Origin of the sequence: Halopseudomonas yangmingensis, from assembly GCF_900114825.1 — a bacterium.
Lineage (GTDB): Bacteria > Pseudomonadota > Gammaproteobacteria > Pseudomonadales > Pseudomonadaceae > Halopseudomonas > Halopseudomonas yangmingensis.
This window is the reverse complement of record NZ_FOUI01000010.1, coordinates 1-56,892: the sequence shown is the minus strand read 5'-3', so window position 1 is coordinate 56,892 and position 56,892 is coordinate 1. Positions and strand designations below refer to the sequence as shown.

The 56,892-nt window shown below is 63.0% G+C and carries 50 protein-coding genes and 1 pseudogene (1 of these 51 only partly in view); 21 read left to right on the top strand and 30 right to left on the bottom strand.

Features of this window, described 5'->3' with window-relative positions:
• Together uvrA and BMZ23_RS10100 are read left to right on the top strand one after the other, a co-directional pair.
• Positions 1–2,108, top strand: partial view of an excinuclease ABC subunit UvrA gene (gene uvrA, locus BMZ23_RS10105; protein WP_093476389.1) — the 3' portion only. 724 nt of this gene lie to the left of the window's left edge; the window shows 2,108 of its 2,832 coding nt (coding positions 725–2,832); its start codon lies beyond the left edge, outside the window; it ends in the stop codon at positions 2,106–2,108.
• Positions 2,105–2,755, top strand: coding sequence for an SCO family protein (locus BMZ23_RS10100; RefSeq protein ID WP_093476387.1), 651 nt, complete (start codon positions 2,105–2,107; stop codon positions 2,753–2,755). Before uvrA ends, BMZ23_RS10100 begins: the two co-directional genes overlap by 4 nt.
• A gap of 1 nt (position 2,756) precedes the next feature.
• On the opposite strand, the gene znuB is transcribed toward BMZ23_RS10100, so the two are convergent.
• Genes znuB through BMZ23_RS10085 form a run of 3 tightly spaced genes read right to left on the bottom strand, consistent with a single transcriptional unit; the run spans position 2,757 to position 4,778 of the window.
• The gene (gene znuB, locus BMZ23_RS10095; protein WP_093476385.1) at positions 2,757–3,542 is read right to left on the bottom strand and encodes a zinc ABC transporter permease subunit ZnuB; all 786 of its coding nucleotides are present in this window, start codon (positions 3,540–3,542) and stop codon (positions 2,757–2,759) included.
• Entirely contained in the window at positions 3,535–4,311 is a 777-nt protein-coding gene (gene znuC / locus BMZ23_RS10090; protein WP_093476383.1) for a zinc ABC transporter ATP-binding protein ZnuC, read from the bottom strand. The genes znuB and znuC overlap by 8 nt, the downstream gene beginning before the upstream one ends.
• On the bottom strand, positions 4,308–4,778 hold the full coding sequence (locus BMZ23_RS10085) for a Fur family transcriptional regulator (protein ID WP_218143589.1): 471 nt from the start codon (positions 4,776–4,778) through the stop codon (positions 4,308–4,310). Before BMZ23_RS10085 ends, znuC begins: the two co-directional genes overlap by 4 nt.
• Positions 4,779–4,868: 90 nt before the next feature.
• Between BMZ23_RS10085 and BMZ23_RS10080 the strand changes: the two genes are divergently transcribed.
• Positions 4,869–5,795, top strand: coding sequence for a zinc ABC transporter substrate-binding protein (locus BMZ23_RS10080; RefSeq protein WP_093476381.1), 927 nt, complete (start codon positions 4,869–4,871; stop codon positions 5,793–5,795).
• Positions 5,796–5,840: 45 nt separating this feature from the next.
• Here the strand turns inward: BMZ23_RS10080 and BMZ23_RS10075 are convergent, their stop codons facing one another.
• The 8 genes from BMZ23_RS10075 to BMZ23_RS10040 form a co-directional block, all read right to left on the bottom strand.
• Entirely contained in the window at positions 5,841–6,152 is a 312-nt protein-coding gene (locus tag BMZ23_RS10075; RefSeq protein ID WP_093476379.1) for a c-type cytochrome, read from the bottom strand.
• Between the two features lie 42 nt (positions 6,153–6,194).
• A complete protein-coding gene (locus tag BMZ23_RS10070) occupies positions 6,195–6,434 on the bottom strand; it encodes a cytochrome C oxidase subunit IV family protein (RefSeq protein WP_177197262.1) in 240 nt (79 codons plus the stop codon).
• 14 nt (positions 6,435–6,448) lie between these two features.
• Complete coding sequence (locus BMZ23_RS10065) at positions 6,449–7,048, bottom strand: cytochrome c oxidase subunit 3 (RefSeq protein WP_218143588.1); 600 nt, start codon at positions 7,046–7,048, stop codon at positions 6,449–6,451.
• Positions 7,048–8,898 (bottom strand): nitric oxide reductase activation protein NorD, encoded by a 1,851-nt coding sequence (locus BMZ23_RS10060; RefSeq protein WP_093476375.1) that lies wholly within the window; start codon positions 8,896–8,898, stop codon positions 7,048–7,050. Before BMZ23_RS10060 ends, BMZ23_RS10065 begins: the two co-directional genes overlap by 1 nt.
• Before the next feature lie 3 nt (positions 8,899–8,901).
• Positions 8,902–9,798 (bottom strand): 4Fe-4S binding protein, encoded by an 897-nt coding sequence (locus tag BMZ23_RS10055; protein WP_093476372.1) that lies wholly within the window; start codon positions 9,796–9,798, stop codon positions 8,902–8,904.
• An 81-nt stretch (positions 9,799–9,879) separates the two neighbouring features.
• Positions 9,880–11,286 carry a cbb3-type cytochrome c oxidase subunit I gene (locus tag BMZ23_RS10050; protein WP_093476369.1) on the bottom strand — a complete coding sequence of 469 codons (1,407 nt, stop codon included), beginning with the start codon at positions 11,284–11,286 and terminating at the stop codon, positions 9,880–9,882.
• Positions 11,287–11,333: 47 nt separating this feature from the next.
• A complete protein-coding gene (locus tag BMZ23_RS10045; protein WP_093476366.1) occupies positions 11,334–11,780 on the bottom strand; it encodes a c-type cytochrome in 447 nt (148 codons plus the stop codon).
• 66 nt (positions 11,781–11,846) lie between these two features.
• Positions 11,847–12,692, bottom strand: coding sequence for a CbbQ/NirQ/NorQ/GpvN family protein (locus BMZ23_RS10040; RefSeq protein ID WP_093476363.1), 846 nt, complete (start codon positions 12,690–12,692; stop codon positions 11,847–11,849).
• A gap of 360 nt (positions 12,693–13,052) precedes the next feature.
• Between BMZ23_RS10040 and BMZ23_RS10035 the strand changes: the two genes are divergently transcribed.
• Positions 13,053–15,149, top strand: coding sequence for a TonB-dependent receptor (locus BMZ23_RS10035; protein WP_093476360.1), 2,097 nt, complete (start codon positions 13,053–13,055; stop codon positions 15,147–15,149).
• A gap of 89 nt (positions 15,150–15,238) precedes the next feature.
• Positions 15,239–15,556, top strand: coding sequence for a c-type cytochrome (locus BMZ23_RS10030; protein ID WP_093476357.1), 318 nt, complete (start codon positions 15,239–15,241; stop codon positions 15,554–15,556).
• 80 nt (positions 15,557–15,636) lie between these two features.
• On the opposite strand, the gene BMZ23_RS10025 is transcribed toward BMZ23_RS10030, so the two are convergent.
• The 6 genes from BMZ23_RS10025 to BMZ23_RS14830 form a co-directional block, all read right to left on the bottom strand.
• A complete protein-coding gene (locus tag BMZ23_RS10025) occupies positions 15,637–16,842 on the bottom strand; it encodes an NnrS family protein (protein WP_093476354.1) in 1,206 nt (401 codons plus the stop codon).
• On the bottom strand, positions 16,836–17,651 hold the full coding sequence (locus tag BMZ23_RS10020; protein ID WP_093476351.1) for an ABC transporter ATP-binding protein: 816 nt from the start codon (positions 17,649–17,651) through the stop codon (positions 16,836–16,838). The genes BMZ23_RS10025 and BMZ23_RS10020 overlap by 7 nt, the downstream gene beginning before the upstream one ends.
• Positions 17,648–18,418, bottom strand: coding sequence for an ABC transporter permease (locus BMZ23_RS10015; protein WP_093476348.1), 771 nt, complete (start codon positions 18,416–18,418; stop codon positions 17,648–17,650). The genes BMZ23_RS10020 and BMZ23_RS10015 overlap by 4 nt, the downstream gene beginning before the upstream one ends.
• The gene (locus BMZ23_RS10010; protein ID WP_093476345.1) at positions 18,415–19,404 is read right to left on the bottom strand and encodes an ABC transporter substrate-binding protein; all 990 of its coding nucleotides are present in this window, start codon (positions 19,402–19,404) and stop codon (positions 18,415–18,417) included. Before BMZ23_RS10010 ends, BMZ23_RS10015 begins: the two co-directional genes overlap by 4 nt.
• Positions 19,404–21,446 (bottom strand): TonB-dependent receptor, encoded by a 2,043-nt coding sequence (locus tag BMZ23_RS10005; RefSeq protein ID WP_093476342.1) that lies wholly within the window; start codon positions 21,444–21,446, stop codon positions 19,404–19,406. The genes BMZ23_RS10010 and BMZ23_RS10005 overlap by 1 nt, the downstream gene beginning before the upstream one ends.
• A 72-nt stretch (positions 21,447–21,518) precedes the next feature.
• Positions 21,519–22,244 (bottom strand): Crp/Fnr family transcriptional regulator, encoded by a 726-nt coding sequence (locus BMZ23_RS14830; RefSeq protein ID WP_177197261.1) that lies wholly within the window; start codon positions 22,242–22,244, stop codon positions 21,519–21,521.
• Between the two features lie 172 nt (positions 22,245–22,416).
• Between BMZ23_RS14830 and BMZ23_RS09990 the strand changes: the two genes are divergently transcribed.
• The 4 genes from BMZ23_RS09990 (at position 22,417) to BMZ23_RS09975 (ending at position 26,867) form a co-directional block, all read left to right on the top strand.
• Complete coding sequence (locus BMZ23_RS09990) at positions 22,417–23,382, top strand: 2-hydroxyacid dehydrogenase (RefSeq protein ID WP_093476339.1); 966 nt, start codon at positions 22,417–22,419, stop codon at positions 23,380–23,382.
• Positions 23,379–24,590, top strand: a complete 1,212-nt coding sequence (locus BMZ23_RS09985; RefSeq protein ID WP_093476336.1) for an alpha-hydroxy acid oxidase — start codon at positions 23,379–23,381, stop codon at positions 24,588–24,590. Before BMZ23_RS09990 ends, BMZ23_RS09985 begins: the two co-directional genes overlap by 4 nt.
• The gene (locus BMZ23_RS09980) at positions 24,583–25,980 is read left to right on the top strand and encodes an FAD-binding oxidoreductase (RefSeq protein ID WP_093476333.1); all 1,398 of its coding nucleotides are present in this window, start codon (positions 24,583–24,585) and stop codon (positions 25,978–25,980) included. Before BMZ23_RS09985 ends, BMZ23_RS09980 begins: the two co-directional genes overlap by 8 nt.
• Positions 25,981–26,189: 209 nt before the next feature.
• Positions 26,190–26,867: a hypothetical protein gene (locus BMZ23_RS09975; protein ID WP_093476330.1), complete on the top strand. Its 678-nt coding sequence runs from the start codon at positions 26,190–26,192 to the stop codon at positions 26,865–26,867.
• On the opposite strand, the gene BMZ23_RS09970 is transcribed toward BMZ23_RS09975, so the two are convergent.
• Together BMZ23_RS09970 and prlC are read right to left on the bottom strand one after the other, a co-directional pair.
• Positions 26,858–27,133: a YheV family putative zinc ribbon protein gene (locus BMZ23_RS09970; protein WP_093476326.1), complete on the bottom strand. Its 276-nt coding sequence runs from the start codon at positions 27,131–27,133 to the stop codon at positions 26,858–26,860. The genes BMZ23_RS09975 and BMZ23_RS09970 overlap by 10 nt on opposite strands.
• Positions 27,130–29,175 (bottom strand): oligopeptidase A, encoded by a 2,046-nt coding sequence (prlC, locus tag BMZ23_RS09965; RefSeq protein WP_093476534.1) that lies wholly within the window; start codon positions 29,173–29,175, stop codon positions 27,130–27,132. Before prlC ends, BMZ23_RS09970 begins: the two co-directional genes overlap by 4 nt.
• Positions 29,176–29,305: 130 nt before the next feature.
• On the opposite strand from prlC, the gene BMZ23_RS09960 reads away from it, so the two are divergent.
• Both BMZ23_RS09960 and BMZ23_RS09955 read left to right on the top strand, forming a co-directional pair.
• Entirely contained in the window at positions 29,306–29,842 is a 537-nt protein-coding gene (locus BMZ23_RS09960; RefSeq protein ID WP_093476323.1) for a gamma carbonic anhydrase family protein, read from the top strand.
• Positions 29,843–30,045: 203 nt separating this feature from the next.
• A complete protein-coding gene (locus BMZ23_RS09955; protein ID WP_093476320.1) occupies positions 30,046–31,068 on the top strand; it encodes an NADP-dependent oxidoreductase in 1,023 nt (340 codons plus the stop codon).
• 67 nt (positions 31,069–31,135) lie between these two features.
• On the opposite strand, the gene BMZ23_RS09950 is transcribed toward BMZ23_RS09955, so the two are convergent.
• The gene (locus BMZ23_RS09950; RefSeq protein WP_093476317.1) at positions 31,136–32,758 is read right to left on the bottom strand and encodes a methyl-accepting chemotaxis protein; all 1,623 of its coding nucleotides are present in this window, start codon (positions 32,756–32,758) and stop codon (positions 31,136–31,138) included.
• A 285-nt stretch (positions 32,759–33,043) separates the two neighbouring features.
• On the opposite strand from BMZ23_RS09950, the gene BMZ23_RS09945 reads away from it, so the two are divergent.
• Positions 33,044–34,285 carry an OmpP1/FadL family transporter gene (locus tag BMZ23_RS09945; protein WP_093476314.1) on the top strand — a complete coding sequence of 414 codons (1,242 nt, stop codon included), beginning with the start codon at positions 33,044–33,046 and terminating at the stop codon, positions 34,283–34,285.
• A 19-nt stretch (positions 34,286–34,304) separates the two neighbouring features.
• On the opposite strand, the gene BMZ23_RS09940 is transcribed toward BMZ23_RS09945, so the two are convergent.
• Genes BMZ23_RS09940 through BMZ23_RS09925 form a run of 4 tightly spaced genes read right to left on the bottom strand, consistent with a single transcriptional unit; the run spans position 34,305 to position 37,861 of the window.
• Complete coding sequence (locus BMZ23_RS09940; RefSeq protein WP_177197260.1) at positions 34,305–35,009, bottom strand: sensor histidine kinase; 705 nt, start codon at positions 35,007–35,009, stop codon at positions 34,305–34,307.
• A complete protein-coding gene (locus BMZ23_RS09935; protein WP_093476311.1) occupies positions 35,003–36,571 on the bottom strand; it encodes a response regulator in 1,569 nt (522 codons plus the stop codon). The genes BMZ23_RS09940 and BMZ23_RS09935 overlap by 7 nt, the downstream gene beginning before the upstream one ends.
• Positions 36,572–36,619: 48 nt before the next feature.
• A complete protein-coding gene (locus BMZ23_RS09930) occupies positions 36,620–37,576 on the bottom strand; it encodes a homoserine kinase (RefSeq protein ID WP_093476308.1) in 957 nt (318 codons plus the stop codon).
• Between the two features lie 12 nt (positions 37,577–37,588).
• Complete coding sequence (locus BMZ23_RS09925; RefSeq protein ID WP_093476305.1) at positions 37,589–37,861, bottom strand: DUF2782 domain-containing protein; 273 nt, start codon at positions 37,859–37,861, stop codon at positions 37,589–37,591.
• 74 nt (positions 37,862–37,935) lie between these two features.
• Between BMZ23_RS09925 and polA the strand changes: the two genes are divergently transcribed.
• Entirely contained in the window at positions 37,936–40,680 is a 2,745-nt protein-coding gene (gene polA / locus BMZ23_RS09920; protein WP_093476302.1) for a DNA polymerase I, read from the top strand.
• Between the two features lie 259 nt (positions 40,681–40,939).
• Here the strand turns inward: polA and BMZ23_RS09915 are convergent, their stop codons facing one another.
• Positions 40,940–42,901, bottom strand: coding sequence for an alkyl/aryl-sulfatase (locus BMZ23_RS09915; protein ID WP_093476299.1), 1,962 nt, complete (start codon positions 42,899–42,901; stop codon positions 40,940–40,942).
• A gap of 94 nt (positions 42,902–42,995) precedes the next feature.
• Between BMZ23_RS09915 and BMZ23_RS09910 the strand changes: the two genes are divergently transcribed.
• The 4 genes from BMZ23_RS09910 (at position 42,996) to katG (ending at position 47,316) form a co-directional block, all read left to right on the top strand.
• Positions 42,996–43,928 carry a LysR family transcriptional regulator gene (locus BMZ23_RS09910; protein ID WP_093476296.1) on the top strand — a complete coding sequence of 311 codons (933 nt, stop codon included), beginning with the start codon at positions 42,996–42,998 and terminating at the stop codon, positions 43,926–43,928.
• Between the two features lie 19 nt (positions 43,929–43,947).
• Complete coding sequence (locus tag BMZ23_RS09905; RefSeq protein ID WP_093476293.1) at positions 43,948–44,376, top strand: acyl-CoA thioesterase; 429 nt, start codon at positions 43,948–43,950, stop codon at positions 44,374–44,376.
• A complete protein-coding gene (locus BMZ23_RS09900) occupies positions 44,373–44,942 on the top strand; it encodes a DUF922 domain-containing Zn-dependent protease (protein WP_093476290.1) in 570 nt (189 codons plus the stop codon). The genes BMZ23_RS09905 and BMZ23_RS09900 overlap by 4 nt, the downstream gene beginning before the upstream one ends.
• Before the next feature lie 211 nt (positions 44,943–45,153).
• Positions 45,154–47,316 carry a catalase/peroxidase HPI gene (katG, locus tag BMZ23_RS09895; protein WP_093476287.1) on the top strand — a complete coding sequence of 721 codons (2,163 nt, stop codon included), beginning with the start codon at positions 45,154–45,156 and terminating at the stop codon, positions 47,314–47,316.
• Positions 47,317–47,376: 60 nt separating this feature from the next.
• Here katG and gloA read toward each other — a convergent pair whose 3' ends face one another.
• Both gloA and BMZ23_RS09885 read right to left on the bottom strand, forming a co-directional pair.
• Positions 47,377–47,919: a lactoylglutathione lyase gene (gloA, locus tag BMZ23_RS09890; protein ID WP_093476284.1), complete on the bottom strand. Its 543-nt coding sequence runs from the start codon at positions 47,917–47,919 to the stop codon at positions 47,377–47,379.
• Positions 47,920–47,965: 46 nt separating this feature from the next.
• Positions 47,966–48,826, bottom strand: coding sequence for a crotonase/enoyl-CoA hydratase family protein (locus BMZ23_RS09885; RefSeq protein WP_093476281.1), 861 nt, complete (start codon positions 48,824–48,826; stop codon positions 47,966–47,968).
• Positions 48,827–49,043: 217 nt separating this feature from the next.
• Between BMZ23_RS09885 and BMZ23_RS09880 the strand changes: the two genes are divergently transcribed.
• The 3 genes from BMZ23_RS09880 (at position 49,044) to BMZ23_RS09870 (ending at position 54,035) form a co-directional block, all read left to right on the top strand.
• On the top strand, positions 49,044–50,123 hold the full coding sequence (locus tag BMZ23_RS09880; RefSeq protein ID WP_093476278.1) for an efflux RND transporter periplasmic adaptor subunit: 1,080 nt from the start codon (positions 49,044–49,046) through the stop codon (positions 50,121–50,123).
• Between the two features lies 1 nt (position 50,124).
• On the top strand, positions 50,125–53,226 hold the full coding sequence (locus BMZ23_RS09875) for an efflux RND transporter permease subunit (RefSeq protein WP_093476275.1): 3,102 nt from the start codon (positions 50,125–50,127) through the stop codon (positions 53,224–53,226).
• A 419-nt stretch (positions 53,227–53,645) separates the two neighbouring features.
• A complete protein-coding gene (locus BMZ23_RS09870) occupies positions 53,646–54,035 on the top strand; it encodes a helix-turn-helix domain-containing protein (RefSeq protein WP_093476272.1) in 390 nt (129 codons plus the stop codon).
• A gap of 72 nt (positions 54,036–54,107) precedes the next feature.
• Here BMZ23_RS09870 and BMZ23_RS09865 read toward each other — a convergent pair whose 3' ends face one another.
• Entirely contained in the window at positions 54,108–55,136 is a 1,029-nt protein-coding gene (locus BMZ23_RS09865) for an SO_0444 family Cu/Zn efflux transporter (RefSeq protein ID WP_093476269.1), read from the bottom strand.
• A 70-nt stretch (positions 55,137–55,206) separates the two neighbouring features.
• On the opposite strand from BMZ23_RS09865, the gene BMZ23_RS09860 reads away from it, so the two are divergent.
• Positions 55,207–55,638, top strand: a complete 432-nt coding sequence (locus BMZ23_RS09860; protein WP_093476266.1) for a MerR family transcriptional regulator — start codon at positions 55,207–55,209, stop codon at positions 55,636–55,638.
• A 204-nt stretch (positions 55,639–55,842) separates the two neighbouring features.
• On the opposite strand, the gene BMZ23_RS09855 is transcribed toward BMZ23_RS09860, so the two are convergent.
• Together BMZ23_RS09855 and BMZ23_RS14825 are read right to left on the bottom strand one after the other, a co-directional pair.
• Positions 55,843–56,304 (bottom strand): DUF6998 domain-containing protein, encoded by a 462-nt coding sequence (locus BMZ23_RS09855; RefSeq protein WP_218143587.1) that lies wholly within the window; start codon positions 56,302–56,304, stop codon positions 55,843–55,845.
• A 109-nt stretch (positions 56,305–56,413) separates the two neighbouring features.
• Positions 56,414–56,892 (bottom strand): annotated as a pseudogene (locus BMZ23_RS14825) (hypothetical protein); the annotation flags it as partial.

The window sequence follows — 56,892 nt, the reverse complement described above, 5'->3', positions numbered from 1 at the left end:
GTGAGGAAATCACCTTCAGCGCGCGCTTTGCCTGCCCCGAATGCGGCCATTCGATCAGCGAACTGGAACCACGACTGTTCTCCTTCAACAACCCGGCCGGCGCCTGCCCGTCCTGCGACGGTCTGGGGGTCAAGCAGTTCTTTGATGCGCGCCGGCTGGTAAATGCCGAACTGACCCTCGGCGAGGGCGCGATCCGCGGCTGGGACCGGCGCAACGTCTACTACTTCCAGATGCTCGGCTCGCTGGCCGCGCACTACGGCATCGATCTGGACCGGCCGTTCGGCGAACTCGCCGAGCGCCACCAGCAACTGATCCTGAATGGCAGCGGCACGGACAAGGTAGCCTTCCGTTACCTGAATGACCGCGGCGATATCGTCCAGCGCGAGCACCCGTTCGAGGGCATTCTGCCCAACCTGGAACGGCGTTACCGCGAGACCGAATCGCAAAGTGTGCGCGAGGAGCTGGCCAAATACCTGAGCACCCAGCCCTGCCCGAGTTGCCACGGCACCCGCCTGCGCCGCGAGGCGCGCCATGTGTTTATCGACGGACGCAACCTGCCGGGGGTGACCACCCTGCCGGTCGGGGCCGCCACCGAGTATTTCAGCCAGCTGCACCTGACTGGCAGCCGCGGCGAGATCGCCGAGAAGATCCTCAAGGAAATCCGCGAACGTCTGCAGTTTCTGGTGAATGTCGGCCTCGACTACCTGACCCTGGACCGCAGTGCCGAGACCCTGTCCGGCGGCGAGGCCCAGCGTATCCGCCTGGCCAGCCAGATCGGCGCCGGCCTGGTCGGGGTGATGTATATCCTTGATGAGCCGTCGATCGGCCTGCACCAGCGCGATAACGAACGCCTGCTGGCGACCCTGACCCACCTGCGCAACCTCGGCAATACGGTGATTGTGGTGGAGCACGACGAGGACGCCATTCGTCTGGCCGACTATGTGGTGGATATCGGCCCCGGTGCCGGCGTGCATGGCGGGCGCATCGTCGCCCACGGCACCCCGGCCGAGGTGATGGCGCACCCCGACTCGCTGACCGGCCAGTACCTGTCCGGCCGCCGCAAGATCGCCGTACCGGCCGAGCGCCATGCGCCGCAGAAGGGCAAGTGGCTGAAGCTCAAGGGCGCCTGTGGCAACAACCTGCAGAAGGTCAATCTGGAGATTCCGGTCGGCCTGATGACCTGCGTCACCGGGGTCTCCGGCTCCGGCAAGTCGACGCTGATTAACAACACCCTGTTCCCGATCACCGCCACCGCGCTGAACGGCGCCACCACGCTGGAGGCGGCGCCGCATGCCAGCTTCGACGGCCTGCAGCACCTGGACAAGGTGGTGGATATCGACCAGAGCCCGATCGGCCGCACACCGCGCTCCAACCCGGCCACCTATACCGGGCTGTTCACGCCGATCCGCGACCTGTTCGCCGGCACCCAGGAAGCCCGTTCGCGCGGTTACAAGGCCGGGCGTTTCTCGTTCAACGTCAAGGGCGGGCGCTGCGAGGCCTGCCAGGGCGACGGCCTGATCAAGGTCGAGATGCACTTCCTGCCGGATATCTACGTGCCCTGCGATGTGTGCAAGAGCAAGCGCTACAACCGCGAAACCCTGGAAATCCGCTACAAGGGCAAGAACATCCACGAAGTACTGGAGATGACCATCGAGGAGGCCCGCGAGTTCTTCGATGCAGTGCCGGCGATTGCCCGCAAGCTGCAGACGCTGATCGACGTTGGTCTGTCCTATATCCGCCTCGGCCAGTCCGCCACCACCCTGTCCGGCGGCGAGGCGCAGCGGGTCAAGCTGGCCCGCGAGCTGTCCAAGCGCGACACCGGCAAGACCCTGTATATCCTCGACGAGCCGACCACCGGCCTGCATTTTGCCGATATCCAGCAACTGCTCGACGTGCTGCACCGGCTACGCGACCACGGCAACACGCTGGTGGTGATCGAGCACAATCTGGACGTGATCAAGACCGCCGACTGGCTGGTTGACCTGGGCCCGGAAGGCGGCTCGCGCGGTGGCCAGATCATCGCCACCGGCACCCCGGAGCAGGTCGCCGCGATGCCGCAATCGCATACCGGGCGCTTCCTCGCGCCACTGCTGGAGCGCGACCGGTGAAGCGCCGCCAAGCACAAGCCGCCTCACGTCGCCGGCTGATTGTGATCAGTCTGGCGGCACTGGCGCTGCTGGTCGCCAGCATGCTGCTCAGCCTGCAACGCGACGGGCTGGACCGCACGGCACTCAACCGTGCTGGCATAGTACTGCTGGAGCCGCCCCGCGAGGTGCCTGAGCTGGGCCTGCAGGATCAGCATGGGCAGCCCTGGGGAGTGGAACAGCGACTGGGCCGCTGGCACCTGCTGTTCTTCGGCTATACCTACTGCCCGGATATCTGCCCGAGCACCCTGGCCGACCTGCGCCTGCTGCGTGCCGAACTGCCGGCGGAGCTGGCCGGACAGATACAGATCGGGCTGGTCAGCGTCGATCCGTGGCGCGATAGCCCCGAGCAATTGCGCAACTACCTGCAGTTCTTTGATGCCAGCTTTCTCGGCCTGAGTGGTACACCGGAACAGTTACGCCTGTTAACCCGAGCGCTGTCGGTTGCCTGGATCGAACCGGACCGCAGCCAGCCGGACTACCTGGTGGACCACAGCGGGCAGGTGGTAATGATTGATCCGCGTGGGCGCTATGCCGGTTTTATCCGCCCACCTTTCGATGCCGAACAACTGGCCCCGCGACTGCTGGAGGTGCTGCGCAGTCGCGACTGAGTCAGGCGCGACGCGGCAGCGCGGTGGCCAGCACGAACAGGCTGGCGGCGCAGACCACCACCGAGGGCCCCGCCGGGGTATCCAGATACCAGGAGGCGGCGAGCCCGCCGAACACGGCCAGGCAGCCGAGCAGGCTGGCACCCAGCGCCATCTGCTCGGGACTGCGCGCATGGCGCTGGGCGGCTGCCGCGGGAATGATCAGCAAGGAGGTGATCAGCAATACCCCGACGATTTTCATCGCCACCGCAATCACGATGGCAATCAGCAGCATCAGTGCCAGCCGCACCGCCGTCACTGGCAGCCCCTCGACCCGCGCCAGCTCCTCATGCACGGTAATCGACAGCAGCGGTCGCCACAGCCAGAGCAGCAGCAACAGGGTCAGCAGCAGCCCGCCGAGCATCCAGTACAGCTCATCGGCACTGATCGCCAGCAGGTCGCCGAACAGGTAGGCCATCAGATCGACCCGCACATTGTCGGTCAGCGCCAGCACCACCAGGCCCAGCGACAGCGTGCTGTGCGCGAGTATGCCGAGCAGGGTGTCACTGGCCAGCCACGGCCGCTGCTGCATGGCCACCAGCAGTATCGCCAGCAGCACGCAGCCGGCGGTCACCGCCAGCGCCGGATTGATGTCCAGCAACATGCCCAGCGCCACCCCGAGCAGCGCCGAGTGCGCCAGGGTATCGCCAAAATAGGCCATGCGCCGCCAGACCACGAAGGAACCCAGCGGGCCGGCGATCAGCGCCAGCCCGAGGCCGGCCAGCAGCGCGTGCAAAAGAAAGTCAGGCATGCTTGCAATGGGGTCCGTGCTGATGAGTTTCATCACCCGGCACCACAGCACCATGCAGGTCATGGGCGTGGTCGTGGTGGTGGTTGTAGATGGCAAAATTGTCAGCCTGGGCACCGAACAGGGCGACAAACGCCGGATCGCTGCTGACCTGTTCCGGGTGCCCGGAGCAGCACACATGGCGGTTCAGGCAGACCACCGTGTTGGTCTTGGCCATTACCAGATGCAGGTCATGGGAAACCATCAGCACGCCGCAGTTGTAGCGCTCACGCAGTTCGCTGATCAACTGATACAGCTCGATCTGGCCATTCACGTCGACCCCCTGCACCGGCTCGTCGAGTACCAGCAGGTGCGGCTTGCGCAGCAGCGCGCGGGCCAGCAGGATACGCTGCAACTCACCGCCGGAGACCTGCTGCAGCGGGTGGTCAAACAGATGCTCGGCGCGCAGCTCGCAAAGCGCGGCATGCGCGGCGCTACGACTGACACCGGGGGCCAGCATCAGAAAACGCTGCACACTGAGCGGCAGGGTGGCATCCACCTGCAATTTCTGCGGCATATAGCCAATACGCAGGCGTGGCTGGCGCCAGACCTCGCCGCTGTCGGCGCGCATCAGCCCGAGCACGACCCGCACCAGACTGGTCTTGCCAGCACCATTCGGGCCGATCAGCGTGACAATCTCGCCGGCGCTGACACTCAGGTCGACCCGCTCGAGAATCGGATTGCCATGCCGCGACAAGCTGATGTCGCGCAGGCGCAGCAGCGGCTCGCTCATGCCGCCTCCCGGCAGCGCGCGCAAAGCCCGGCAACTTCGACAGTCTCCGCCTCGACAGTAAAACCGTGTTCGGCGGCGCTGTCGGCAATCGCCCGGTGGATGCGTTGCTGGTCCAGTTCGGTGGCCTCATGGCAGTTGCGGCAGATCAGGAACTGGCCCTGATGACGGTGCTCGGGACTGGAGCAACCGACAAAGGCGTTCAGCGAGGCAATCCGGTGCACCAGCCCCTGCTCCAGCAGAAAATCCAGTGCCCGGTATACGGTGGGCGGCGCGGCGCGGCGGCCATCCTCACGCGACAGGGTATCGAGGATGTCGTAGGCGCCCAGTGGCCGGTGACTCTGCCAGACCAGCTCAAGCACCCGCCGACGCAGCTCGGTAAAGCGCACGCCCTTGCTGCCGCACAGCTGTTCGGCGGCCTGCAGGGCCGTGCTGATGCAGCGCTGGTGGTCATGGGGCTGATGGCTCATGGCATTCTCCGGCAACAATGGCGGGTGGGCGCAGGGCTAACGCTGTAATTCGAGGCCTGTTATCATATAACGGTTTTCCATGCCCGAGGTATGTCCATGCGCGCCCGCTTGCTCCCTGCCCTGCTTGGCAGCCTGCTGCTGTTGCTCAGCCAGCCGGTGCTGGCCAGCCAGGTGCTGACCAGTATCAAGCCGCTGCAGCTGATTGCCGCCGCGATACTTGATGATATTGAAGAGCCCGCTGTGCTGTTACCGCCCGGCAGCTCGCCGCACCATCATGCCTTGCGCCCGTCCGAACGCCGCACGCTGCAACAGGCGACCCGGGTGTACTGGGTAGGTGGATCGCTGGAGCTGTTTCTGGAGTCCCTGCTGAGCCGGCATGCCGGTGCCCAGGCGCTCATCGACCTGCCCGGCGTCCAGTTGCGTACCGCCCTGCAGTCGCTTAACTTCCAGCAGGAAGAAGCCCATGGGCATGCCCACCACAAGCATGATCACGGCCTGAATGACCCACATCTGTGGCTGTCACCGGACAACGCCCGTGTCATTGCCCGCTGGATGGCCGAAGACCTGCAAGGCATCTACCCGGATCAGCAACAGCAATTACAGGCCAATCTGCAGGCTTTTCTGCTGCGCCTGGACGCCGAGGAGGTACGCCTGCACCAGCGCCTGCAGGGGCTGGGCGACAAGCCCTGGTTCGTTTTCCATGATGGCTATGGCTATTTTGAGGATCACTTCAACGTGCATCCGAACGGTATTTTCAGCCTGTCCGACGAGGTGCAGCCGGGCGCACGCCACGTCAACCTGTTGCGCCAGCGCCTGCAGCAGGCAGGCAGCAGTTGTGTATTCAGCGAGCCGCAGTTCAACCCGCGACTGATCGACAGTTTGAGCAAAGGGCTGGATGTACGGCGTGGCGAGCTGGACCCGCTGGGGGTGGATATCGCGGTGGATGCCGAGGGCTACCTGCGCCTGCTCGGGCGTATCGGTGACAGCCTGGCTGACTGCCTGCAGACCCTGCCCTGAATACAAAAGGCTGCCCACAGGCAGCCTTTTGCAAGCGCCTGCCGCTTACAGCTGGCTGTAATAGGCTGCAATGTCAGCAATATCCTGATCGCTCAGGTTGGCAGCCATCGGCGCCATAATGGGTGCTGTTCCACCCGTCCGGTTACCATCCCGATAGGCCTTCAGTGCCGATTCCAGATAGGTCGCATTCTGGCCGTTCAAATTCGGATACATCGGCATGATGCCTTTGCCGTCGGTGCCATGACAGGCCACGCAGAGACCGATCTTGCCCTTGCCGGCCTCAGCATCACCAGCCGCCTGGGCTGCACCGCTGACGGCCAGAGCTGCTGTGGCAACGCAAAGCAGAAGTTTACGCATTGTTATTTCCTCGTTGGTTGCGGGCTGTTCGGCCCGATTTGCTCAGGTGAGAAAAACCGCCATGGCGCCGCCCAACAGCAACAACCAGCCGCTGACCAGAAAACGAAAAACCCTTGGTGCATGGCGCAGCTCCATAAACTGGTCTATCAGCCACTGTCCCTTTATCACAGTCAGCACCACTACAATCAGGGTCAGCAAGGTGCCAGTCGCCATATGATGGCCCAGCCACCAACCCAGTATGGTCAATCCCATCAGGGACAGCCAGCCGATCGTCAGTTTCATTTCCATCATACACCTCAGGGCAATACGTAAAGCAACGGGAACAACACCAACCACACCAGATCAACCATGTGCCAGTAACTGCCCGCCGACTCGGCGGCATTTCGCGCCACACCGGCATCAGCGTAAAAACCCTTACGACTGCGTTGTGCAACGACCAGCAGTATCACCATACCCAACAGCACATGGGCAAAGTGAAAGAACGTGGTGAAGAAATAGAAGAAATAGAAGGTGCTGCTGCGCAGGTTATAACCGGCACTAATGAGAATCTGGTATTCGGCGATCTTGATTACCGCATACACCAGCCCGGTCAAAGCGCCAGCCACAAACCAGGGTGCTACCCGATTTCGCCCCCCTTTGGCTGTATGCACACCGCGGGCAACGAAATAGCTACCGGTCAGCAGCACCAGGGTGTTTGCCAGTCCCGCCTCGGGGTGCAAGGTCGCAATGCCCTCATGGAAAATCTCGGCATAATACCCTCGAGCAAAAGCCATACCGCCCAGCAGCAGCAGGAAAACCCCCAGCTCGGCCATGATAAAAAACCACATGGCCAGATCGCCCGGCAGATGCTTTTGCTTCATGGCAGCCGGCATGGTCATGGATTGCGGGGCATTCATCAGGGCGTTCTCCCGGTCAACAACAGGTACAACTTCGGCAACAGTGACGGCAGCTCGGCGGCGCGCTGGATCAACTGGTAGCGCTGCTTGCCGAACAGGTACGGCAAATAGTCCGAAGCCTGCTGGTCAATGGTCACGCAGAACGGCTCAAGGCCGGCCTGGCGCGCTTCCAACAGGGCGTGACGGGTATCTTCCATGCCGTAGCGCCCTTCGTAGATATCCAGATCGTTCGGCTTGCCATCGGTCAGCAACAGCAACACCCGCTGCTCGGCCGGCTGCTCCTTGAGGATCTCGGTGGCCTGGCGGATCGCCGCGCCCATGCGCGTGTAGTAACCCGGGCGCAACGCCGAGATTCGTCCGCGAATCACATCACCCCAGGCCTCGGCAAAGTTCTTGATCAGGCTGAAGCGCACATGATCACGCCGGCGCGAGGAAAAGCCGTACAAGGCAAAGCTGTCGTCGCCGGCATCCAGTGCTTCGCCGAGCAGATACAGGCTGTCACGGATCACTTCGATCACCTGATGCTCATTATCCGCCCAGGCATCGGTGGAGAGTGACAAATCGGCCAGCACCAGACAGGCCAGATCGCGGTGCTGCGGTGACTCCTGACGCCACAGCGCCGGCTGCGCATTGGCTTGGCCACGCATCCGGTCAGTGGTGAAGCTGATACAGGCTTCCAGGTCCAGCTGGCTGCCGACCGGCTGACGCTTGTTCCACATCTTCTGCGGCCGCAGCCCCTCGAAACGCCGGCGCAGGTTGTGCGCCACCGGTTTCAGACGCTCCGGCAACCCGGCCGGCTCCGCGCCACGTGGCAACATCGGCAGCACCCGGCAATGATTGGCCAGCAGCTTCTGCTTGCGCCAGTCCCACTCTGGCAACAGCAATCCATCGCCAAGCGGGATGTCATCCTCGGACGCCGAGGGCAGGTCAAGATCGATACGCAAGCGTGAGTTACCGGAATCGCCCTTGCGCGACAGACTGAGGAACTCCAGATCGTCAGCGGCACGTTCGGCGTCCTCGTCCTCGGTATCGTCGGCACAGCGATCCAGCGGTATATATTCGGACCAGGAGAACAGGCTTTCCAGGCGGAACACTATCATGCCGGTCTTGCTGTCCATATCTTCGACATACTGGGCCTTCTTGCGACCCTTGCCCTGTTTGACCTTGCCCTTCAGCGGCGCCGCAGCCCCCTCATCCTCGTTGTCCTGTTGACGACTGACCGGCGCCTGGTCCAGGGGCTCATCCAGCGGATACAGCCAGAGCGGCACCGGTAGCGGATCACCGCCGGCCACCGGCAGCTGCTGCTGACTGCCCGGCTCGCGCAGTGCCGCCTGAATACAGGCCTCGCGGCGCTGCTCGGCGGCGCTACCCAAGGGTCCTGCGTTGCGCAACTCAATCAGCGCGTCAACCAGCTGTACATAAACAGACTGCAGACCTGGGTAGGCTAACAGGGTCTCCAGCACCGCCTGCTGGTTACCGCCAAGCCAGTCGGCACCGCTACGCACCTGCCCAACACTGGCCATGGCCACCAGCCACAGGTACAGGTCGCGGTTCAGTTGCGCCCTAGGGAACACCTGCAAGCGATCCGGCAGACGCACGCAGTCCTCCTCGCGCCAGGCCAGGGCATGCTTGCGTCCGGTACCGGCGATTTTTTGCAGCAATGGCCGCGGCGGGCTCAGGGTGCGCTCGGTGCTGGGCTTGATCGACAGTGCCGGAGAGCCGCCGAGGGCACGGAAAACCACCGCCAACCGCGGGCCCTCATCTTCCAGCGTTACCCGCGCATCCGGAAATCCGGTACGCGCCAGCCGGGTAATCAGGTTGTGCCAACGGGCACCGACAATGTCTTCCATGCTTCACTCCTCTCGCTTGACCGGAATCAGGTGCATACGCGGCTGGCGATCCATTTCCACCGCAGCGTCACCGCTGCGCCACTCCAGCAGTGAACCTTCCGGATTGTTAGCCTGCACCTGGCTGCAGGTCTGGATGCAGACGCCGCACTGGGTACAGGTAATCTTGTGGCGTTTCATGCCACGTGGCTTCAGGCGCATCGGGCAGGCCCGGTCACAGGCGCTGCAGTCACGGCAGTCACGCGCCCGCTCACGGCTGAAGCCAACAATCATCGAGCGCCGGTTGAGCATCCAGATCAGACTTTGGAAGATGCCCACGGCACAACCGAACTTGCAGAAAAAGTGCCGCGCCAGGGTGAACTCGACAGTAAACGCCAAAGTCGCAGCAATCAGAAATATCCAGTTCCAGCGCGGCAGTTCAAGACTGAAAAAGCCCTGCCACAGCGGGATCGGCGTCACCAGATAACTGAGCAGGGTGATCGCCCAGAGAAACGACACGCTGACTACCGCAACGGCGACTACCGCCTTGGCCATCGGCCGGCGCATACCGTCCACCGGCTCCCACAATGAGCGTCGGCCCAGCCAGCGATCCATGGTCTGGTCAATCCATTCGACCATGGAGAAATGCGGGCACAACCAGCCGCAGTAAATACGGCCCCAGCGCCAGACCACCCAGAACAGCAGGGCAAGGGTCAACACCACAGGGATCAGCAGACGCAACGACAAATGCCAGGTGATATCAGCACTGGCCAAAGTGCTGCCACGCAGACCAAGAGTCCAATCCATACCGAGGATGATGAAATGACCCTGGTTCAGGTCGAGACGAAAAAGGTCCAGCACCGGCGCCAGCAGAAACAGGAGGAAGAAACTGCTGCGGCTAAGCCGCCTGAGACGCGGGTACATGGAGTCCTCCAAAAAACAGCCGGAGTCCGACTCCGGAGGGGAAAGAGACTGGCCGGCTTGTGGCCGGCCAGTCGGTGCAGATCAGCGAGTTTCTGCCTGCAGTAGCGGAGCCTGATCCTTGGTACGGATGGCAACCACGAAGCTGTACAGATACATGAACACACCAACACCGAAGGCGATACCACTGATCAGACGCATCCAGTAGATGGTCATCAGGGCATCCTGGGTGGCCATGTAGGACAGTGCCTGACCGCTTTCCGGCAAACGCTGCAGCCAGATCTGTACCACACCGGCGGCAGTCAGCAGGAAGGTGATCAGCAGCATGGCGATGCTCATTACCCAGCACGACAGTACTTCCATCGACTGCGCACGCGGGCTGTTGGCTTCACGGCCCTGCATGATCGGCCAGGCGTAGGAGATGATGCACAGCACAATCATCACATAGGCACCGTAGAACGCCAGGTGACCGTGGGCGGCAGTGAGCTGCGTGCCGTGGGTGTAGTAGTTCACCGGCGCCAGCGTGTGCAGGAAGCCCCATACACCCGCACCGAGGAAGGCCATCACAGTACAGCCCAGTGCCCAGGTCACGGCAGCCTTGTTCGGATGCTCGCGACGGCGGCGGTTCACCATGCTGAAGGCAAACACCATCATCATGAAGAACGGCAGCGGTTCAATTGCAGAGAACACCGAACCGATCCACAGCCAGTACTCGGGCGCACCGATGAAGAAGTAGTGGTGGCCGGTACCCAGGATACCGCCGATCAGCGCCATGGCGATGATCAGATACAGCCACTTCTCGATCACTTCACGGTCAACACCAGTGGTCTTGATCAGTACGAAGGCCAGGATGGCACCGAGGATCAGTTCCCATACGCCTTCCACCCACAGATGCACAACCCACCACCAGAAGTACTTGTCCATAACCAGCGACTTCGGGTTGTAGAAAGCGAACAGGAAGAACACCGCCAGACCCACCAGACCGGTGAACAGAACGATGTTGACCACTGTCTTGCGGCCTTTCAGCATGGTCATGCCGATGTTGTAGAGGAAGACCAGGCAGACCACCACAATACCCAGTTTGGTAATGGTTGGCTGCTCGAGGAACTCCCGTCCCATGGTCGGCCAGAGTGCGTTACCGGTCAGCTCCGCGAGGCGGGCATAGGGCAGCAGCAGATAGCCGAGGATGGTCAGCACGCCGGCGGCGGCGAACACCCAGAACTGGATCCACGCCAGCTTCGGGCTATGCAGCTCGGTCTGGCATTCTTCCGGGATCATGTAATAGGTCGCGCCCATAAAGCCGAACAGCAACCACACGATCAACAGGTTGGTGTGGACCATACGGGCCACGTTAAAGGGAATTTCCGGGAACAGGAAGTCGCCGATAATGTACTGGGCACCCAGTATCACACCGAACAACACCTGACCGACGAACAGTATCATGGCAAATATGAAGTACGGCTTTGCCACAGCCTGCGTTGAATATTTCATGGCATATGTTCCTTGCTTGATTTAGTGCCTCAACCTCTGCTCGACAATCAGCCTTCGATGTTCGGCGGCCAGTTGTTGGTGTCGATACGCGACGTCCAGATCAGGAACTCGGCCAGATCATGCAGCTGTTCATCGGTAAGATTGAACTGCGGCATTTGCCGGCGACCCGGTGCATTGGTCGGCATCGCCTGCATCCAGGCCTTGAAATAGGCGTGGAAGATCTGCTCGTTGCCCATCCCGCGACGCGGGAAAACGTTGCCCAGTTCGGGTGCGAAGTAGGCACCCTCGCCCAGCAGCGAGTGGCAACCGACGCAGTTGTTTTCTTCCCAGATATGCTTGCCGCTGGCTACTGATGCGGTAAGCATGTCGCGATTTTCACGCTCTGGAATCGCCCTGACGGTATCGAAGGTTAGTCCTATGAACAGCAGCATGAAGAACACGCCACCCCCATAGTAGATGTTACGGGCCATGCCCTTTGTAAAGCGCTCCGACATGATGATCTCCTCAGTGTCTAGATGAAGCTGGTCAATGCTGTTCAGGCTATGTGTTTTTCTGTGGGGTCAGCTTTTTTCCTTTTGTGAGTCCGGGTTCTGGAAATGCGCCCGAACCACGTCCAGGATGGCCGCCTGAACAGTCGGGTCGTCGGTCAACGGCTGTGCCAGGCAAGCCTGACAGGCCGACAGCGGGTCCAGTCCGGATCGCATCAGGCGACCGGCATGGATCAGCAGACGGGTGGAGGGCGCCTCTTCCAGATCATGCTGGCCGAGATGACGCAGGGCGTTGCCAAGACGAACCAGTGTTGCGGCAGTATCCGCATCCAGTCCGGCCTCGGTAGCCAGAATTTCGGTTTCAGCAGCAGCGTCCGGATAATCAAAGGACATGGCGACGAAGCGCTGACGGGTGCTCGGCTTGAGCCCCTTGAGCAAATTGCGGTAACCCGGGTTGTAGGACACCACCAGCATAAAGCCGGGCGCAGCCTCCAGACACTCACCGGTGGCATCCAGCGGCAGTATACGCCGGTCATCGGCCAGCGGATGGAGTACCACAGTGGTGTCCTTGCGTGCCTCGATAATCTCGTCCAGATAGCAGATCGCACCTTCACGCACCGCGCGGGTCAGTGGGCCGTCCTGCCAGAAAGTGCCGTTGCTGCCAATCAGATGACGGCCGACCAGATCGGCAGTAGTCAGATCGTCGTGGCAGGCCACGGTATACAGCTTGCGGCCCAGACGCTCGGCCATATGCTGCACAAAGCGGGTCTTGCCACAGCCGGTCGGCCCCTTGATCAGAACCGGCAACTGGTGCTGCGCGGCCTGCTCGAACAGCTCGATTTCATTGCCCGCAGGCCGGTACCAGGCTTCCTGGCCGAGGCCGCGATTCAGCGGCTTGATTGTCGATGTAGCTGTCATGGGGCTGTCCTGTTTCGGTTTGTTGCGGCACTTACGCTGTCTTAACGCAGCTAAAGCAATTGTCGTGCCACAGCCTAACTTATTGATTTAATAATACTTTTAATTGGCAAGGTAATTTTAACCTTAATCGAGCGCGGTTATTTGAACCCTTGCAGGGTGTTTTTTACACTCGCCCGACAAGAGAGACTCCCACCAGTTATTTGCTGAATGTTGCCGCAGCCAGGGGCCAGTTTACATGGGGGGCGACAATATGTCGTACCTGAAACCCGCATGAATACTGGGTAAAGTTGACGTACATCAAGATTTCTACAATTGCCTGCCGACTACCATGCACCGCATGCGAAATCAGGAGTCAAACAGATGAAACAGTTTTTCAGGGTAAAAAGCACCCTCGCACTGGCCTTGCTGGTGCAGCAGGCCGCCATTGCGGACACCTACAAACTGGAAGACTCCGTAGTGACCGCTACCGGTATGGCGGTCTCTACGATGCAAAGCCCGGCCAGCATCACGCGCATCAGCGCCGAACAAATCGAACGCAGCAGTGCCGCCGATGTAGCAGAGCTGTTTCGTGACATCCCCGGGGTCAGCCTCAGCGATTCCGCCACCCCCGGTATGAAACGTATCGCTATTCGCGGCGAAAGCTCGCGGCGGGTGGTGGTCAAGATCGATGGCCAGACCATGACCGATCACAGCAACTACGGCACACCCCTGCTGATCGACCCGGCACTGATCGACCATATCGAAGTGGTGCGCGGCCCGTCCTCGGTGATCAATGGCGCCAATGCCATTGGTGGGGTGGTCAATATCATCACCAAGCGCGGCGGCAGCGAGCCCCTGCAGGGCTATGCCAGCGGCGGCTACTACTCGGCCACCCAGGGCTACCGCGCCGGTGCTGGCCTGTACGGCGGGATGAACGGCTTCGATTACCGGCTGGCACTGTCACGCAGCGAGCACGGCGACCGCCGCACCCGCAGCGGCAGCCTGGACAACAGCGATTACGACACCGAATCGGTGGCCACACACCTGGGCTACAGCTGGGGCAAGCACTATCTGGCATTCAAGGCCGAACAGTTCAATCTGAGCGCCAATGCCTGGCTCAAGGAGCAGCCCGGAGTGACTGCCAGCATGGGCTTCCCGGTCCGCGACCAGACCCGCTACGCCGTGTTCTACGAGGCCAGCGACCTGAGCCCCTGGCTACGCAAGCTGACCCTGGACGCCTACCAGCGCACCGTGGATCGCGAGTTCGATACACGTACCAGCGTGATCATTCCGCCACCAGTACCGATTCAGCGCCGCGATATCGACATTCTCTCCGAGGACGAGCAATTGACCCGCGGTCTGGCCGCCCGTTCGGAACTGGAGCTGATTGGTGGCCAGCCCACCCTGTTTGGCCTGGAATACATGGACGACCGGCTGGATACCGAAAAGAACTCGATTCGCACCAATGTCATGCGTGCACCGGTACCACCGGTTACCACCACCGATCCGTCCTCGCAAAAGGCCAGCCAGCAGATGTGGTCGGCCTTCCTCCAGCAGCGCTGGAACTTCAGCGAGCAACTCACCGGCTATCTGGGCGCACGCTACTACTCGGTCGAGGGTGAGCTGGAACGCAGCACCGGCAGCACCTTTATGCGCCCGGCCAGCGAGACCGACGACAAGCTGCTGGGTTCGCTCGGCCTGGTCTGGGCGCCGAACAGCCACTGGAGCTACCGCGCCAGTTACGCCCAGGGCTATTCCTTCCCCAGCCTGTCGCAGCTGTATCTGATCACCCGGATTGAGGGCAGCGACCACTATGGCAACCCTGACCTCAAGCCGGAACAGGCCGACACCTTTGAACTGGGTGTGCGCCACGAAAGCAGCCAGTGGCTGCTGGATGCTGCACTGTTCCGCACCAGCGCCAAGGACTATATCTCGCGCCAGGGCATCAGCAGCCTGCCCGACTACTATGGCCAGACCACACCGACTGCGCTGCCGGCCGGCGCGGTCAGCTGGGTGAATATCAGCAAGGCCACCACCGAAGGTCTGGAACTGGTTGCCGAATGGCGCAGCCTGGGGGCCTTTACCCCGCACGCCTCAGTGCTGCTGGCGCAGCGTACCTTCGATCATGGCAACGGCTACCGTACCGGCCACAGCGGCCTGCCGAAGAAGTCCGGCACGCTCGGGGTTCGCCACTTTACGGTGCTCGGCAAGGGTCTCAACAGTGAAGTGGATGTGTTCATGCGCGCCGCCGACGGCGCCCGGCTGAACAACCAGAACGGCGAGATACTGCCGACCCGCCGCCATCTGGACCGCGCCTCCGGTTACGCCACGCTGAACCTGGCCTGGAATCTGGATATCGGCGAACGCGCCAGCACCCGTGTGCTGCTGGGCAACCTGCTGAACCGGGATTACCGGGCGATTGATGAAATCCCGGGCATGAAGCGGCACCTGGACGTGGAATTCACAGTGGAGTTCTGAGGCCAACTGCGACATCATGACGCTAGGAGCCGTAACGCCTTTGCGTTAAGGTTCGCGCCTGAGAGATACCTGATAACGAGGATTACCTGATGAAACTGACTGCTTTGCTGGCTGCCGTAGGCACCGCCGCTCTGCTTGCTGCCCCGCTGGCCCAGGCCAACGAGGGCGAGAAGCTGTTCCGCTCCAACCCCTGCGTTGCTTGCCATATGCCGTCTTCTCCGGCAGTGGGTCCTTCGCTTGACCAGATCGCCGAACGTTACAAGGGCGCCGACGAAGACACCCTGAACACTGTGGCCAGCCACGTCGTTGCCGGCTCCAGCGGTGTATGGGGCGCCATCCCGATGCCGCCGAACGCGGTCGACCAGGATCAGGCACGCACCATTCTGGACTGGATCATCGAGCGCTGAGCACGATCCAAGCAGGTTTGGTAACGACACCGCCGGCTTTATGCCGGCGGTGTCGTTTTGCTAGAGCTGGGCAGAAATGCTCAACACCCCTGTTGACCCGGTCGCAGGCGCGTCAGTACCGGCCATAACCAGACTGCCCAACAGGCAAACGCCAGCATCCAGGCGCAAGCCGACAGGCTGATCCAGAACAGCCAGTCATGGCCCAGCGTACTCAGGCTGCGCGCCAACACCGACCCCAGCAGCAACAGACCGGCTACCGGCAGCCAGGCGCGACGATCAAGATCCAGTCCGCTGTGCAGTCGCCCGGCGATGCTCATCACCACCAGTAGCGACAAGCCAAGCGCAGCAATGCCCAGCCAGTGCCAACCGGCAGACAGCGCTATGCCGGCACCCAGCTGGGCAAAGCCAAGCAGCCCGTAACCCACCGCCATGCACAGGGGGAGCGCAAACAACAGGATCACATGGGGTTGCCACAATTCGCGGCCAATCCGCCAGTCATTCAACAGGTTAAGCAGTGCGGCGGCGGCGGCCAGCGCCAGCCAACCCTGCAATGCCGGACTGAGCAGTCCTGGCACCAGACTGGCGAGCAATTGAACCAGGGCATACAAGGCAATCAGACTGGTCGCCAGATGGCGCAGCGGCGGCCGTGGCAGAAAACGCCGCTCGGTAATCTGTAAAGCATCCAGATGCCGGTTGACGATACGCAGTGATATGCGCCCGTGGGCCAGCAGTATCAACAACATGAACAGGTGCAGCGTGGCATGCAGCCATGGCATCGCTGGCGCACCGCGCAGCAGCGCCTGATCCAGCCCAAGGCGCAGCACACAGAGCAGTAACAGGCCCCACAGGAAGCCGCGATGACGGCGGCGCGGGTCGCGCCAGAGCGGCGGCAATACCCAGCGGCACAGTAGCAGCAACAGCGCCCAATGCAACAGCAGTAACGGCCAGTATCCCAGCCAGCCGGCAGTCAGTGCGGCCAGACGTCCGGCCAGCCAGAGCAGCGCCAGCAGCACTATCAACCGGCGTGGCGGCTCGCTGGCCTTGACGAATTCAGGCAAGGCCGTCAGCAGAAAGCCAATCAGTGCTGCCAGCGACAGCCCCCAAAGCATCTCGTGCAGATGCCAGGCGAAGGGACCCGCTACGCCAAACGCGATTCCACGGCCACTGTGCAGGAAACCAAGCCACAGCCCGATCAGCAGCACCGCAGCGGCAGCACTCAGCAAGAAGAAACTGCGAAAGGCGCAGCCACTGATCACTTCCAGCCGTTGTTGCATCCAGCTCAGCATGCCGGCACCTCGTCCAGTCCAAACACCTCGCGCACCCGCTGATCCGCCAGCAGTCGCGCAAACAGCTGGTGGACGGACTCGGCATTGCGCCCGGTCGGCGCCAGGGGCAAGCGCACCTGCAGCAACAGCCGGCCCGGGTCCGGCTGCATGATAATCAGCCGATCAGCCAGCCGCAGCGCCTCTCGCAGATCATGAGTCACCAGCAGGATGCCGGGGCTGCGCCGCTGGCGATAATCCAGCAGGTGGCGGTAAAGGGTTTCGCGCAGACCAATATCCAGCGCCGAAAAGGGCTCGTCGAGCAGCAGCAGATCGGGCTCGATGAGCAAGGTGCGGCCCAGCGCCACGCGGCTCTGCATACCGCCGGAGAGCTGGTCCGGATACTGCGACAGACAGTCCGCCGACAGCTCCAGGCATGCCGCCATGGCCCGAGCACGCTGTTCGGCGTCGGTGCGCGTGACACCCTGGGCACGCAAGCCCAGGGTCAGGTTGTCCAGCGTGCGCTTCCACGGCAGCAGGCGGGGCTGCTGGAACAGACAGCCGGTACGGCTGAAACGATTGAGCAGCTGTCCGGGCTCGGCCTCCAGCAGGCCGGCACAGAGTTGCATCAGCGTGGTCTTGCCACAGCCGGATGGGCCGGCCAGCGCGACAATCTCACCCTCACGCAGGCTCAGATCAATTGCCTCCAGCACCGCATAGGGACCAAAACTCCAGCTCAGCCCCTGCAGCCGCAACAGTCGATCACCGCCGGGCGGGGCTTGCAGCCCAAGGTTGTCATCAAGCACAGCGGACAAGTCAAGTTCAGCGGTCATGTGCCTTGTCTCCAGCGTTCGGTACTGCGCTTGATCGGCTCCAGCACCAGATATTCCAGCGCCAGCAACAGCAATACCAAGGCTGCCACCCAGGCCAGCGTAGCCGCGGTATCCAGCTGACTCTGGGCGCTCGCCAGTGCCGCACCGACGCCATCCGGGGTGGACAGCAGTTCCGCCATCACCACTACCTTCCAGGCCATGCCCAAAGCGGTGATCCAGGCCGGAAACAGGTAGGACAGCACATGCGGCAGATGCACATCGACAAAGCGCTGCCAGGCCGGCAGACGCAGGCTGCGGGCCATGTCGTCAAGGCGCGGATCGCGCGTGCGCATGCCCTGCAGGGCGCCAATAAAAATCAGCGGAAAACCGGCAATAAATACGGTAAACACCGGGGTGCCATGGCCGCTACCGAACCAGATCAGCGCCAGCACCAGCCAGGCAATCGGCGGCACACCCATCAACAATGTGAGAATCGGCCGCGCCAGCAACACACCGGTCACCGTCATACCGGCCAGAATACCCAGCAGGCTGCCGGCCAGCAGCGCCAGCAGATAACCGGCCAGCACCCGACCGGCGGTGATACGCATGGCTTCCAGTGCCTGGCTGTCTGACAACATCCCCAACAGCAGACGCAAGCTGTCCAGCGGCGCCGGCAACACCAGCTCGCCATAGTGTTCGCTGGCCCACTGCCAGGCCGCCAGCAACAACAACAGACTGGCAATCGAGCCCCAGCCCGACCACAGGTAGGCAAAACACCGACGGATCATGGCTGCATGTGATAGAAGCCGTCGTCCGGCAGCTTCCCACCCACCAGTCCCGGCGCCTGCTCCAGCAGGTGTGTAAAGAGGAACTCCAGCTCGTCACGTGCCGCCGCGGCCGGCACTGCCTGCATAGGGCTGACACGAATCGAGTCGGCCACCGCTTCGGGCGTCAGCATGTCGATCTGCGCTGCCACCAGCTCACCACAGACGTCCGGCTCGGCGGCACACCATGCCAGCGCCTCGGCATAGGCCGTCTGGATCGCCGCCGCCAACGTTGGCTGCAAGGCGGCGCCCATCAATGCCAGACCAGCCTGGGGAATCCGTGCCTCGCGCTGGAACAGCCGACCCCACTCGACTTGCAGATCAACACTGCGATGCAGTTCCGGCGCAATCACGCTGACCGGAAATGAACGGGTACGCCGTAGCGCCATGGAAATCGCCGGCTCGGCCAGCAAGGCATGGTCGGCACGCCGGGTAATCAGCAACTGCATGGCATCCAGCGGGCTGGCTACGTAGCGCAAGCGCATGTCCCGCTGCGGATCAATCCCCTGCTGGCTGGCCAGCAGGCGGAACAGGATGTCCGGCATATCGCCACGGAACGGCACCAGCACTTCGCGATCACGAAAGTCTGCCAACGTCTGCAGCTGCGGGTCACGCGAGACCATCCACAGCACACCCCAGGTCGAGACGTTGAGCATCTGCAGCTCGACGCCGCGGTTGTAGAGGTTGGCGGCCACATTCACCGGCATCGCCACCACTTCGGCATCGCCACGGATGGCCAGCGCACGCAACTGGTCAGGGGTACGCCAGCTGACAAACTCGACCTGCTCGGCCCAGTCATCCAGCGCACCGCTGTCGACCATGCGGATCAACGGGTTGGACACATTGGCAAAGGGACCGGCCAGCACCAGGCGCGGCAGCTTGTCGGCGCTGGCCAATAGTGGCACAGCGCCAAGCAGGATACACAGCAGCAGGCGCAATACGGACGGCATCAGAATTCTCCGCGCAGATTGAGGCTGAGACCACGGCCGGGCGACTGGATTTCCTGACCACTGATGCCCTCAACAAGGTGCTCGTGATAGCCCCTGTCGAACAGATTGCGCAGTGTCAGTTGTGTATCCACCCGTTTGAATCCGGCAGTAGCGCCAAAACCCCAGCCCAGACTCAGGTCGACGGTGGCAAACCCGGAAGTAGCATCCTCGGTACCGTTGGCGAAGGTTTTCGCCACTCGGTTCTGCGCTTTCACCGCGCGCAGCTGGGTTCGCCAGTTAAAGCCCTGCTCGGCGGGTTGGCCCAGGCCCAGCGTCAGTTCCGGGGCTGGCATACGGTACAGCGGCTCGCGATCCTGACGGTTATCACCTTCCAGCCAGGTCAAGCGCACATCCGCCAGATAGCTGCCAAAACGTTGCGCCGCCATACCCTCGAGACCTCGAATCACTACCCGGTCAAGGTTTTCGGTGACCTTGATGGGCACTCCCTGCTGGTTGGTCTGGCCAGTTACCCGACCGGCAATATAGTCATCAATGCGCGTCCAGTGCATTGCCAGCTGATAGCTGAACAGCCCGTCATCGCCCTTCAGGCCCAATTCCAGACTGGTGGACTTTTCTGCATCGAGTTGCGGGTTGCCGCGATGGAAATAGCCATCACCACGCTCGGCATCCTCGAAGCGCTCGCGCAAATCGGGCGCCCGGTAGGCACTACCGAGGGTCACGTAGGGATTGAGCAGCGGCTGCAGGTTGTAGATGGCTCCCGCCGACCAGGATAGATTGCTGCTGCTGTTGCTCAGCCCGCTGGTCACCTGCTGGGCACCACTGCCCTTGCTGTCCGCCGTACCGCGCACCCGGTCCCAGCGCGCACCAAGCTGGACAGCCAGCTGGTCGAGCTGAATATCATCCTGCACGAACAGACCACTGGAACGCACCTCACCCTTGCTGAACGGATCACTGCGCAGCACAGTGTTGCTCGGCCCCTGGAACTGGTAACGCTCGGGATCACCGGTCATTTCCCAATGATCTACCCCAACACTCAGCAAATGGCGCTCACCAACCGGCAGTCGGTAACTGCTACGCAGGCCATCGGTACTGAAGGTCACATCGTTCCATACCTGATTGCGTTGCCGACCCGTATTCCAGGCGCGGATCTCGCGATACACCTCCTGGCGGTAGACTTCAGCATTGAAACGGCCGGCCCCCAACTGATCCTCATAGCCCAGCGCATACAGGGTGCGCTGCTGATTCGGTGAATGAATAGTCAACGTGCCGCCCAGCGCCGCCGGTGCCGGTTTGGCTGAACCCGGGTACCAGACATCCTCGGCATCATCGCGCTGCAGGTTGAGCTTGATACGACCCTGTTCACTGACGCGCAGGGCATATTTGAACAGCAGCGACTGGCTGTCGTAGCCGGTATCGGCAACCCGCCCGTCCGCGCCCTTGTAATCTTCCAGCCGGCGCAATGCCGCACCCAGCACCAGCGCTTGCCGGTCATTGCCGGTTTGCAGCAGCGCTGCCGCCTGACGTCCACGATCGACACTGGACCAGCCTGCAGCCACCCGCCCTTCCAGCTGCCCCTGATGGTTGAAATCCGGCTCCGGGGTCAGCAGGTTGACCACACCACCCAGCGCGCCACTGCCATGCAACACCGAGCCCGGCCCCTTGACCACCTCGACACGCTCGAGCAACCCCAGCTCGACCAATGAGGCAATTGCCCCTTGCGGCTGCGCCGAGTTCAGGCGGTTACCGTCAACCAGCAGCACAATGCTTTCCTTGCTCAAACCGCGCAAGACCGGATTCTGTCCCCAGGCGCCATCGGACTGTACCGCCAGGCCCGGCTGGCCACGCAGCAAACTGCCAACAGTCGCACCAGGCTCAGCCTGTTCCGGCGTCAGCACCAGGCTGGCGCCGGGCGTGCGCATGGCATCGGCCTGGTAGCCCTTGGCAGTTACTGTGGTAGCAGGCAACTGGACTGCGGCAGAGGCCGCCAGCGGAGTAGCCAGCAGAGCCAATAGAGCTTTGGACAACGGGTGACGAATGAACATGCGACTACTCCATGCAAGTGATGGAGCGAATCATACTCAAATAATAACTATTATCAATTGATGCCAGTCAATTTAGCGCTCCCGATACGCCGGCACCAGCCCCTCACTGCCCATCAGCCGGTCATAGCGCATGCTCAGGCCATTCAGATCCAGCACCTCGACCCCGCCGTAGCGCACCACGATCAACTGCTCCTGCTCCAGTCGCTTGAGCGCCTTGCTGATGCTTGGCCGCGCAGCGCCCAACAACGATGCCAGTTGCTCGTGACTGACAGCCACCAGGTGAGCATCTTCCGGCTGTGTCACCGGATCCGGTCGATTGGCCAATGCAAGGCGCACGATATAGCGTGCCACCCGCTCCTTCAGTGGCAGGGTCGCTGTGTCCTCCAGCGCGCCGAAGGCCAGGCGCAGCCGACGCGCCAGCATCAGGTTGATCGCCCGGGCAATCTCGGGATGGCGTAGGTAAAACTCGTTGAACAGGTTGCGGTGCAGCACCCGCACCTGCAGGTCGCCCTCGGCAATTGCATGGTTGATGCGTGGCAGACCATCGAGCAGCGCCAGGTCACCGACACAGTCACCCTCATACAGCAGGCCGAACACGAACTCGCGACCGTCCGGGGCAAAGTTGCACACACGGATCCGCCCGCTGACCACCTGATACATCGCATCCCCCGGCTGTCCGGGACTGTAGAGGGTTTCACCATCGCGCAGCTGGCGTAACGGCATGCGCTGGGTCAGCGCCTGCTGCAGCTCTTCGGGCAGGCTGGCCATCCAGTTGTGCAGGGCAGGTATCACATGCATGCAGACACACTCGACAGTCGTGGGGTGGGAGCGATTGTAACCTTGATTGCAGAGAACCCGGCAAACCCGGACTAGAGTGATATCAAGCGCCCTGCCCAGGGCCGATAACAACACCGGGAGAACCTGTGATGCCCCAGCTGAAATCCTCCAGCACCAGTCGGAGAGGCCACCGATGAAACCCATACACCCGCTGATCGGCCTGCCGCGTGCCCTGCCGGGCGGTTTTATGCAGGGCCTGCAAAGCTTTGGCGAGGTGTGGGTAGCCGAACCCGGGCAAGTCCCGCCGGCCTCCCTGCGCATCTGGGTCAGCAGTGCGCTGGACCCGGTCAACGCCGAACTGATCGACAGCCTGCCGGCATCCCTCCGGCTGATCGCCAATATTGGCGTCGGTTATGACAACATTGACCTGCAGGCGGCACACAAGCGCGGCATCGCGGTAAGCAATACCCCGGTAGTTACCGAAGACACCGCCGACCTGGCCTGGGCCCTGCTGCTGTCCGCCTGCCGGCGCCTCAGCGCCAGCGAACGCTTCTTGCGCGAGGGCCGCTGGGCCGAGGGCGACAGCCCGCCGCTCGGGCAACGGGTACATGGCCGCACCCTCGGCATCGTCGGTCTGGGCAGCATCGGCCAGGCGGTCGCCCGACGCGCCAGCGGTTTTGGCATGCGCCTGATGTATCACGCACCACGGCGCAAGCCGGCGCTGGAGCAGGCACTTGGCATCAGCTATTGCAGCACCCTCGAACAGTTGCTGGAGCGCAGCGACATTCTCAGCCTGCATTGCCCGCTCAACCAGCATACCCGCCACCTGCTGAATGCCGAGCGACTGGCGCTGATGAAGCCCGGCAGCGTGCTGATCAATACCGGTCGGGGCGCGCTGATTGACGAACAGGCACTGGTCGATGCACTGCGCCACGGTCGGCCGGCCGCCGCCGGGCTGGATGTATTCGAGCATGAACCACAGCTGACCGCCGGTCTCGCCGCCCTGGCGAATGTCACCCTGCTGCCGCATATCGGCAGCGCCACCGGCGAATGCCGCCAGGACATGGCGCTGCGCCTGCTGGCGAATATCCGCCACTTCCTCGCCAATGGCGCCCCGCTCGACCGGGTCAGCCTGCCACCTGCCGGAGAACCCGCATGACCGATCCACTCAAGGGTTGCCTGAATATCGCCGACCTGCACCGGCGCGCCCGATCCCGCCTGCCGTTTCCGATCTACCAGTATCTGGAACGCGGCGCCGACGATGAATACAGCCTGCGCAACAACACCAGCGCCTTCGAGCATTACCAGCTGCAGCCGCGCGCCCTGGCGGATGTCAGCCAGCTGGACACGCGCACCCGGGTATTCGGCTGCGACATCGACTGGCCCCTGATCATGGCGCCGACCGGCATGACCAAGCTATTCCATCCGGATGGCGAACTGGCGGCGGTGCGCGCCGCCGCGCGGGCCGGCACCCTGTACTGCGCCTCGACCTTCTCCAGTGTCGACCTGGAAAGCATCGCCGCCGCCAGTCCGGCACCGAAGATGTTCCAGGTCTATGTGGTTACCGACCAGCAGCTCAACGACCAGTTGATCGAGCGAGCCCGTGCTGCGGGCTATACGGCGATGTGCCTGACCGTGGATACCGTGGTCGGCGGCAACCGCGAGGAAGTGGCGCGCGCCGGCATGAACATCCCGCCAAAACTCAGCCCGAAAAGCGCCCTGCAGTTTGCCGCGCGACCACGCTGGGTGTGGAACTACCTGAGCCGGCCAAAGTGGGATCTGGCCAACCTGTCGGACCGCATCCGCCCCGGCAAGGACGGCAAGCGCGACATGGCCAGCTACCTGGGCGGACTACTTGAGCGCCGGCTCAACTGGGCGCACGCCGAACGCATGATCCGCCAGTGGGGGGGCCCCTTTGCGATCAAGGGCATCATGTCCGCCGCCGATGCCCGCCGCGCGGTGGAGATGGGCGCCAGCGCGCTGTTTATCTCCAACCACGGCGGACGCCAGCTGGACAGCACCCCGGCACCGATCGAGCTGGTGGCGGAAATCCGCGCCGCAGTGGGACCGAAGATTGACATCATCGTCGATGGCGGCATTCGCCGTGGCACCCATATCCTCAAGGCGCTGGCGATGGGTGCCAGTGCCTGCAGTGTCGGCCGGCCCTACCTGTACGGACTGGCTGCCGGCGGTGAGGATGGCGCGGTACGCGCCCTGCAGATGCTGCGCAGCGAACTGGAACGCAACATGATCCTCGCCGGCTGCCCACGCCTCAGCGAGATCGGCCCGGATCTGGTGCGCAACCCGGCACCGCGCTGGGACCCGCAGCAGGCCACCACTGTCCACCGGGAGCACAGCCATGACTGAGCGTTTTCAACAACTGCGCCCGGCACTGCTGGAGGTGCTGGACAACGACGGCCTGCTGACCGGCAGCGATGTAGCGCAACGCAGCGACTGCTGGCCCGGCCGCGAACCCAGCCGCGCTCTGGCAGTGATGCTGCCACGCAACACCACGCAGGTCAGTCAGTTGCTGCATCTGTGTCACGCCGCCGGCCAGCCGGTGGTCACCCAGGGCGGGCGTACCGGGCTGGTGCACGGCACTGAAACCGCCAGTGACGAGATCATCCTGTCGTTGGAGCGCATGACCGCCATCGAGGACTGCAATCCACAGGCCGCCACCATCACCGTGCAGGCCGGTGTACCCCTGCAGAGCGTGCAGGAGCTGGCCGAACAGCACGGCCTGATGTTTCCGCTGGATCTCGGCTCGCGTGGCTCCTGCACCATTGGCGGCAATATCGCCACCAATGCCGGCGGCATGCGGGTGATCCGCTATGGCATGACCCGCCAGCAGGTACTTGGGCTGGAAGTGGTGCTGGCTGACGGCACCGTGCTCGACTCGATGAACCGCATGATCAAGAACAATGCCGGCTACGACCTCAAACAGCTGTTTATCGGCAGCGAGGGCACCCTCGGGGTGATCACCCGCGCGGTACTTCGCCTGCAACCCTTACCCGGCAGCGAGCAGAACGCGCTGCTGGCAGTGCCCTCGTTCAATGCCCTGACCCGTCTGCTGCACAGTCTGAACCGTGAACTCGGCGGGCGCCTGAGTGCCTTCGAGGTGATGTGGCAGAGCCACTATCGCACGGTGGCAGTGGAATCCGGCAAGCACATCCCGCCACTGCCGGCCGACCAGCCCTGGTATGTGATGGTCGAGGCGCTGGGCAGTGAACCACTGCACGACGCCGAACAGTTCGAACGGGTGCTGGCACAGATGCTTGAACAGGAGCTGGCGGTGGATGCGGTGATCGCCCAGTCGCGTGCCCAGCGTGACAGCCTGTGGGCAATCCGCGAGGACATCCCGTCGATAGTCGCGGCGATGATGCCGCCGGTGAGCTTTGATGTCAGCCTGCCAATCGAGGCGATGGAGCGCTATGTGCAGGGTGTCGAACAGGCATTGCGCGAACAGTTCGGCGAGCGCGGCAAGCTGCTGGTGTTCGGCCACCTCGGGGATGGCAACCTGCACCTGGTGACCAGCGTTGGCGACGCCAGCGCCGAGACCCGCCGCGCCATCGAACAACTGGTATATACCCCGCTGCAGGCACTCGGCGGCTCGGTGTCAGCGGAACACGGCATAGGTCTGGAGAAACGCGACTACCTGCAGCTGTCGCGCACGCCGGAGGAAATCGCGCTGATGCAACTGCTCAAGCGGAGTCTCGACCCCAAGGGCCTGCTCAACCCCGGAAAGGTGATAGCCTGAAGCTCGGCGTGCGGCCAGACTGCGCGGCAAGGGCAGCAGGGTCAGCAACTGCCAATGCCTCGAACTGATCCACTTTGACGATTTGCAACACCACTGCTAAGTTTTCTGCTGTGCTACACCCAAGCTGCGTCGATACAGCCCACATCCCGGCTGTGGCGCATCCACCACCGCGTCAGCAGTCGCTGCCTGCGGGCAGCAGGAGAGCAGTCATGGATATTCAGGCATTGCGCCAACGCCTGCAGCAGGCCAGCGACGAAGAACACTACGGGCATGCCTTGCAGCACTGGTTGCAGCAACGCAGCGGCGAACTGCACCGGGCGATTGCCCTGGGTGACAACGGCGACAGCAACCTGCTGGGCTTTGCCCGTGCCTATATCGGCCAGGTACCGGATCTGCTGGAACAGGCGGGTGAGGTAGCGCGCAATCATGGTCTGAGCGAGCAGGTGCTGCCGGTGCTGCGGGTGGCCAGTACCTTCTTTGCCCGGCCGGCGGAACTGCCGGCAGAGCACAGCGGCTTGCTCGAGCTGCTGGATGAGGCCTACCTGGCGCAGCGGCTGATCGAGGAAGTCAACGAGCGCTACATGGCCGCCGGGGCCGGCCCACTGATCCCGCTGAACAACACCACCGCCAACCTGATCGTCCACCACCTGCTCGGCGAGCCCTTCAGCAACCAGCTGGACCTGGCCGTGCAGCGGGCGGTAGAGCGTCTGCTGCCGGCACGGGTGTTCGAACAAAGCGCCTTTGCCGACTACCGGCTGGCCAGCGCCAGTCAGGCCGCGCGCAGCGCCTGGGCCAGCTGCAGCTGCCTGTCCAGCGAGCTCGGGCTGAGCCTGCGGCTACCGCAATGCGCCAACCACCTGCCCTGCCCGCTGGACGATCAGGACTGAGGGTCAGCGTCCTTTTTCAGCCGCGGATTGACGAAGAACTTCACCGGCTGCACCTGCGGGTCGGCCGGTTTCGGCGCTGCCGGGGTGACCCGGGTATCAAGCTCGCGCGGCACACTGTTGCCGCGCTCATCCAGACTGTCGGCATAGCCACATTCGACGCACTCGCGGTGCATCACGCCGTCTTCGTGCCAGCTGCGGATGGTATCCATGCGGCTGCAGGCCGGGCATACCGCGCCAGCAATGAAGCGCTTGGGTGGCGTGCTCATGCGGCACGCTCCCCGAGCAGTCCGCTGTGGCGCAGCAAGGGTTCGATGCTCGGCTCGCGACCACGGAACTCGACAAACAAGGCCATCGGCTCACGACTGCCGCCCTGCGCCAGCACGTTGTCACGGAACGACCTGCCGGTTTGCGGGTTGAGCACGCCCTCCTCCTCGAAACGCGAGAAGGCATCGGCGGACAGCACCTCGGCCCACTTGTAGCTGTAGTAACCGGCCGCGTAGCCGCCGGCAAAGATATGACTGAAGCCATTCTGGAAACGGTTGAACGCCGGCGGCGGGAATACCGAGGTCTGCGCGCGCACTGCATCCAGCACCTGCTGCACACTCTGGTCCGGATGGCAGCCAGCATGCAGTTCGAAATCAAACAGCGAGAACTCGACCTGGCGCAGCATGCCCAGCCCGGACTGGAAGTTGCGCGCCGCCAGCATCTTGTCCAGCAGCGCCTGTGGCAGCGGCTCGCCAGTCTGGTAATGGCCGGAAATCAGCGCCAGCCCCTCGGGCTCCCAGCACCAGTTCTCCATAAACTGACTGGGCAGCTCCACCGCATCCCAGGCCACCCCGTTGATACCGGAGGCCGCCGGGTAGTCGACACGGGTCAGCAGGTGGTGCAGGCCATGGCCGAACTCATGGAACAGCGTGGTCACTTCGTCATGTGTCAGCAGTGCCGGCTTGCCGCCGCTGGCCGGGGTGAAGTTGCCGACCAGATAGGCAATCGGCTGCTGCAGCTGGCCGTCCGGCAGGCGCCGGCGGTCACGACAGCCATCCATCCAGGCCCCGCCGCGCTTGTGGCTGCGGGCATACAGGTCAAGGAAGAAACGCCCGATGCGCTGGCCCTGCTCGAACACCTCGAACAGCCGCGCATCGGCATGCCAGCGCTCGAACGCCTGCACCTCGCGCAGTTCGATACCGTACAGGCGCTGGACAATCGCGAACATGCCGTTGATCACGGTATCCACCGGGAAATACGGGCGCAGCTCCTCCTGCGAGATGGCATAGCGGTGCTGGCGCAGCTGTTCGCTGAAGTAACCGACATCCCAGCTCTGCAGATCCGTGCAGCCGCGCTCGGCGGCAAAGGCACGCAGCTCGGCCAGATCCTGCTCGGCGTGCGGGCGGCTGCGGCTGGCCAGGTCACGCAGGAACTGCAGCACCTGCTCCGGCGTCTCGGCCATCTTGGTCGCCAGCGACAGCTCGGCATAGCTGGCAAAGCCCAGCAGGCTCGCCAGCTCCTGACGCAGCTGCAGGGTTTCATCAATCAGCGGGCCATTGTCGAACTGGCCGGCCTGCGGCCCCTGATCGGAGGCACGGGTGCAGTAGGCGGTGTACAGCTCCTGCCGCAGCGCGCGGTCGTGGGCATAGGTCATCACCGCGTAGTAGCTGGGGAAATCCAGGGTCACCAGCCAGCCATCCTCGCCACGCGCCTGGGCGGCATCACGGGCCTGCGCCAGTGCCGACTCCGGCAGGCCATCCAGCGCCGCCGCATCAGTAAACGACTTGCTCCAGGCCTGGGTGGCATCCAGCAGCTGGTTGGAGAAGCGACTGGCCAGCTCCGACAGGCGCATCTGCAGCTCGCCATAGCGCTGCTGCTGCTCGGCGGGCAGGGCAATCCCGGACAGCCGGAAGTCACGCAGGGCGTGCTGCACAATGGTCTGCTGGGTCTGATCCAGGGTGGCAAAGGCCGGACCTTCGGCCAACTGCTGGTAGGCCTGATAGAGCCGCTGGTTCTGTCCCAGCTCGGTGTAGTACTGGCTCAGCAGCGGCAGGCAGCTGTCATAGGCTTCACGCAGCTCGGGGCTGTTCATCACCGCATTCAGGTGACTGACCGGCGACCAGGCGCGGCTCAGTCGCTCGCCCATCTCGTCCAGCGGCTGCACCAGCGTGGCCCAGCTCCACTGCACCGGCGGGTTGTCCAGCAGCGCCTCGAGGGTCTGGCGATTGTCCGCCAGAATCTGTTCGATGGCCGGCTTTACCTGCTCGGCACGCATCGCGGCAAACGGGGGCAGGTCATAGGGTTGCAGCAGGGGGTTGGACATGCGCTGGGTATCCTGAATCGGCAAGTGACTTACAATGCCCGCATGGTAATCGACCAGGGGCCGCTTGGCAGCGTACTGTGGTTGAAAGTTTTCAATGAAGGCGATAGCCGCACAATTCAAGGGCAAGGCAATGGCGATACGCAGTTTCCAAGGCCAGCAGCCACGGCTGGGCCAACGGGTGTTCATCGACCCCAGCGCGGTGGTGCTGGGCGATGTCGAGCTGGGCGATGATTGCTCGGTATGGCCGTGCACGGTGATCCGTGGCGATATGCACAGCATCCGCATCGGCGCACGCAGCAGTGTGCAGGACGGCAGCGTGCTGCACATCACCCACGCCGGGCCGTTCAACCCGGAGGGCTTTGCCCTGAGCATCGGCGAGGAAGTAACCATCGGCCACAAGGTGCTGCTGCACGGCTGCACCCTGGGCAACCGCATTCTGGTCGGCATGGGCAGCATAGTGATGGACGGTGCGGTGATCGAGGACCAGGTGATCCTCGGTGCCGGCAGCCTGGTGCCCGCCGGCAAACGCCTGAAAAGCGGCCACCTGTACATGGGCAGCCCGGCCCGCGAGGTGCGCAGGCTGAGCGACCGTGAAATCGAGTTCTTCAACTACACCGCCGCAAACTATGTGCGGCTGAAGGACCAGCATCTGGCCGAAAACCGGTAGCCCCCTAAAAGGGGACAGATTTATTTTTCTGAGAAAAATAAATCTGTCCCCTTTTAGGGGTTCGGCCGGCTGACTGATAGCTAATCAGTTCGATGAATGGTGACCGAATCGTCACGGCGGCTGGTTTATCATCCAATTCCTGGCGAGCCCGCTGAACGCTGTTCGGGCCGCATACACCGTTTGCAGCGAACACGAGGTTTTCAATGAGCCGCTATACCAACCGCAAGATTGTGCTGAACCAGCGCCCGCAGGGCGAAATCCGCGATGGCGACCTGCTTCTCAAGGAAGAACCTGTGCGCGAACTTCGCGATGACGAAGTGCTGATCCAGACGCTGTGGCTGTCGCTTGATCCCTACATGCGCCCGCGCATGAACGACAGCAAGGGCTATATGGACCCGATCGAGATCGGTGCGCCGATCGTCGGCGAAAGCGTTGGCCGAGTAGTCGAATCCAACTCCGCCAACTACCAGGCCGGCGATCTGGTCACTGTGTATTCCGGCTGGCAGGAGTACTGCATCATCCCCGGTGACGCCCCCATGGTGTACAAGATCAAGGATCAGGGCGCGCCGCTGCAGACTTACCTGGGCGTGGCCGGCATGCCCGGACGTACCGGTTACTGCGGCCTGATGTATGTCGGCAAGCCAAAGGCCGGTGAGACCGTGGTGGTATCCGCCGCCTCCGGTCCGGTCGGCACCGTGGTTGGCCAGACCGCCAAGCAGCTGGGTTGCCGCGTGGTTGGTGTGGCCGGTGGCCCGGAGAAGTGCCGCTATGTGGTCGAGGAGCTGGGCTTTGACGCCTGTGTCGACTACAAGGCCGGCAACCTCGAGGCCGACATGGCCGCTGCCTGCCCGCAGGGCATCGACGTGTATTTCGAGAACGTCGGTGGCGAAGTCACCCGGGCCGTGGCCAAGCTGCTGAATCCCGGCGCGCGGGTGCCGATCTGCGGCTACGTGTCGGCCTACAACGCCGAGGACGCAAGCAAGGTGGAAACCCCGTTCCACGTGTTCGGCGCACTGGATCCGAAGCCGGAGCACCGCTTCTTTCTGGTCACCGAGTGGCAGGACCAGCATCAGGAAATCACCGCGTTGCTGGCCGGCCAGGTCGCCAGCGGTCAGCTGAAGTACAGCGAGACCGTTGCTGAAGGTCTGGAGAATGCCGTTGAGGCGTTCAAGGGCATGCTCAAGGGCAAGAACTTCGGCAAGCAGCTGGTGCATATCGCCGACTGAGGCTGGCTCGCCAGCTACACAAAAGGGGCCGCCATGGCCCCTTTTGTTGTATTGGCTGGTCGCCCGCTCAGTCGGTAGATTTATCCAGTTTGAACTGATTGATGGTTTCGCGCAGGGTTTGCGCCATACCCAGCAACTCGGCAGCAATATGAGCGGTTTCCTGAGCATCCCGCGAGGTCTGTTCAGCAGACTGGCTGATGCCAGCCAGGTTGCCGTTGACCGCCTCAGAAACCTTGCTTTGCTCGTCAGAAGCATGCTCCATCTGCTGATTCAGTGCAGTAATTTCACGCACCGCTCCGGCAATTGTCTGCAGCTCGTTCTCCACGTGCAAAATCGCCTGTACCTGATCGCCAGCCAATGACGACGCATGCTGCATGGTGCCGAGACAGTCCACCACTTCGGCCTTCAGCCCATCAATGGTGCGACGAATTTCTTCCGTGGAGTCCTGGGTCCGGGAAGCCAGCGCACGCACCTCATCGGCCACCACCGAAAAACCGCGTCCAGCTTCACCGGCACGCGCCGCCTCGATGGCCGCATTCAGCGCCAGCAGGTTAGTCTGGTCAGCAATGGTGGCGATCACCGTGAGCATCTCGTTCATTGCACTGGTGCGCTGATCCAGCTCGGCAATCCGCCGCGCACCCTCCTGCACCTCGGCATTCAACTGTTCGATTCCCTGTACCGCCTTGCGTGCCAGTTGTTCTCCATTGCTTGCGGCATTGGTGGTATCCAGCGACTTGCGACTGGTATTCACTGCGTTTTCCCTGACCTCCACCGCCGAGGCAGCCATCTCAGTAGTAGCACTGGCAACCTGGTCGGTATTGTCCTTCTGCGCCATTACCTCGCGCACCGTGGTGTCAGCCTTGTGTGCAATCTGTTCAGCGGCCTGCTGAACCCGCCCGGCGTTATCCACCACCAGATGCATACTGGCGTTTATCTTGCCGACCATACGGTTGAAAGCCCGCGCAACCGATCCAATCTCGTCATTACGCGAGTCATCCAGACGAATCGTCAGATCGGAGTTGCTGGCAATACTTTCCATGCGGTCATGAAGCTGACGCAGGCGTGCGGTAACCAGGCGGCCCAGTACCACAGCCGTGCCGGCAAAGGCGAGGAGAAAAATCAGGATCTGCACGCTGGCGCTGGTAACCAGCTGGGTATTCAGCCGTGCATCACTCTCAGCCAGCGAGTAGTCGACACGGATCGCGCCCAAAATATCGCCCTCATTAGCCTGATGGCAGAGCAGGCAATTGACTCCCTGGTAATCTGCCATTGCCACGATCGGCTCCAAGAGGGTGAACACACGCCCACTGTCATTCATGGAATAACGCTCAACCCGCTCCCCCTGCAGCGCCTGCATTTCCTCTGGCGAACGGTTGCGCTGGTAATCGGCTCCCGGGCCGTAGAGGGCATTCAGCTTGTCGCTGCGCACCACCCGCACATCCAGTACCGCAGGTGATGCCATGGTGCGCTCACGCAGCAATGGCTGATTGGCGATAGTGCCGGTCACCATCATGGTATTCAGCGCATCAAAATAGGACTTCTGCAGACCTTCAACGTACTTTCTGGTGTAGTCCTCCATGTGTGCACGCTGGCTGTGATTGGCGTACAGCAGAGTGAAGGCAAGCACCAGGGTAAAGGCGCTGGCAAGAGCTGCCAGCAAAAGAAATCGGATCGAGCGATTCTTCTTCATTATCAGTTTCCCGTACAAGCAGGTCCGGTTGCCGGCTCCCGATGAGCCCATATCACAGCTACCAGGGAACCCTAATGCAGTTGCTTCATGAATTTCAATGTCATGGGTCAAGCCGGAAGCAAACTGCCACTCCTGTTATTGACCGACAGGTCATCTTAAGCGTTTGATAAGCCCGCAGCGTCAATGACATAATTCGCATGTTTGGTTCCTCGCGGCCCGCCCCAGGCCGCGACCCCGACCTACCGACAAGACGGGCCCCAGTCCCGCATCCGGAGTTACTCCCCAATGAAGAAAATCCTTGCCAGCCTGCTGGCTGTCGGCGTTGCCGGCGCCTCGGGTATTGCCGCGGGCGCCGGTTTTGCGCTCAATGAGCAAAGCATCAGTGCCATGGGCACCTCCTTTGCTGGCCGCTCCTCATCCGCCAGCGATGCAACCACCCTGTACGGCAACCCTGCCGGCATGGCGCTGCTTGATCGTGCCCAGGCCAGCGGTGGTCTTGCTGTCATCCATGCCAGCAGCCGCATAGACAGCGCCAGCGCCAACTCACCGTTCGGTACAGAGGTTCAGGGCAGCAACAAGGGTGACATGGTTCCCTTTACCGGCGTTCCCATGGGTTTTTATGTACGCCCGCTGGATGAGCGCTGGCATGCTGGCGTGGGAATCTATGTACCCTTCGGCATGATCACCGATTACGAAAGGGGTTTTCAGGGCCGTTATTTCGGTGATTACAGCGAAGTACGGGTGATTACCCTGCAGCCGACCCTCAGCTACAAGGTCAACGAACGCCTGTCGCTGGGTTTCGGACCAACCCTGAACCGTGTTGACGGGCGTCTGGAGACAGCCGTGTTTACCGGTACTGCCACCGATGGCCGCATCATTATCAAGGGTGACGATACCGCGGTGGGCTACAACCTGGGCGCTCTGCTGCAGGTAACACCAGCGACACGCCTGGGCGTTACTTACCACTCAATGGTCGACTACCGCCTGGAAGGCAGGGTGCAAGTGCGCAACCTGCCGCCGCCGGTCAATGGCAACTATCCGGCAACGCTGGACCTGCGCACTCCGGAGATGATCGACCTGTCAGTAACCCACCAACTGGATCCACGCTGGACCCTGCACGCCGGTGCCGCCTGGACCCGCTGGAGCCGCCTGCAGACCATCAAGCCGGTTAGCGCGTTCCCCTCGGCGATTGAGGAAAAGCAGCACTGGAACGACAGCTGGGCCTATGCCTTTGGCGCCACCCTGCAGCTCAATCCGCGCCTGCAACTGCGCAGCGGTATCGCCTTTGACCAGAGTCCGACCAATAATATCGAGCGCTCTCCGCGTATTCCCAGTGGCGACCGCGTAGCTGTCAGTCTTGGACTTGGCTGGCAGCTGAGCGAGCAGACCAGCGTCGATCTGGCCTGGAGCTACCTGCGCGAGGAAGATACCGATATCGACATCAGCAATCCGCGCAAGGGCAACTACCGCGCCACTTACAAGAACAGTGCCCACGGCCTGGGCGCGCAGTTCAACTACCTGTTCTGAGCACTGGCCCTGCCCGGCCTCAAAACAGGCTGGGCAGCGGCAACGCGATCTCCACACAGGCGCCCGGCAGGGCGCCGCCATTGCGCAACTGCAACAGTGCCGGCTGACCATCCAGATCATGCAGCGCCACCATGCGCTCGGCAAAGTAGAGCCCCAACCCGGTGCTTCCTGTTTGCGGATCAACAGTGCTACCGGTTTGCTCCGCACAGACCGGCCCCAGCCGTTCTGGTGCGAAACCCGGGCCATCATCACAAAGGCTAAGCCAAATCCTGTCCTGCTCACGCCAGCCGGACAAACACAGAGCATGCCGGCAATGGCGCAGGGCATTACCTAGGGCGTTGTCCAATACGGTCGCCAGCAAGCCGGCATCGAAGAAACCTTCAAGCCCATCCTCCGCCAGCACTATCCGGCATTCAATACCCCGATGGCTCAGCAGTTCCTTGTGGCGGTTGACCAGGTCCTCAAAAAAGTCATCCAGCCGATGGTAGGCCGGATTCGGTTTTAGTTGCTGATGCTCCAGCTTGTAGAGCCCCAGCAGCTGCATCAGCATGGCATCCAGTCGCCCGGACTCACGCTCGATCAGACGCGCATCGGCAGAGCGCTGCAGTGTCTCGGGCATCTGCGCATGCAGGCTTTCATAGGCCTGACCAATAGCTGCAATCACATTTTTCAGATCATGTACGGTAGATGCCATCAGGGTAGAAAAATCAACCGTTCTTACCATGGACTCAACTCCAGCGCAGACTGCAAGCGGGCATACTCGGGGTGGTCGGGATCCAGCGCTGACAGGCTGCCAATCCGCTGCAAACATTCATTAAGGCGCAGGTCAGCCTCCGGTTGCCCCTGCTGCAGCTGGTCGAGATAAAGACGCGCCGCCGCCATATTCAGCCAGACCTGCTGCGGTGACTGCGTCAAGGCCTGCTCGAACAAAGGCTCTGCCTCGTCACCACGCTCCTGCCAGTGCAGCGCCTGGGCTTCCCGGCCTAGCTGCAATGCCTGCTGCGGGCCTTCCAGTTGCACCTGCAGCAAACGCTGCTGCAACTGCGACGTCAAACCGGGCAGATTTGCATGTCGCCTCAAGCACTGCATCCAGGCAGCCTGTGCGGCCTGATCCGCGCCAAGCACCGCCAGCCGGTCGCCCAGCAACATCAGCGTCAGGGCACTACAGTCCTGCAATCGGGTTTCCAGCGCGGCCCAGAGGGTCGCGACATCCTCTGCCGGACTGCCCGACGGCAGCCGCAGCATGCCGGCAAGCGACGGCAGGAGCTGATGCTGGCGAAACTGTTTGTCGCCGATCGCCAGCCAGTGCTGGGCTTCCTCCGGCAAGCGCTCAGCTGCGCCGCCGGCCACCACGGCAGCCAACTGCCAGAGCAACTCACCATCAAATGCCGGACTGTAGCGCCCCACCTCCCAGCACTGGCGAAGGGCGCGCAGCGCGGTATCACGGTCATTATTCAGCCAGGCCTGACATGCCAGTGCCGATTGCCGGCGCAGGGTATTTGGCGACAGTTCAACGGCTTGCTGCAAGGCCCGCTGCGCGGCAACAGGGTCATTTTGCAGCGCCGCCAACTCGGCCTGAGCATCACGCAGTTCCGGCATCATCGGAAACTGTCGCTGAGCCGCGCCGAGCAAGCGTGAGACCTGCTCAACACGCCCCAGGCGCAGCCATAGCCGCGCCAGCTGCAACAGGTTCCAGGGCGCCGGACGGCTTCGTGCTTGCTGCTCCAGCAAGCGCTCAAGTTCGGTATGCCGGCCGAGCCCCTGCAAGGCTTCAGCCATATAGCGCTGGCAGAGTGGCGCGTGGCGCGGATCATCCTGCTGGATCGCCTGGCAAGCACGCAGCACCGCAGCATGGTCTCCGGCTTCGAGCACTGCCAGCACCGGCGCCAGCACCTGTTTGCGCCGCACCAGCCGCTCCAGCCGGGTCTGCAGGGTGACCTTGTTGAACGGCTTGGTCAGGTAGTCATCCGGCTCGCACTCCAGCGCCGCCAGCACCATGGCCTGGGTATTCTCGGCGGTGACCATGATGAAAATACTCTGCGGCGACAGCAGTTTTTCTGCGTGCAATTGCTCTAGCACCTGCTGTCCATTGAGGCCGTCACCCAGGTTGTAATCGTGCAGAATCACGTCATACCTGTGCCGACGACACTGTTCAAGAACCTCGATGCCATTACCGGCGGTATCTATCTGCTGCACCGCCAGCAGGCGCAGGATGCCCTTGATCGAGCTGCGAAACTCGGAAAAGTCGTCCACCACCAGAAAGCGTTTCTTGCTGAAGTCGATCATGCGTTGGCCTGGTCGATTGAAAGTTGCCGGAGCATCCGCTGCTCCGCCTCAGAGTGCCAGCGGCAGGCCGACCTGCACCTCGGCATGCCCGACCAGTACCCGCTTAAAATGCTCCGGGTCCTTGACCAGCACCCCGCTCTGCCCGGCATGTTGCTCGGCCGCCAGTTGCCGCGACAGCCAGAAGCGCAGCGCGGCCAGGCGTAATACCGCCGGCCAGAGGTCAGCCTCGTGGGCGCTGAACGGGCGGATTGCCGCGTAGCCGGCCAGCAGCGCCCGGGCCAGTTCCGGCTGCAGTCGTTGCTGCGCATCCAGACACCAGTCGTTGACGGTAATCGCCACGTCATACAGGGTCCAGCCGGTATGGGCATTGTAGAAGTCGATCAGGCCCGTGAGGTGATGCCCTTCGAACAGCACATTGTCACGGAACAGGTCGGCATGCAGGATCGCCGTCGGCAGGGCCGGCGGCTCGGCCAGCCAGTCGGCAATCTGTGCCAGTAGCGGATCGAGCAGTTGTGCCGACTGCGCCTGATCAAGCCTGGCGCGCAATTGCCGGCCACTGCCGAGCATCCACAGCAGGCCGCGATCACTGCGCCGCTGCAGCGCGCCGCTGGCGGTCGCCGCGTGCAGGCGCGCCAGCATCTGACCGACCGCCTGGCAATGGCTGGCATCCGGCTGCTCGACATGCCGGCCGGGCAGCCGTGGCTGCAACAGCGCCGGCCGACCATTCAGCCGGTGCAGGCGCTGCCCCTGACCATCGGCAATCGCGTAGGGCACCGGCAGGCCGGCGCTGCGCAACTGCTCAAGCAGCTCGACAAAGAACGGCAGCTCATCCTGCGGGCCACGCTCGATCAGCGTCAGCACAAACTCGCCGCCTTCGCAGGCGACAAAAAAATTGCTGTTCTCACTGCCACCGGCAATCCCGCTGAAGTCGATCAGCCGACCCAGTGCAAAGCCGCCGAGAAACGGCTCCAGCTGTTCGCGGCTGACCTCGGTAAATACCGACACCGGTTCAGTCCCTTACCACTCGAAAATCTTCCACGAGGGGATGCGCAGGCCGTTGGGCTGGTCGGAGCGCACAAAGTTGCCGTCATCATCGACCGCCACCAGGAAATACGGCGCACCGCTCTTCGGGGTTACCTTGATCGCATAGAGAAAGCCATTGACCCGGTATTCCTCGACGGTGCGGTCACCCTCCTGGCGGATGGTCACGTCGGGTTCACCGGTCAGCGCCTCCTGGGCGCTCAGCGGCAGGGCAATGGCCAGGGCAAGAATGGCAAGCAGGCGTGTCATGTTAAGCTGTCCTTCAGTTGAGTGACTGACTGTCATTCTAGTCCCTTTCACCAGCGGAAATCTTGATCAAGCGCATGACCGACACAGCCCCCCTCGTTCTGGTGGACGGATCGTCCTACCTGTACCGCGCCTTCCATGCCCTGCCACCGCTGACCACCTCGAGCGGTCAGCCGACCGGCGCGGTCAAGGGCGTGCTGAACATGCTGAAAAGCCTGCGCCGGCAATACCCGAAGAGTCCCTTCGCGGTGGTCTTCGACGCCAAGGGCCCGACCTTCCGCGACGAGCTGTTCGAGCACTACAAGTCGCACCGCCCGCCGATGCCCGACGACTTGCGCAGCCAGATCGAGCCACTGCACGCCAGCGTGCGCGCACTGGGCCTGCCGCTGCTGTGCATTGACGGGGTCGAGGCCGATGACGTGATCGGCACCCTGGCCCGGCAGAGCGCCGCCGCCGGCCGCGAGGTGGTGATTTCCACCGGTGACAAGGACATGGCGCAGCTGGTCGATGCGCACATCACTCTGGTCAACACCATGACCGGTACAGTGCTGGACATTGACGGGGTGAAGGAAAAGTTCGGTATCGGCCCGGAGCTGATCATCGACTACCTGGCGCTGATGGGCGACAAGGTCGACAACATTCCCGGTGTACCGGGCGTCGGTGAAAAGACCGCGCTGGGCCTGCTGACCGGTATAGGCGGTGGTCTGGATCTGATCTACGCCAGCCTCGACAAGGTGCCTGAGCTGCCGATTCGCGGCGCCAAGGCACTGCCGGCCAAGCTCGCCGAGCACAAGGAGATGGCCTACCTGTCCTACCAGCTGGCGACCATCAAGGTGGATGTCGAACTGGATGTCGCGGTGGACGCGCTACACCCCGGCGAGCCGGACCGCGAGGCGCTGGTCGAGCTGTACCGCCAGCTGGAGTTCAAGAGCTGGCTGGACGACCTGCTGCGCGATGCCAAGGCCGCCGGCGAACAGCCCGGCAACAGTATCGAGCCCGGCCCGACGGTGGAAACCGACTACCAGACGATCACCAGCGAAGCCGAGCTGCAACGCTGGCTGGATAAACTGCAGGCCACCGAGCTGTTCGCCTTCGACACCGAAACCACCAGCATCCATGCCCAGCAGGCCGAACTGGTCGGCGTCTCGCTGGCGGTGCAGCCCCATCAGGCCGCCTATATTCCGCTGCGCCACAGCTATATGGGCGTACCCGAGCAGCTCGATCGCGATGCGGTGCTGGCCCAGCTCAAGCCACTGCTGGAAGACCCGGCCAGGGCCAAGGTCGGCCAGCACGCCAAGTACGACATCAACGTGCTGCGCCACTACGGCATCGAGGTACAGGGCGTGGCCTTCGACACCATGCTCGAATCCTACGTGCTGGACGCCACCGCGACCCGCCACGACATGGACAGCCTGGCGCTGAAATACCTTGGTCACAGCACCATCCGTTTCGAGGACATCGCCGGCAAGGGCAGCAAGCAGCTGACCTTCGACCAGATCGCCCTGGAACAGGCCGGCCCCTACGCCTGCGAGGACGCCGACATCACCCTGCGCCTGCACCAGAGCCTGTGGCAGAAGCTGCAGGCTGAGCCGGCGCTGGCCAGGGTGCTGCGCGAGATTGAAATGCCGCTGGTGCCGGTGCTGGCACGTATCGAGGCCCAGGGCGCGCTGGTCGATGCCCGCCTGCTGGGCATCCAGAGCCGCGAGCTGGGCGAGAAGATGATCGAGCTGGAGCGCGAGGCGTTCCGCCTGGCCGGACAGGAATTCAACCTCGGCTCGCCCAAGCAGCTTGGCGACATCCTCTACGAAAAGCAGGGCCTGCCGGTGCTCAGCAAGACCGCCAAGGGCCAGCCGTCGACCGCCGAAGCGGTGCTCGCCGAGCTGGCCGAGCAGGGCTACGAGCTGCCGCAGGTAATCATGCAGTACCGCAGCGTCAGCAAGCTGAAAAGCACCTACACCGACCGCCTGCCGGAGCAGATCAACCCGCGCAGCGGGCGTATCCACACCAGCTACCATCAGGCGGTGACCGCCACCGGCCGGCTGTCCTCCAGCGACCCGAACCTGCAAAACATCCCGATCCGCACCGCCGAGGGCCGACGCATCCGCCAGGCCTTTATCGCCCCGCCCGGCTACAAGCTGGTGGCCGCCGACTACTCGCAGATCGAGCTGCGCATCATGGCCCATCTGGCCCAGGACGCCGGCCTGCTGGATGCCTTCCGGCATGACCGCGACGTACACCGGGCCACCGCCGCCGAGGTATTCGGCGTGGCACTGGAGGAGGTCAGCAGCGAGCAGCGGCGCAAGGCCAAGGCGATCAACTTCGGGCTGATCTACGGCATGAGCGCCTTTGGTCTGGCCAAACAGATCGACGTCGACCGCAAGCAGGCGCAGGACTATATCGACCGCTACTTCACCCGCTACCCCGGCGTGCTCGACTACATGGAGCGCACCCGCAAGCAGGCCAGCGAACAGGGCTATGTGGAAACCCTGTTCGGCCGCCGCCTGTACCTGCCGGAGATCCACTCGAAGAACCAGGCGATGCGCAAGGGCGCCGAACGCACCGCGATCAACGCACCGATGCAAGGCACCGCCGCCGACATCATCAAGCGCGCGATGATCAGCGTCGACGCCTGGCTGGCCGCCAGCCAGCTGGATGCGCGGATGATCATGCAGGTACACGACGAACTGGTACTGGAGGTCCACGAGGATCAGGTCGAAGCGCTCAGCGAAGGCCTGCGCCAGCACATGGGCGCCGCCGCCGAACTGGATGTGCCGCTAGTGGTGGATGTCGGCGTGGGCGACAACTGGGATCAGGCGCACTGAGGGCTGGCTGTACCGGGGTGAGGTCAGCCACTGGATTCCCGCCTTCGCGGGAATGACGGGGTGGTGGGCAGCGAAACCATGGCTACGTCATTCTCGCGAAGGCAGGAATCCAGCAGCCACCAACACCTCAACCGGTCACTCTCACGCAGGCGGGAGTCCAGCCGCTGTACCTGCACTTACTCCCTCATTCCCGCACGAATCCCAGTCATGAGCCAACTCCGTCATTCCCGCAAAGGCGGGAATCCAGCAGCCACCGCCCCTAGCGGAGCGGCTCAATCAGCGGGAAGCTGGCTGGGAACTCGTCGAGCAGGCCGAGCAGTTCAAACAGCCTAGCCTGGTCCCCGTCGATCCGCAGCAGCCCCTGCTGGATCGCCTGCGGGAAGCTCATTCGGCGCAGCAGGATGTCGTTCAGCGTGGCGCGGGTCAGTTGCAGGCTGGCGTCGGCACTCTCCGCGCGGCGATCCGGCAGCCAGGTCAGGGTGGCATTCTGCAGATTGCTGCGAATCTGCTCGTTGCTGTCGGTGAACTGCCAGTTCAGCACTATCTGCTTGCCGGCAGCGCGGGGGCCGTTGAGGCGCACCGCCAGCAGGTCGAAGATCATCCCGGTCGACATCGCCTGCAGCAGATCCTGATTACCGGCATCCAGCTCGGCCGGGGCTGGGGAGCCGCTGCGCAGCTCCAGCGCGCCGGACAGGTAGACATCACGCCAGGGGCCGGACTCGGCCTGATAGCCGAGCTGCTCCAGGGCAGCCGCCGCCAGTTCGCGGGCGGCCTGGTTGTCCGGCTCGGCAAACACCGCCTGACTCATCACGCTGGCCACCCAGCGGTATTCGCCGCGCTCGAAGTCGGCGCGGGCACGCTGCAGCAGCGCATCCATACCGCCCATGTAATCCAGCGTGCGGCGCGCCGATTCGACCGGCGGCAGCGGATTCAAGTTGGCCGGATTGGCGTCGTACCAGCCCAGGTATTTCTGGTAGATAGCGCGGGCGTTGTGCCTGAGGGTGCCGTAGTAGTCACGCGCCGACCACTCGCCGGCCAGGCTCGGCGGCAGCTGCAACTGCTCGGCAATCTCGCCGGGGCGATAGCCGTGGTTCATCAGGCGCACGCTCTGGTCGTGGATGTACTTGTACAGGTCGCGCTGTACCGCCAGATAGTGGCGCACCTCGGCGTTGTCCCACACCGGCCAGTGGTGCTGGGCGATCAGGATATCGCTGCGTTCGCCGTAGAACTCCAGCACCTCGTCGATATAGCGCGACCACAGGCTGGCATCACGGATCTCGGCGCCACGCAGGGTGTAGATATTGTGCAGGTGCTGCGAAGTCACCTCGGCGGTGTTGAACACCCGCTGGGCCGGGAAATACATCATCATTTCCGCCGGCGCCTCGCTGCCCGGCGCCAGATAGAAGTCGATATCCACCCCGTCGATACGCCGCACGCCGTTGGCGCTGATCACCTCGGTCGGCGCTATCAGGGTGCGCGGGCCGGCGGAGACACCCTTGCCCAACCCGGTATCGACATGCCCGTGCGGGTCGATCGGCAGGCGCGTGCCATACATGTAGCTGGCGCGGCGCAGCATGGCATTGCCGGCAATCACGTTCTCGCTCACCGCATGCTCAAGAAAGCCCTCGGGCGCGATGATCTGCACCTTGCCGGCGTCCACCTCGGCCTGGCTGGTGACGCCCTTGACCCCGGCAAAGTGGTCGGCATGGGAATGGGTATAGATCACCGCCAGCACCGGCTTGTCCGGTCGGTGCTGGCGGTACAACTCCAATCCGGCACGCGCGGTGGCCGGGGTCAGCAACGGATCAATGATGATCAGGCCGCTGTCACCCTCGACTATGGTCATGTTCGACAGATCCATGCCGCGAATCTGGTAGATGCCATCGGTAACCCGGAACAGGCCATGGATCGAGTTCAGCTGCGCCTGCCGCCACAGGCTGGGGTTCACCGTATCCGGCGCCTGCTCCGCCTGCAGGAAGGCATAGGCCGCCGTCGACCAGGCCGTGCGGCCCTCGGCATCCTTTATCACCCCCTCCGGCAGGCTGGCAATAAAGCCGCGCTGCGCGGCCTCGAAGGCACGCCGGTCAGTGAAGTCCAGCTGTTGCAATACGGCCGCATTGGCCGCAGCGGTATGCGGGGTGGCCGACTGGGCACCGGCCTGGGTCAGCAAGGGCAGGGCCAGGCCCAGCAGGCCGGCACACAGGGGCAGGGATACGCGCATGGCAGTCTCCGTGATTGGATTTGTCGGACCACTCTGCCAAGCGTAGACTGATAAATCCAATGCAACATTTTTCATGTTTCGATGCATATTCCGCATGAATGACCTGCGCCAGCTCAAGCATTTCATTGCCCTCGCCGAACACGGCAGCTTTGCCCGTGCCGCGCTGGCCCTGCACCTCAGCCAGCCGGCCCTGAGCCGCAGCCTGCAGAACCTGGAAGCCAGCCTGGGCTGCCGGCTGATCGACCGGCATACCCGCCGTCTGGGCCTGACCGCCCAGGGCCGGATGCTGCTGGAACATGCCCGCCGACTGGTCGCCGCCAGCCAGGCGATGACCCGCGCCGTGCAGCAGATCGACAACCTGCAGGCCGGGCAACTATGCATGGGCGCCGGCCCCTACCCCGCCGCCGGGCTGGTGCCACAGGCGGTGGCGCGGCTGATCAGCGACTACCCGCAATTGCAGGTGGAGGTGCTGGTCGACGACTGGCGGGAGCTGCGCCAGCGCCTGCTGCGCGAGGAAATCGAAATCTTTGTCGGCGATGTGCGCGAACTGCTCGACGACCCGGCGCTGGATATCCAGCGGCTGCCGGTCTGCCCGGTGATCGCCGTGTGCCGCCCCGGGCGTCCGCTGCTGCAGCAGCACGAGGTGGATTTTCGTCACGCCGCCGAATGGCCGCTGGCCGGCACCCACCTGCCGGAAAGCGTGGCCGCCGAGGTGCGCCGCGATACCGGCCGCGACCAGGCGCTGAGCATCCAGTGCGATAACGTGGCCTTTCTGCTGCAGCTGCTACAGCACAGCGATGCCATCTGCATGGCGCCCAGCGACATCCTGCGCCAGCCGCTGGCCGAGGGCCTGTTGTGTGAGCTGACATCGCTGTCCGCCAGAATTCGCCAACACTCCGCCTACGGGCTGGTCAGCCGTCGTGGCCACAGCCTGTCACCGGCCGCCGCCGCACTGTGCAGCCGCCTGCCGCAGCCGGCAACTGGCAGCATCGACAGCGCATCGCGTATGCTGCCGGTTACTCCCTAGCAGACAACGGCAGCCGCCCATGAGCGAAAAACCCCGGCGCCAGGATTACCCCTGGCTGTGCCCGATCACCACCCGCTGGCACGACAATGACATCTATGGTCACGTCAACAACGTCACCTACTACGGCTACTTTGACAGCGCGGTGAACCGCTGGCTGATCGAACAGGGCGGACTGGACATTCACCAGGGTGGGCAGGTGGCCTTTGTGGTCAGCTCCGGCTGCGACTACTTCGCGCCAATCGCCTTCCCCGAAGCCATCGAAGTGGGCGTGCGGGTGGCCAAGCTGGGCAACAGCTCGGTGCACTATGAACTGGCAATCTTCAAGGACGGTGAAGATCAGGCCTGTGCCGCCGGGCGCTTTGTGCACGTATTCGTCGAACGCACCGGCAACCGTCCGTGCCCGATCCCGGCCGGCCCGCGCGCGGCCCTGCAGAGGCTGCAGGGGTGAAAACCGCACTGGCGCTGCTGATGCTGCTGGGCAGCAGCACGCTGCTGGCCGCCGAGCCGCAGGTCAGCCGCCACTACCAGTACTACCAGGCCAGCGGCGACAGCCTGCAGGCCCTGCAGCAAAGCCTGCATGCCAACACCCCGGTGCAGCAGAATGGCCAGCGTTTCCACGCCTACACCGATACCCGGGTCAACTGGCGTTTCTGGTGGTGGGAAGAGGCCGATGGGCGCTGCCGCATCGAGCGGGTCGAAACCCGTGTCGACATCACCTTCACACTGCCACAGCTGGGCGCCGACAGCCGCCTGCCCAACAGCGAGCGGATTATCTGGGAACGCTACCTGGCCGCACTGACCGCGCATGAGGAAGGCCACGCCCGACTCGGCATCAACACTGCCCGCAACATCCAGCGCGGCATACAGGCACTGCCGCAAATGACCAGCTGCGCCGCACTGGAACACAGTGCCAACAGCCTGGGCGAACAGGCCCTGCAGCGCCTGCGGGGGGCACATATCGACTACGACCGGCGCACCGGACACGGCGCCAGCCAGGGTGCCCGGCTACCCTGAAGCGTCATTCGATTGAAAAATCCTATTGCAACTCTTGGCAAATCCAACTGGCAGTAATCACACCCTGTTGCTACAACTGTTGGCACGCGGTTTGTCGCGGATGGCCCACAAGCTGTCATCGATACGCCGAATGATTATCGGAGAGCGCCCCTTTTCGGGTACTCTCCCCAGTACTATCAAAAAGACAACCAGCAACGAGCGGAGACGGAATATGAGCGATACCAAGGGCAAGTGCCCCGTGATGCATGGCGGCAACACCTCGGCGGATAAAGCCGGCATGAACTGGTGGCCGAACGCACTGAATCTGGACATCCTGCACCAGCACGACCGCAAGACCAACCCGCTGGGCGAGGACTTCAACTACGCCGAGGCGTTCAAGAAGCTCGACCTGGAAGCCGTGAAAAGCGACCTGAAAGCGCTGATGACCGCCAGCCAGAGCTGGTGGCCGGCCGACTGGGGGCACTACGGCGGCCTGATGATCCGCATGGCCTGGCACGCCGCCGGCACCTACCGCATCGCCGATGGCCGCGGTGGCGCCAACACCGGCAACCAGCGCTTCGCGCCGCTGAACAGCTGGCCGGATAACGGCAACCTGGACAAGGCACGCCGCCTGCTCTGGCCGATCAAGAAAAAGTACGGCAACAGCCTGTCCTGGGCCGACCTGATGATCCTCGCCGGCAACATGGCCTACGAATCGATGGGCTTCAAGACCTTCGGCTTTGCCGGTGGCCGCGAGGATATCTGGCACCCGGAAAAGGACGTCTATTGGGGCTCGGAAAAAGAGTGGCTGGCCAAGTCGGGCAGTGAAGGCAGCCGTTACTCCGGCGAGCGCGACCTGGAAAACCCGCTGGCGGCGGTGATGATGGGCCTGATCTACGTCAACCCGGAAGGCGTTGACGGCCAGCCCGACCCGCTGAAAACCGCCCGCGACATGCGCGTGACCTTTGCCCGCATGGCGATGAATGACGAGGAAACCGTGGCCCTGACTGCCGGCGGCCACACCGTCGGCAAGGCGCACGGCAATGGTGATGCCGCGAATCTCGGCCCGGCACCGGAAGGGGCGGATATCGAGGAGCAGGGCTTTGGCTGGATGAACCACAAGACTCGCGGCATTGGTCGCGATACCGTGACCAGCGGCGTCGAGGGCGCCTGGACCAGCCACCCGACCAAGTGGGACTACGGCTACTTCGACATGCTGCTGAAGCATGACTGGGAACTGACCAAGAGCCCGGCCGGTGCCTGGCAGTACAAGCCGGTCAACATCAGGGAAGAAGACATGCCGGTGGACGTGGAAGATCCGTCGATCCGCTGCATGCCGATGATGACCGACGCCGACATGGCGCTCAAGGTTGATCCGGAATACCGCAAGATCTCCGAGCGTTTCCACCAGGACCCGGCCTACTTCGACGAGGTGTTCGCCCGTGCCTGGTTCAAGCTGACCCACCGCGACATGGGGCCGAAGAGCCGCTACCTCGGCTCCGACGTGCCGGCTGAAGACCTGATCTGGCAGGACCCGGTGCCGGCAGGCAACACCAGCTACGATGTTGATGCGGTGAAGGCGAAGATTGCTGCCAGCGGCTTGTCAGTCAGCGAGATGGTCAGCACTGCCTGGGACAGCGCGCGGACCTTCCGTGGCTCTGACTACCGCGGTGGTGCCAACGGTGCGCGTATCCGCCTGGCCCCGCAGAAGGACTGGGAAGGCAACGAGCCGCAGCGTCTGGCCAAGGTGCTGAAGGTGCTGGAAGGCATTGCCAAGGACACCGGTGCCAGCGTCGCCGATGTGATTGTGCTGGCAGGTAACGTCGGTGTCGAGCAGGCGGCCAAGGCAGCCGGGGTGAACATCAGCGTGCCCTTTGCCCCGGGCCGTGGCGATGCCACCCAGGAGCAGACCGATGTCGAGTCGTTCGAGGTGCTGGAGCCGCTGCACGATGGCTACCGCAACTGGGTGAAGAAGGACTATGTGGTCACCCCGGAAGAGATGATGCTCGACCGCACCCAGCTGATGGGCCTGACCGCGCCGGAAATGACCGTACTGGTCGGCGGTATGCGGGTTCTGGGCACCAACCATGGTGGCAGCAAGCATGGCGTGTTCACCGACCGCGAAGGGGTGCTGAGCAATGACTTCTTCGTCAACCTGACCGACATGTCGTACAGCTGGAAGCCGGCTGGTACCAATCTGTACGAGATCGTCGAGCGCAGCAGCGGCAAGGTCAAGTGGACCGCCACCCGGGTTGACCTGGTGTTCGGCTCCAACTCGATCCTGCGTTCCTACGCCGAGGTCTACGCCCAGGACGACAACCGCGAGAAGTTTGTGCGCGACTTCGTCAAGGCCTGGGTCAAGGTGATGAACGCCGATCGCTTCGATCTGGCGTAAGCCACCCGCAAAACACAACGGGCGCCCCAGGGCGCCCGTTGTGGTTAGTGCCGCAGCAACTCAGCGAAAAACACCGCGCAACTGACCGGGGGTAAAGATCTCGATCCAGTAGCCGTCCGGGTCACGGATAAACGCCAGGGTCTTCATGCTGCCATCCTGCGGGCGCTTGACGAAACTCACCCCGAGCTCCTCAAAACGCGCACAGGCCGCCTCCAGGTCGGGCACGGCAAAACCGATATGACCAAAGCCCTTCGGCTCGGCATTGCCATTGTGGTAGGCAAAATCAGGATCGTCCTCGGTGCCCCAGTTATGCGTCAGCTCCAGCATCGCCGGCCGGCCAAAGGTCTGCACCAGCCGCTCCTGCGAGTCTTCCGACCAGTTGTCGCGCTCGTGGCTGTCGATCGCCGCAAGGAAATACAGGCTGAACTTCATCGACGGGAAGTCGAGCTTCTTCACCAGCGTCATGCCCAGCACCCGCGTGTAGAAATCCAGCGAGGCCTCGGGCGACTTGATGCGCAGCATGGTCTGGTTGAACACAAAACCCTCGGTAGCCGGATCACGGCTCTCGCACAGGCCGGGGGCGCTTTCGAAATGACGACTCATCAGTGACTCCTGAACGCAGTGAGTGTAACGGCTGGCAGACTACCACTCAGCGGAATGGCCGCTCCTGCCACCAGGGGTAGAAGTCCGGGCGGTCCTGGCTGGGGCGCAGCCTGAACTGTGGCGGGCGCTTTTCCAGGAAGGAGCGCACGCCCTCCTTGGCATCCTCGGACTCGCCCATAAAGGCAATCGCCCGCGAATCAATGATATGCGCCTCCATCGGGTGATCGGCGGCCATCATCCGCCACATCAGCTGACGGTTCAGCAGGGCCGACATGCCGGAGGTGTTATCGGCAATCTCGCGGGCCAGTGTGCGGGCCGCCGGCAGCAGTTCGTCGGGCTCGTGGATACTGCGGATCAGACCGCCCTTGAGCGCCTCCTCGGCGCCGAATACACGCCCGGTATGAACCCACTCGGCGGTCTGCATGGGGCCGACCAGACGCGGCAGGAACCAGCTGGAGCAGGCTTCCATGGTGATGCCGCGACGGGCAAACACGAACCCGAACTTGGCATTGGTCGAGGCCATGCGGATATCCATCGGCAGGGTCATGGTCGCCCCGACGCCGACCGCCGCACCGTTGAAGGCGGCAATCACCGGCTTGGTGCATTCGTAAATGCGCAGCGAGACAGTGCCGCCGCCATCGCGCAGGTCGGCGCCCTCGGGCTGGTCCTGGCGGGCATGCCGGTTGAAGGTATCGCCGCCCTTCTCCAGATCGGCACCGGCACAGAAGGCCTTGCCGGCCCCGGTAACAATAATCACCCGCACCGCATCGTCGGCATCCGCCGCATCAAAGGCGGCAATCAGCTCGCGGCGCATCTGCCCGTTAAAGGCATTCATGCGCTCGGGACGATTGAGGGTCAGCGTGAGGATGCCATCCTCCACCTGGTAATCGAGGGTTTCGTAGGTCATCGCGGGCTCTCCGTTGGTCTGCAAATGCCGGCCAGTGTAGAACCGGCCGGTCACAGCTACCAGCAGCCTCAGTCAGGCGTATGGCCGGCCATAGGCAGGGCGGATTGGCCAGCGCCGAACACAGGCTCTTAAAAACTCCTGCTTGCCCAGCATGCCCGCTGGCCATAGCATCAGGCTTTCGCCTGTGCCCAAGCCGCCCTCCGAACGAGTACCCCGCATGCTGACCTTTATCCGCCAACGCCCCTGGATCATTGCCGTGCTGCTGAGTCTGGTGCTGCTGGTGTGGCTGCTGAGTGGCCCGCGGCATGTCGCCCTCGACAGCGTCGAGCCGGACCAGCCACCGGTCAGTGAACTGGCCCGGGTCGAGGTGCGCTGGCTGCAGGCGCAGCCGATGCAGCGCCAGTTGACCGTGCAGGGGCAGATCGAGGCCTGGCGCCGGGTCGAGCTGCGCGCCCAGGTCAGCGCCACGGTGCGCCGTCTGGATCAGGACAAGGGCCAGCAGGTGGCCGAGGGGCAATTGCTGCTGACGCTGTCCGAGGATGAACGCCCGGCACAACTGGCGCGCAGCGAAGCCGATGTGCGCCAGCGCGAGAACGACCTGACGGCGGCGCAGCGCCTGCTCGAGCGCAAGCTGATCTCGGCCAACGAACTGGTGCGCCTGGAAAGCGAACTGGCCAAGGCCCGGGCGGACCTGCAGACAGCCCGCCTGCAACTGGCGCATACCCGCATTCACGCGCCCTTTGCCGGCGTCTACGACCAGCGCCTGGTCGAGCCGGGCGATTTCGTGCAGCCGGGCCAGAGCCTGCTGACGCTGGTCGATACCAGCCGTCTGAAGGTCAGCGCCCAGGTCGCCCAGCAGCAGGTCGAGCCGTTACAGGTCGGCCAGCCGGTGACGGTTGAACTGCTCGATGGCCGCCAGCTCAGCGGTACCCTGCACTTTATCGCCGCTGCCGCTGATCCCGGCTCGCGCAGCTTCCGTATCGAAGTGGCAGTGGACAACCCCGAGGGCCTGCGTCTGGCCGGCGCCAGCGCCACCCTGCGCATCGCCACCGGCGAAACCCTGGCGCACCAGCTGTCGCCGGCGCTGCTGTCGCTGGATGCACAGGGTCGGCAGGGCGTGAAGTGGGTCAACGAGGCGCAGCGGGTTGAGTTCACCCCGATCCAGCTGCTCAGCGCCGACCACAGCGGCGCCTGGGTCAGCGGCCTGCCAGAGCGGGTGGCGCTGATCACCGTCGGCCAGGGCTTTGTCGAACCCGGCCAGCAGGTCGAGGTGCACCTGACCGGCGCGGGCAACTGAGATGCACAGCCTGATACTTGCCGCGCTCGACCGCAGCCGCACCAGCCTGCTGCTGCTGGCCTTTCTGATCCTTGGCGGTCTGGCCGCCTGGGTGATCATCCCCAAGGAATCCAACCCGGACGTCAGCATCCCGATCATCTATGTCTCGGTCAGCCTCGACGGCGTCAGCCCGGAGGACGGCGAACGCCTGCTGGTGCGCCCGCTGGAGCAGGAGCTGCGCAGCCTGGAAGGCATCAAGGAAATGCGCTCGATCGCCAGCGAAGGGCATGTCTCGGTCACCCTCGAGTTCGATGCCGGCTTTGACGCACGCACCGCGCTGGCCGACGTGCGCGAAAAGGTCGACACCGCACGCAGCAAGTTGCCCGCCGAGGCCGATGAGCCGACCGTCAACGAAGTCAATGTGGCGCTGTTCCCGGTGCTGTCGATCGGCCTGTCCGGCCCGCTGGCAGAAAGCGAACTGGTGTTCATCGCCCGCCGCCTGCGCGACAGCATCGAGGGCATCGCCGAGGTACTGGACGTCAGCATTGGCGGCGACCGCGAGGACCTGCTGGAAATCGTCGTCGACCCGCAGGTGCTGGACAGCTACGGCATCGACTACAACCAGCTGTTCAATCTGGTCAGCCGCAACAACCGGCTGGTCGCCGCCGGCAGTCTGGACACCGGCGCCGGCCGCGTCAGTCTGAAGGTACCCGGCGTGATCGAACAGCTGGATGACGTGATGCGCATGCCGATCAAGGTGGTGGGCGACAGCGTGATCCGCTTTGGCGATGTAGCGACCATCCAGCGCACCTTCAAGGACCCGACCGGCTTCGCCCGCATCAACGGCCAGCCGGCGGTGGTGCTGGAGGTCTCCAAGCGCAGCGGCGCCAACATCATCGCCACCATCGAACAGGTCAAGGCGCTGCTGAAGCAGGCCGCCCCGCTGCTGCCGCCGGACCTGCAGATCAGCTACACCATGGACCAGTCGCAGGAAGTACAGAACCTGCTCGGCGACCTGCTGAACAACGTGCTGACCGCCATCGTACTGGTACTGATTCTGGTGATCGCCAGCATGGGCCTGCGCTCGGCATTGCTGGTCGGCCTGACCATTCCCGGCGCCTTCCTCACCGGCATTCTGGTGATCTGGAGCATGGGCTTCACCCTGAACATCGTGGTGCTGTTCAGCCTGATTCTGGTGGCCGGCATGCTGGTGGACGGCGCCATCGTGGTCTCCGAGCTGGCCGACCGTCACCTGCAACAGGGGCAGACCCCGCGCCAGGCCTGGGCCAGCGCTGCAATGCGCATGGCCTGGCCGGTGATCGCCTCCACCGCCACCACCCTCGCGGTGTTCGTCCCGCTGCTGTTCTGGCCGGGCATGGTCGGCCAGTTCATGAAATACCTGCCGGCCACGGTGATCATCTGCCTGCTCGCCTCGCTGGCGATGGCACTGGTGTTCCTGCCGGTGCTTGGCGCCCTCAGCGGCGGCCAGCCAAGCCCCCAGGCGCAGGGCAATGGTGGCCCGGCACAGGCCTACCGGCGACTGCTCGGGCAACTGCTGCAACGCCCGGGGCTGACCCTGCTGGGCATGCTGGCACTGATCGCCGCCATCTACCTGACCTACGGCCGCTTCAACCACGGCGTCGAATTCTTCCCCGAGGTGGAACCGGAAAGCGCGCAGATTCAAGTGCGTGCGCGTGGTGACCTGTCGATCGAGGAAAAGGACACACTGGTGCAGCGGGTCGAACAACGGGTGCTCGGCATGCGCGAGGTCAAGGCGCTGTATGCCCGCTCGCTGGCACAGCCGGACGGGCAACTCGGCGCCGACGTAATCGGCACCCTGCAATTCCAGTTCGTCGACTGGCATGAACGCCGCCCGGCGCGCGACATTCTCGCCGACATGGGCCAGCGCACCGCCGACATCCCCGGCCTGCTGCTGGAGTTCCGCAAGCAGGAGCAGGGCCCCGGTGGTGGCAAGCCGGTCAAGCTGCGAGTCAGTGCCAGCGACATGGCGCTGGCCGACCAGTGGGTCGAGCGTATCCGTACCGAAATGCAGCAACTGGGCGGCTTTGTCGACATCGAGGACGACCGCACCCTGCCCGGCATCGAATGGCGCGTGCGCGTCGACCGCGAGGCCGCCGCACGCTTTGGCGCCGATGTGCTGAGTGTCGGCAATGCCGTGCAGATGCTCACCAACGGACTGCTGCTGGCCACCTACCGCCCCGAGGATGCCACCGACGAGGTGGACATCCGCGTGCGCTTCCCGCAAAGCTGGCGCTCGCTCGACCAGCTGGGCCGGCTGACGCTGAACACCACAGCCGGCCAGGTGCCGCTGAGCAACTTCGTCGAGCTGCACCCGGCGCAACGGGTCGGCACCCTGCGCCGGGTAGATGGCGAGCGCAGCATCACCCTGCAGGCCGATCTGGCCGAGGATGCACGCCTGGATGAACGGCTGCGGGCACTGCGCGCCAGCCTCACCGATCTGCCGGATGGCGTCACCATCACCTTCGCCGGCGAGGATGCCGACCAGCGCGAGGCGGCCAACTTCCTGATCACCGCCTTCGTGGTGGCGATCTTCCTGATGGCGATCATTCTGGTCACCCAGTTCAACAGCCTGTACCAGGCTGCGCTGGTACTCTCGGCCATCGTGCTGTCGACCGCCGGGGTGCTGATGGGGCTGCTGATCAACGGCCAGTCGTTCGGCATCGTCATGGTCGGCATGGGACTGATCGCCCTGGCCGGCATCGTGGTGAACAACAACATCATCCTGATCGACACCTACAACCAGCTGCGCAAGCAGGGGCTGGCAGCACAACAGGCCGCCCTGGAAACCGGCTGCCTGCGCCTGCGCCCGGTACTGCTCACAGCCGTCACCACCATCCTCGGCCTGCTGCCGATGGTGCTCGGCGTCAACGTCGACCTACTGAGCCCCAGCCTCGGCTTCGGCGCCCCCTCGACCCAGTGGTGGACCCAGCTGTCCAGCGCCATCGCCGGCGGCCTGGCCTTCGCCACCGTGCTGACCCTGCTGCTCACCCCCTGCCTGCTGGTACTCGGCGCCCGCTTTGAGCGACGCGCAGAACCGCTGCAGGTGAGTGAGGCGGAGATTGCTGATTTGCCGGGGCAATAATGGCGTCACTCCTGCCAAGGAAGCACTGATCAAACAGCCGCTTTGCAAACGCGACAACCGATGACCTGTTCTGGACACGCTGTAAATACATCCATGTAAGCTCGGCGATGCCCGTCCAGGGCATCGACGGTCCAGAACAGGTCATCGGCTGCCGCGTCCCGAAGCTACAGTGCAGTTAATAAGTGCTTCCCTAAGACGGGAATCCAGGCAACTCCCAGCCTCTGGATTCCCGCCGTCGCGGGGAATGACGGCTTTGTCAGAGTGTCCTTGCCAAACGACTGTCAGGCAGACAAGCAATCGGCATTAAATTGCCGACAATTAGCCAATACAACCAAATATCCAGACTTATATTGCCGATTATCCAGCCATGACCTGGATTTATTAGCGTCTCAATGCTGATTGGTCGGTTAAGGACTACTATGAACAACATGAGTGGCGAGCAACGCAAGCAACTGATCGACGAGATCATCCGCCAGCACACCGACGGTGAGCTGACCCTTGGCATGGCTATTCGCAGGCTGCGTCTGCAAGTGACCGGACTCGATCAGGCTAGCTTTGCGCAGATGTGCGACATGTCCACCAGAGCGCTGTATCAACTGGAAACGGACAAGGGCAATCCAACCCTGAGTACCGTCGATTCGATATTGCGCAAGTTTGGCCTGCGGATAGGCATCATGGCCGCACTGCCGGCAAGCAAGCGGCCTGTTGTAACGAGCAAGGGCAGCAGCCTGAATGCCGGCATCAATGCGGATGTACAACAAAAGATCACAGGCGCTATCTCAAGGGGGGCCAAACCCAGAAAAAAATGAGCCACACGCCGGTACCCGCCCCCTCTGCCTGCACAGTCACCACACGCCCAGTGCTGCACAGGCGCCGGTCACTCAGGCCCCCAGCCAGCGCCGCCGCAACGGACGCATGGCAACCAGCACCAACAGCAGCAACGCCAACCACTCCAGCCACTCCGGCAACAGCTCCTGGGCCTGGCTGGCCTGCAGCACCGGATCCCAGCCGGCCAGCCCGAGCAGGGCATCGAACAGCCAGCCGAGCAGCACCGTCACCCCCAGCACACTGCCCAGATACAGCAACAGCGCCCGGCTGCCGAACTCGCGGCGCAGGATCGCCAGGGTAGCCAGACTGGTAATCGGCCCGGCCAGCATAAATACCAGCGCCATGCCCGGCGAAATACCGCTGATCAGCAGCCCCGCCGCCACCGGCGTGGCCGCCGCCGCGCAGATGTACAGGGGAATGCCGAGCAGCGCCATCAACAGCAAGGCACCCAGCCCACCGGACACCCCGGCCAGCGTGGACGGCGGCAATAGGGTCACCAGCACCCCGGCCAGCAACAGCCCGGCAAACATCCAGCCACTGATATCGTCGAGCAGATCGGTAAAGGCATAGCGCAACCCGGCGCGTGCCCGCCCCCACAGGCCCGGCAGCGGCGTGGCAACCGCAGGCGTCGCCGAGCACCCGGCGGTACAGCCGCAGCCAGCAACCTCACGCGCCGGCGGCGCCGAACGGGTCAGGCCAACCAGCACCCCGCTGACAATCGCCGTCACCAGCGCCCCCGCCACCCGTGCCACCGCCATCAGCGGCCCCAGCAGCACACTGGTCAGCAATACCGAATCCACCCCGACACCCGGCGTACTGATCAGAAAGGCAGTGGTCGGCCCACGCCCGGCACCGCCACGGTGCAGCGCCAGCGCCGTGGGAATCGCACCACAGGAACACAGCGGCAACGGCATGCCGATCAGCGCCGCCCGTGAAATGCTCGCCAGCCCGTGTCCGCCCATCCAGCGCTGCAACAGGCGCTCCGGCATCCAGCCCTTGATCAGCCCGGCAATCAGCAACCCCAGCAACAGCCAGGGCGCCGCCGTCAGCGCAATACTCAGAAACCCGGAAATCAGTGTCATCGCGGCTTACCCTTGTTGACCCACCCACTGATTGCTAGCCTAGGCCCTGTAACCGTTACAGGGTCAAGCCATGGCACAGGAATATCGCATCGGCGACGTCGCCAGACGCACCGGCTGCTCGCCGGAAAGCATCCGTCATTACGAAAAACTCGGCCTGCTGCACGCCCCGCAACGCGGCGCCCAGGGCTACCGCCGCTACGACCAGACCAGCCTGGAACGTATCGGCTTTATCCGCCACGGCCGCCATCTGGGGCTGGACCTGCAGAGCATCCAGGAACTGCTGAGCCTGGCCGACAACCCCGACACCGACTGCACCCTGGCCGACGACATCGCCAGCCGCCACCTGCAACAACTGGAACAACGCATCACCGCCCTGCAGGCACTGGCCGACGAACTACGCCAGGTGGTGCATACCTGCCGTGGCGGCAAAAGTGCCGACTGCCGGATTATCGGGAGTTTGTATCGGCATGGGGATGGGTGTGGGGATGCGGGGTGTGGGTAGGGTTGGCTAGATAAAGGCGCGATTGTGGTTGCTGCTGACAATGTCGGCTTTCGGCCAAGAGCGGACATTCACGGTGACTGGGAAACAAGGGGCAGCTCACTTTTGTTCGGACAACGCCGAAGCACAGCGGCGACCTTGGAGTGGCGACGAAGGAGCCACGTAAAGGGCGTCCGGCGGCCACCGGCCGCGTACTGCTGCGCCTTGTTAAATGGCCCTAGGCACACGGTCCGATTGAGCCACTGTTTGATTGAGTTGCCGGAGTTTGTTGAGAGAGACTTGAAACTGGCCATTACTAGGTAGCCGTTTACCTTTGAATTGCTCCCAAACAAGGGCTCCTGGCCCGTTATAAATTTCCTCGAACGTACCGTCACGCAAGGTTTTGATGATAATCGCGTGCTGCGGCTGACTGCGGAATGCAACAGAGTTGGATTGCGTAGCTTTGATCTCAACTTCCACGCCGGTTTCAGTGAGAGCGTCATAGCCTTTATTGGACGCTGTCTTCAACTCAAGATTGTATGCATCGGCCACGAGGCATTCACCCAAACTGCCAACCATATGACCATCCGGGGTAAAGTGCCTGCCCGGGAACATGGCCTCCAACTCATTTACCGTGGCATAGAGCTGAGTGACCAAGGCCCGGAATTTATCGTGATCGATCATAGACATTTAACGCCGCCATAAGGAGCGGCCAACGTGGAGTTGCTTTTGTGTTATAAAGGAGCGTAGCGACAACACAAAAGCAACGGAGTGTTGGACGTCCCTCTTGATGGCTTTGTTAGCCATTTTTCCATTTGTCTCTGAGCCTTTTTATCGAAGATTTAGGATTTGCTTTTTTATTTTCCGGAGTTAGTAGGCATACCGAACCCTTAGGAAGACCAAACACTTTTTCTATTTGTTTTTGTATTGTGCGAATTGAGGCATCACTTCTAGCAACTTTAAACCGTGAACCTACCGCATTTCTATTTGAACTTGTGTCCGCCTCCTCTTCATCAGGCTCGCTACTAATCTCAAGCTGCCATCTAAATGGGTTTTGACATAAGGTTTTTCCTGCCTTGCTTATTCTATGAACCTCTACTAAATAGCCATCAAATTCAAGATCATATTTAATATGCTGCTCAATTGCTTTTACATTACTTGAATTCCAAGTTGTCCAGCCTTCCGCTTTTGTAGAAACCTCAATAAAGCAGACACGAGGCATATCACCCGAATAATTCAGCATTAGTTCGTCGGCCAGATCTAGACGACTTCGCTTAG

Excerpts from the sequence above, each read along its gene's own strand:
- znuB (WP_093476385.1), bottom strand. The coding sequence starts at position 3,542 with ATGCCTGACTTTCTTTTGCACGCGCTGCTGGCCGGCCTCGGGCTGGCG.
- znuC (WP_093476383.1), bottom strand. The coding sequence starts at position 4,311 with ATGAGCGAGCCGCTGCTGCGCCTGCGCGACATCAGCTTGTCGCGGCAT.
- BMZ23_RS10085 (WP_218143589.1), bottom strand. The coding sequence starts at position 4,778 with ATGAGCCATCAGCCCCATGACCACCAGCGCTGCATCAGCACGGCCCTG.
- BMZ23_RS10080 (WP_093476381.1), top strand. The coding sequence starts at position 4,869 with ATGTCCATGCGCGCCCGCTTGCTCCCTGCCCTGCTTGGCAGCCTGCTG.
- BMZ23_RS10075 (WP_093476379.1), bottom strand. The coding sequence starts at position 6,152 with ATGCGTAAACTTCTGCTTTGCGTTGCCACAGCAGCTCTGGCCGTCAGC.
- BMZ23_RS10070 (WP_177197262.1), bottom strand. The coding sequence starts at position 6,434 with ATGAAACTGACGATCGGCTGGCTGTCCCTGATGGGATTGACCATACTG.
- BMZ23_RS10065 (WP_218143588.1), bottom strand. The coding sequence starts at position 7,048 with ATGAATGCCCCGCAATCCATGACCATGCCGGCTGCCATGAAGCAAAAG.
- BMZ23_RS10060 (WP_093476375.1), bottom strand. The coding sequence starts at position 8,898 with ATGGAAGACATTGTCGGTGCCCGTTGGCACAACCTGATTACCCGGCTG.
- BMZ23_RS10055 (WP_093476372.1), bottom strand. The coding sequence starts at position 9,798 with ATGTACCCGCGTCTCAGGCGGCTTAGCCGCAGCAGTTTCTTCCTCCTG.
- BMZ23_RS10050 (WP_093476369.1), bottom strand. The coding sequence starts at position 11,286 with ATGAAATATTCAACGCAGGCTGTGGCAAAGCCGTACTTCATATTTGCC.
- BMZ23_RS10045 (WP_093476366.1), bottom strand. The coding sequence starts at position 11,780 with ATGTCGGAGCGCTTTACAAAGGGCATGGCCCGTAACATCTACTATGGG.
- BMZ23_RS10040 (WP_093476363.1), bottom strand. The coding sequence starts at position 12,692 with ATGACAGCTACATCGACAATCAAGCCGCTGAATCGCGGCCTCGGCCAG.
- BMZ23_RS10035 (WP_093476360.1), top strand. The coding sequence starts at position 13,053 with ATGAAACAGTTTTTCAGGGTAAAAAGCACCCTCGCACTGGCCTTGCTG.
- BMZ23_RS10030 (WP_093476357.1), top strand. The coding sequence starts at position 15,239 with ATGAAACTGACTGCTTTGCTGGCTGCCGTAGGCACCGCCGCTCTGCTT.
- BMZ23_RS10025 (WP_093476354.1), bottom strand. The coding sequence starts at position 16,842 with ATGCTGAGCTGGATGCAACAACGGCTGGAAGTGATCAGTGGCTGCGCC.
- BMZ23_RS10020 (WP_093476351.1), bottom strand. The coding sequence starts at position 17,651 with ATGACCGCTGAACTTGACTTGTCCGCTGTGCTTGATGACAACCTTGGG.
- BMZ23_RS10015 (WP_093476348.1), bottom strand. The coding sequence starts at position 18,418 with ATGATCCGTCGGTGTTTTGCCTACCTGTGGTCGGGCTGGGGCTCGATT.
- BMZ23_RS10010 (WP_093476345.1), bottom strand. The coding sequence starts at position 19,404 with ATGCCGTCCGTATTGCGCCTGCTGCTGTGTATCCTGCTTGGCGCTGTG.
- BMZ23_RS10005 (WP_093476342.1), bottom strand. The coding sequence starts at position 21,446 with ATGTTCATTCGTCACCCGTTGTCCAAAGCTCTATTGGCTCTGCTGGCT.
- BMZ23_RS14830 (WP_177197261.1), bottom strand. The coding sequence starts at position 22,244 with ATGCATGTGATACCTGCCCTGCACAACTGGATGGCCAGCCTGCCCGAA.
- BMZ23_RS09990 (WP_093476339.1), top strand. The coding sequence starts at position 22,417 with ATGAAACCCATACACCCGCTGATCGGCCTGCCGCGTGCCCTGCCGGGC.
- BMZ23_RS09985 (WP_093476336.1), top strand. The coding sequence starts at position 23,379 with ATGACCGATCCACTCAAGGGTTGCCTGAATATCGCCGACCTGCACCGG.
- BMZ23_RS09980 (WP_093476333.1), top strand. The coding sequence starts at position 24,583 with ATGACTGAGCGTTTTCAACAACTGCGCCCGGCACTGCTGGAGGTGCTG.
- BMZ23_RS09975 (WP_093476330.1), top strand. The coding sequence starts at position 26,190 with ATGGATATTCAGGCATTGCGCCAACGCCTGCAGCAGGCCAGCGACGAA.
- BMZ23_RS09970 (WP_093476326.1), bottom strand. The coding sequence starts at position 27,133 with ATGAGCACGCCACCCAAGCGCTTCATTGCTGGCGCGGTATGCCCGGCC.
- prlC (WP_093476534.1), bottom strand. The coding sequence starts at position 29,175 with ATGTCCAACCCCCTGCTGCAACCCTATGACCTGCCCCCGTTTGCCGCG.
- BMZ23_RS09960 (WP_093476323.1), top strand. The coding sequence starts at position 29,306 with ATGGCGATACGCAGTTTCCAAGGCCAGCAGCCACGGCTGGGCCAACGG.
- BMZ23_RS09955 (WP_093476320.1), top strand. The coding sequence starts at position 30,046 with ATGAGCCGCTATACCAACCGCAAGATTGTGCTGAACCAGCGCCCGCAG.
- BMZ23_RS09950 (WP_093476317.1), bottom strand. The coding sequence starts at position 32,758 with ATGAAGAAGAATCGCTCGATCCGATTTCTTTTGCTGGCAGCTCTTGCC.
- BMZ23_RS09945 (WP_093476314.1), top strand. The coding sequence starts at position 33,044 with ATGAAGAAAATCCTTGCCAGCCTGCTGGCTGTCGGCGTTGCCGGCGCC.
- BMZ23_RS09940 (WP_177197260.1), bottom strand. The coding sequence starts at position 35,009 with ATGGTAAGAACGGTTGATTTTTCTACCCTGATGGCATCTACCGTACAT.
- BMZ23_RS09935 (WP_093476311.1), bottom strand. The coding sequence starts at position 36,571 with ATGATCGACTTCAGCAAGAAACGCTTTCTGGTGGTGGACGACTTTTCC.
- BMZ23_RS09925 (WP_093476305.1), bottom strand. The coding sequence starts at position 37,861 with ATGACACGCCTGCTTGCCATTCTTGCCCTGGCCATTGCCCTGCCGCTG.
- polA (WP_093476302.1), top strand. The coding sequence starts at position 37,936 with ATGACCGACACAGCCCCCCTCGTTCTGGTGGACGGATCGTCCTACCTG.
- BMZ23_RS09915 (WP_093476299.1), bottom strand. The coding sequence starts at position 42,901 with ATGCGCGTATCCCTGCCCCTGTGTGCCGGCCTGCTGGGCCTGGCCCTG.
- BMZ23_RS09910 (WP_093476296.1), top strand. The coding sequence starts at position 42,996 with ATGAATGACCTGCGCCAGCTCAAGCATTTCATTGCCCTCGCCGAACAC.
- BMZ23_RS09905 (WP_093476293.1), top strand. The coding sequence starts at position 43,948 with ATGAGCGAAAAACCCCGGCGCCAGGATTACCCCTGGCTGTGCCCGATC.
- katG (WP_093476287.1), top strand. The coding sequence starts at position 45,154 with ATGAGCGATACCAAGGGCAAGTGCCCCGTGATGCATGGCGGCAACACC.
- gloA (WP_093476284.1), bottom strand. The coding sequence starts at position 47,919 with ATGAGTCGTCATTTCGAAAGCGCCCCCGGCCTGTGCGAGAGCCGTGAT.
- BMZ23_RS09885 (WP_093476281.1), bottom strand. The coding sequence starts at position 48,826 with ATGACCTACGAAACCCTCGATTACCAGGTGGAGGATGGCATCCTCACG.
- BMZ23_RS09880 (WP_093476278.1), top strand. The coding sequence starts at position 49,044 with ATGCTGACCTTTATCCGCCAACGCCCCTGGATCATTGCCGTGCTGCTG.
- BMZ23_RS09875 (WP_093476275.1), top strand. The coding sequence starts at position 50,125 with ATGCACAGCCTGATACTTGCCGCGCTCGACCGCAGCCGCACCAGCCTG.
- BMZ23_RS09870 (WP_093476272.1), top strand. The coding sequence starts at position 53,646 with ATGAACAACATGAGTGGCGAGCAACGCAAGCAACTGATCGACGAGATC.
- BMZ23_RS09865 (WP_093476269.1), bottom strand. The coding sequence starts at position 55,136 with ATGACACTGATTTCCGGGTTTCTGAGTATTGCGCTGACGGCGGCGCCC.
- BMZ23_RS09860 (WP_093476266.1), top strand. The coding sequence starts at position 55,207 with ATGGCACAGGAATATCGCATCGGCGACGTCGCCAGACGCACCGGCTGC.
- BMZ23_RS09855 (WP_218143587.1), bottom strand. The coding sequence starts at position 56,304 with ATGTCTATGATCGATCACGATAAATTCCGGGCCTTGGTCACTCAGCTC.